General features: G+C 67.5%; 55 protein-coding genes (1 of these 55 running past the window's edge). 31 read left to right on the top strand and 24 right to left on the bottom strand.

The genetic code is table 11. The annotated features are described in order from the left end of the window. Together VLF18_RS08970 and VLF18_RS08965 are read left to right on the top strand one after the other, a co-directional pair. Nucleotides 1–664: the 3' portion of a triacylglycerol lipase gene (locus tag VLF18_RS08970; protein WP_325279288.1), read on the top strand. The gene continues 269 nt to the left of window position 1, outside the view; 664 of the gene's 933 nt are visible here — the last part of the coding sequence; its start codon lies beyond the left edge, outside the window; the stop codon is at nucleotides 662–664. Then, nucleotides 661–1662 carry a lipase secretion chaperone gene (locus tag VLF18_RS08965; protein WP_325279287.1) on the top strand — a complete coding sequence of 334 codons (1002 nt, stop codon included), beginning with the start codon at nucleotides 661–663 and terminating at the stop codon, nucleotides 1660–1662. The genes VLF18_RS08970 and VLF18_RS08965 overlap by 4 nt, the downstream gene beginning before the upstream one ends. A gap of 272 nt (nucleotides 1663–1934) precedes the next feature. Here VLF18_RS08965 and VLF18_RS08960 read toward each other — a convergent pair whose 3' ends face one another. From VLF18_RS08960 to VLF18_RS08925, 8 genes are all read right to left on the bottom strand, one after another. Next, on the bottom strand, nucleotides 1935–2969 hold the full coding sequence (locus VLF18_RS08960) for a phosphotransferase family protein (protein WP_325279286.1): 1035 nt from the start codon (nucleotides 2967–2969) through the stop codon (nucleotides 1935–1937). Between the two features lie 163 nt (nucleotides 2970–3132). Continuing rightward, nucleotides 3133–3921 (bottom strand): hypothetical protein, encoded by a 789-nt coding sequence (locus VLF18_RS08955; protein ID WP_325279285.1) that lies wholly within the window; start codon nucleotides 3919–3921, stop codon nucleotides 3133–3135. A 206-nt stretch (nucleotides 3922–4127) separates the two neighbouring features. After that, the gene (locus VLF18_RS08950) at nucleotides 4128–4661 is read right to left on the bottom strand and encodes a hypothetical protein (RefSeq protein WP_325279284.1); all 534 of its coding nucleotides are present in this window, start codon (nucleotides 4659–4661) and stop codon (nucleotides 4128–4130) included. 51 nt (nucleotides 4662–4712) lie between these two features. Beyond that, nucleotides 4713–5432, bottom strand: coding sequence for a histidine phosphatase family protein (locus VLF18_RS08945; protein WP_325279283.1), 720 nt, complete (start codon nucleotides 5430–5432; stop codon nucleotides 4713–4715). Then, nucleotides 5419–5868, bottom strand: a complete 450-nt coding sequence (locus VLF18_RS08940; protein WP_325279282.1) for a DUF4426 domain-containing protein — start codon at nucleotides 5866–5868, stop codon at nucleotides 5419–5421. Before VLF18_RS08940 ends, VLF18_RS08945 begins: the two co-directional genes overlap by 14 nt. 48 nt (nucleotides 5869–5916) lie before the next feature. Continuing rightward, a complete protein-coding gene (locus tag VLF18_RS08935; protein ID WP_325279281.1) occupies nucleotides 5917–6492 on the bottom strand; it encodes a YggT family protein in 576 nt (191 codons plus the stop codon). 3 nt (nucleotides 6493–6495) lie between these two features. Then, nucleotides 6496–7338, bottom strand: a complete 843-nt coding sequence (gene proC / locus VLF18_RS08930) for a pyrroline-5-carboxylate reductase (protein WP_325279280.1) — start codon at nucleotides 7336–7338, stop codon at nucleotides 6496–6498. A 139-nt stretch (nucleotides 7339–7477) separates the two neighbouring features. Continuing rightward, on the bottom strand, nucleotides 7478–8152 hold the full coding sequence (locus VLF18_RS08925) for a YggS family pyridoxal phosphate-dependent enzyme (RefSeq protein WP_325279279.1): 675 nt from the start codon (nucleotides 8150–8152) through the stop codon (nucleotides 7478–7480). A 90-nt stretch (nucleotides 8153–8242) separates the two neighbouring features. On the opposite strand from VLF18_RS08925, the gene VLF18_RS08920 reads away from it, so the two are divergent. The 3 genes from VLF18_RS08920 to VLF18_RS08910 all read left to right on the top strand — a co-directional run bounded on the left by VLF18_RS08920 (nucleotide 8243) and on the right by VLF18_RS08910 (nucleotide 10883). Continuing rightward, the gene (locus VLF18_RS08920; RefSeq protein WP_325279278.1) at nucleotides 8243–9280 is read left to right on the top strand and encodes a type IV pilus twitching motility protein PilT; all 1038 of its coding nucleotides are present in this window, start codon (nucleotides 8243–8245) and stop codon (nucleotides 9278–9280) included. A gap of 129 nt (nucleotides 9281–9409) precedes the next feature. After that, on the top strand, nucleotides 9410–10537 hold the full coding sequence (locus VLF18_RS08915) for a PilT/PilU family type 4a pilus ATPase (protein WP_325279277.1): 1128 nt from the start codon (nucleotides 9410–9412) through the stop codon (nucleotides 10535–10537). Nucleotides 10538–10544: 7 nt separating this feature from the next. Continuing rightward, nucleotides 10545–10883, top strand: a complete 339-nt coding sequence (locus VLF18_RS08910; RefSeq protein WP_325279276.1) for a hypothetical protein — start codon at nucleotides 10545–10547, stop codon at nucleotides 10881–10883. A gap of 49 nt (nucleotides 10884–10932) precedes the next feature. Here VLF18_RS08910 and VLF18_RS08905 read toward each other — a convergent pair whose 3' ends face one another. From VLF18_RS08905 to gshB, 6 genes are all read right to left on the bottom strand, one after another. Beyond that, the gene (locus VLF18_RS08905) at nucleotides 10933–12630 is read right to left on the bottom strand and encodes a hypothetical protein (protein ID WP_325279275.1); all 1698 of its coding nucleotides are present in this window, start codon (nucleotides 12628–12630) and stop codon (nucleotides 10933–10935) included. An 89-nt stretch (nucleotides 12631–12719) separates the two neighbouring features. Continuing rightward, entirely contained in the window at nucleotides 12720–13670 is a 951-nt protein-coding gene (locus VLF18_RS08900; protein ID WP_325279274.1) for an aspartate carbamoyltransferase catalytic subunit, read from the bottom strand. Continuing rightward, on the bottom strand, nucleotides 13667–14086 hold the full coding sequence (gene ruvX, locus VLF18_RS08895) for a Holliday junction resolvase RuvX (protein ID WP_325279273.1): 420 nt from the start codon (nucleotides 14084–14086) through the stop codon (nucleotides 13667–13669). The genes VLF18_RS08900 and ruvX overlap by 4 nt, the downstream gene beginning before the upstream one ends. A 30-nt stretch (nucleotides 14087–14116) precedes the next feature. Further along, nucleotides 14117–14683, bottom strand: coding sequence for a YqgE/AlgH family protein (locus VLF18_RS08890; protein ID WP_325279272.1), 567 nt, complete (start codon nucleotides 14681–14683; stop codon nucleotides 14117–14119). A 132-nt stretch (nucleotides 14684–14815) separates the two neighbouring features. Continuing rightward, complete coding sequence (locus VLF18_RS08885) at nucleotides 14816–15679, bottom strand: energy transducer TonB (protein ID WP_325279271.1); 864 nt, start codon at nucleotides 15677–15679, stop codon at nucleotides 14816–14818. Next, a complete protein-coding gene (gene gshB / locus VLF18_RS08880; RefSeq protein WP_325279270.1) occupies nucleotides 15676–16623 on the bottom strand; it encodes a glutathione synthase in 948 nt (315 codons plus the stop codon). Before gshB ends, VLF18_RS08885 begins: the two co-directional genes overlap by 4 nt. Nucleotides 16624–16967: 344 nt before the next feature. On the opposite strand from gshB, the gene pilG reads away from it, so the two are divergent. Genes pilG through VLF18_RS08840 form a run of 8 tightly spaced genes read left to right on the top strand, consistent with a single transcriptional unit; the run spans nucleotide 16968 to nucleotide 30965 of the window. Continuing rightward, nucleotides 16968–17336: a twitching motility response regulator PilG gene (gene pilG / locus VLF18_RS08875; RefSeq protein WP_263543771.1), complete on the top strand. Its 369-nt coding sequence runs from the start codon at nucleotides 16968–16970 to the stop codon at nucleotides 17334–17336. 50 nt (nucleotides 17337–17386) lie between these two features. After that, on the top strand, nucleotides 17387–17752 hold the full coding sequence (locus VLF18_RS08870; RefSeq protein WP_255914298.1) for a response regulator: 366 nt from the start codon (nucleotides 17387–17389) through the stop codon (nucleotides 17750–17752). A gap of 11 nt (nucleotides 17753–17763) precedes the next feature. After that, entirely contained in the window at nucleotides 17764–18318 is a 555-nt protein-coding gene (locus tag VLF18_RS08865) for a chemotaxis protein CheW (RefSeq protein ID WP_325279269.1), read from the top strand. Nucleotides 18319–18377: 59 nt separating this feature from the next. After that, on the top strand, nucleotides 18378–20435 hold the full coding sequence (locus VLF18_RS08860; protein ID WP_325279268.1) for a methyl-accepting chemotaxis protein: 2058 nt from the start codon (nucleotides 18378–18380) through the stop codon (nucleotides 20433–20435). Nucleotides 20436–20475: 40 nt separating this feature from the next. Next, nucleotides 20476–21348: a protein-glutamate O-methyltransferase CheR gene (locus tag VLF18_RS08855; RefSeq protein WP_325279267.1), complete on the top strand. Its 873-nt coding sequence runs from the start codon at nucleotides 20476–20478 to the stop codon at nucleotides 21346–21348. An 11-nt stretch (nucleotides 21349–21359) separates the two neighbouring features. Next, nucleotides 21360–28223 (top strand): Hpt domain-containing protein, encoded by a 6864-nt coding sequence (locus VLF18_RS08850; protein ID WP_325279266.1) that lies wholly within the window; start codon nucleotides 21360–21362, stop codon nucleotides 28221–28223. Next, entirely contained in the window at nucleotides 28216–30495 is a 2280-nt protein-coding gene (locus tag VLF18_RS08845; RefSeq protein ID WP_325279265.1) for a chemotaxis protein CheB, read from the top strand. The genes VLF18_RS08850 and VLF18_RS08845 overlap by 8 nt, the downstream gene beginning before the upstream one ends. Before the next feature lie 8 nt (nucleotides 30496–30503). Then, nucleotides 30504–30965 (top strand): chemotaxis protein CheW, encoded by a 462-nt coding sequence (locus tag VLF18_RS08840; protein ID WP_325279264.1) that lies wholly within the window; start codon nucleotides 30504–30506, stop codon nucleotides 30963–30965. A 235-nt stretch (nucleotides 30966–31200) separates the two neighbouring features. Here the strand turns inward: VLF18_RS08840 and VLF18_RS08835 are convergent, their stop codons facing one another. From VLF18_RS08835 to VLF18_RS08820, 4 genes are all read right to left on the bottom strand, one after another. Beyond that, nucleotides 31201–31941, bottom strand: a complete 741-nt coding sequence (locus VLF18_RS08835; protein ID WP_325279263.1) for a 16S rRNA (uracil(1498)-N(3))-methyltransferase — start codon at nucleotides 31939–31941, stop codon at nucleotides 31201–31203. Nucleotides 31942–32056: 115 nt separating this feature from the next. Beyond that, on the bottom strand, nucleotides 32057–33106 hold the full coding sequence (locus tag VLF18_RS08830) for a DUF6607 family protein (RefSeq protein WP_325279262.1): 1050 nt from the start codon (nucleotides 33104–33106) through the stop codon (nucleotides 32057–32059). 21 nt (nucleotides 33107–33127) lie between these two features. Then, entirely contained in the window at nucleotides 33128–35380 is a 2253-nt protein-coding gene (locus VLF18_RS08825) for a TonB-dependent hemoglobin/transferrin/lactoferrin family receptor (protein WP_325279261.1), read from the bottom strand. Nucleotides 35381–35908: 528 nt separating this feature from the next. Beyond that, a complete protein-coding gene (locus tag VLF18_RS08820) occupies nucleotides 35909–37273 on the bottom strand; it encodes an adenosylmethionine--8-amino-7-oxononanoate transaminase (protein WP_325279260.1) in 1365 nt (454 codons plus the stop codon). A 50-nt stretch (nucleotides 37274–37323) separates the two neighbouring features. Between VLF18_RS08820 and gspG the strand changes: the two genes are divergently transcribed. From gspG to VLF18_RS08775, 9 genes are all read left to right on the top strand, one after another. Further along, complete coding sequence (gene gspG, locus VLF18_RS08815; protein ID WP_325279259.1) at nucleotides 37324–37776, top strand: type II secretion system major pseudopilin GspG; 453 nt, start codon at nucleotides 37324–37326, stop codon at nucleotides 37774–37776. Between the two features lie 11 nt (nucleotides 37777–37787). Beyond that, nucleotides 37788–38327 carry a type II secretion system minor pseudopilin GspH gene (gene gspH, locus VLF18_RS08810; protein ID WP_325279258.1) on the top strand — a complete coding sequence of 180 codons (540 nt, stop codon included), beginning with the start codon at nucleotides 37788–37790 and terminating at the stop codon, nucleotides 38325–38327. 4 nt (nucleotides 38328–38331) lie between these two features. Next, a complete protein-coding gene (gspI, locus tag VLF18_RS08805; protein ID WP_325279257.1) occupies nucleotides 38332–38697 on the top strand; it encodes a type II secretion system minor pseudopilin GspI in 366 nt (121 codons plus the stop codon). Next, entirely contained in the window at nucleotides 38694–39311 is a 618-nt protein-coding gene (gene gspJ, locus VLF18_RS08800; protein WP_325279256.1) for a type II secretion system minor pseudopilin GspJ, read from the top strand. The genes gspI and gspJ overlap by 4 nt, the downstream gene beginning before the upstream one ends. Then, nucleotides 39311–40237 (top strand): type II secretion system minor pseudopilin GspK, encoded by a 927-nt coding sequence (gspK, locus tag VLF18_RS08795; protein WP_325279255.1) that lies wholly within the window; start codon nucleotides 39311–39313, stop codon nucleotides 40235–40237. Before gspJ ends, gspK begins: the two co-directional genes overlap by 1 nt. Nucleotides 40238–40325: 88 nt before the next feature. Beyond that, on the top strand, nucleotides 40326–41498 hold the full coding sequence (gspL, locus tag VLF18_RS08790; protein ID WP_325279254.1) for a type II secretion system protein GspL: 1173 nt from the start codon (nucleotides 40326–40328) through the stop codon (nucleotides 41496–41498). Beyond that, the gene (locus VLF18_RS08785) at nucleotides 41495–41983 is read left to right on the top strand and encodes a type II secretion system protein M (protein WP_325279253.1); all 489 of its coding nucleotides are present in this window, start codon (nucleotides 41495–41497) and stop codon (nucleotides 41981–41983) included. The genes gspL and VLF18_RS08785 overlap by 4 nt, the downstream gene beginning before the upstream one ends. A gap of 46 nt (nucleotides 41984–42029) precedes the next feature. Further along, the gene (locus VLF18_RS08780; RefSeq protein ID WP_325279252.1) at nucleotides 42030–42797 is read left to right on the top strand and encodes a type II secretion system protein N; all 768 of its coding nucleotides are present in this window, start codon (nucleotides 42030–42032) and stop codon (nucleotides 42795–42797) included. Nucleotides 42798–42807: 10 nt separating this feature from the next. Next, entirely contained in the window at nucleotides 42808–43593 is a 786-nt protein-coding gene (locus VLF18_RS08775) for an inositol monophosphatase family protein (RefSeq protein WP_325279251.1), read from the top strand. Between the two features lie 286 nt (nucleotides 43594–43879). Here the strand turns inward: VLF18_RS08775 and VLF18_RS08770 are convergent, their stop codons facing one another. Further along, entirely contained in the window at nucleotides 43880–44776 is an 897-nt protein-coding gene (locus VLF18_RS08770) for a LysR family transcriptional regulator ArgP (protein WP_325279250.1), read from the bottom strand. A 101-nt stretch (nucleotides 44777–44877) separates the two neighbouring features. Here VLF18_RS08770 and VLF18_RS08765 point away from each other — a divergent pair, with 101 nt between their 5' ends. Further along, nucleotides 44878–45495 carry a LysE/ArgO family amino acid transporter gene (locus tag VLF18_RS08765; RefSeq protein ID WP_325279249.1) on the top strand — a complete coding sequence of 206 codons (618 nt, stop codon included), beginning with the start codon at nucleotides 44878–44880 and terminating at the stop codon, nucleotides 45493–45495. Between the two features lie 37 nt (nucleotides 45496–45532). Here VLF18_RS08765 and VLF18_RS08760 read toward each other — a convergent pair whose 3' ends face one another. The 3 genes from VLF18_RS08760 to VLF18_RS08750 form a co-directional block, all read right to left on the bottom strand. After that, nucleotides 45533–46618, bottom strand: a complete 1086-nt coding sequence (locus tag VLF18_RS08760; protein WP_325279248.1) for a class I SAM-dependent methyltransferase — start codon at nucleotides 46616–46618, stop codon at nucleotides 45533–45535. Nucleotides 46619–46969: 351 nt separating this feature from the next. Then, nucleotides 46970–47362 (bottom strand): nuclear transport factor 2 family protein, encoded by a 393-nt coding sequence (locus tag VLF18_RS08755; RefSeq protein WP_325279247.1) that lies wholly within the window; start codon nucleotides 47360–47362, stop codon nucleotides 46970–46972. Nucleotides 47363–47456: 94 nt separating this feature from the next. Beyond that, nucleotides 47457–47699: an Lrp/AsnC ligand binding domain-containing protein gene (locus VLF18_RS08750; protein ID WP_325279246.1), complete on the bottom strand. Its 243-nt coding sequence runs from the start codon at nucleotides 47697–47699 to the stop codon at nucleotides 47457–47459. A 322-nt stretch (nucleotides 47700–48021) separates the two neighbouring features. Here VLF18_RS08750 and VLF18_RS08745 point away from each other — a divergent pair, with 322 nt between their 5' ends. Next, nucleotides 48022–49857 (top strand): hypothetical protein, encoded by a 1836-nt coding sequence (locus tag VLF18_RS08745; protein ID WP_325279245.1) that lies wholly within the window; start codon nucleotides 48022–48024, stop codon nucleotides 49855–49857. 87 nt (nucleotides 49858–49944) lie between these two features. Here the strand turns inward: VLF18_RS08745 and VLF18_RS08740 are convergent, their stop codons facing one another. Next, a complete protein-coding gene (locus tag VLF18_RS08740; protein ID WP_325279244.1) occupies nucleotides 49945–51282 on the bottom strand; it encodes a sensor histidine kinase in 1338 nt (445 codons plus the stop codon). After that, nucleotides 51279–52022 (bottom strand): response regulator, encoded by a 744-nt coding sequence (locus VLF18_RS08735; protein ID WP_325279243.1) that lies wholly within the window; start codon nucleotides 52020–52022, stop codon nucleotides 51279–51281. The genes VLF18_RS08740 and VLF18_RS08735 overlap by 4 nt, the downstream gene beginning before the upstream one ends. A 340-nt stretch (nucleotides 52023–52362) precedes the next feature. Between VLF18_RS08735 and VLF18_RS08730 the strand changes: the two genes are divergently transcribed. From VLF18_RS08730 to VLF18_RS08700, 7 genes are all read left to right on the top strand, one after another. Continuing rightward, complete coding sequence (locus VLF18_RS08730) at nucleotides 52363–53400, top strand: alpha/beta hydrolase (RefSeq protein WP_325279242.1); 1038 nt, start codon at nucleotides 52363–52365, stop codon at nucleotides 53398–53400. A gap of 60 nt (nucleotides 53401–53460) precedes the next feature. After that, nucleotides 53461–53880 (top strand): organic hydroperoxide resistance protein, encoded by a 420-nt coding sequence (locus VLF18_RS08725; protein ID WP_325279241.1) that lies wholly within the window; start codon nucleotides 53461–53463, stop codon nucleotides 53878–53880. A gap of 152 nt (nucleotides 53881–54032) precedes the next feature. Further along, nucleotides 54033–54572, top strand: coding sequence for a thioredoxin family protein (locus VLF18_RS08720; protein WP_325279240.1), 540 nt, complete (start codon nucleotides 54033–54035; stop codon nucleotides 54570–54572). Nucleotides 54573–54725: 153 nt separating this feature from the next. Beyond that, the gene (locus VLF18_RS08715; protein ID WP_325279239.1) at nucleotides 54726–55073 is read left to right on the top strand and encodes a hypothetical protein; all 348 of its coding nucleotides are present in this window, start codon (nucleotides 54726–54728) and stop codon (nucleotides 55071–55073) included. Between the two features lie 44 nt (nucleotides 55074–55117). Then, nucleotides 55118–55564 (top strand): hypothetical protein, encoded by a 447-nt coding sequence (locus VLF18_RS08710; protein WP_325279238.1) that lies wholly within the window; start codon nucleotides 55118–55120, stop codon nucleotides 55562–55564. Between the two features lie 204 nt (nucleotides 55565–55768). Then, nucleotides 55769–55927, top strand: a complete 159-nt coding sequence (locus VLF18_RS08705; RefSeq protein WP_325279237.1) for a hypothetical protein — start codon at nucleotides 55769–55771, stop codon at nucleotides 55925–55927. A 219-nt stretch (nucleotides 55928–56146) separates the two neighbouring features. Next, nucleotides 56147–56333: hypothetical protein (locus VLF18_RS08700; protein ID WP_325279236.1), on the top strand; the 187-nt coding region annotated here is incomplete at its 3' end.

Genomic DNA, 56333 nt, shown 5'->3' with positions numbered 1-56333 from the left:
CGATCATCTGCGCGCGCTCTACGGCCACGCGAAGTTCAACCTGATCGGCCACAGTCATGGCGGACCGACGATCCGCTACGTCGCCTCCGTTCGGCCCGATCTCGTCGCGTCGATCACGTCGGTCGGCTCGCCGCACAAAGGTAGCAAAGTGGCCGACGGCCTGAATGCCGCACTGCCGCCGGGTTCGCCGCTGCGTCCGCTCGTCGCCGGCTTCGTCGACGCGCTCGGCAGTTTCCTCGCATTCCTGTCCGGCAACAGCGATCCGCAGTACGCGCTCGGCGCGCTCGCTTCGCTGAACACCGCGGGTTCGAACGCATTCAATGCGCTGCATCCGCAGGGCGTGCCGACGACGAGCTGCGGCCAGGGTGCGGCCGTCGTCAACGGCGTGCGCTACTACTCGATCGGCGGCACGTCGGTGTTGACGAACATCTTCGATGCGTCCGATGCGCTGCTCGGTGCCGGCGCGCTGTTCTACGGCTTCGAGGCCAACGACGGTCTCGTCGGGCGCTGCTCGAATCACCTCGGCGTCGTGCTGCGCGACGATTACGGCTGGAATCATCTCGACGAAGTGAATCAGGTGCTCGCGCTGCGCGGCCTGTTCACGTCGGATCCGGTCAGCGTGCTGCGCGCGCAGGCGAACCGGCTGAAGTCGGCCGGGCTGTGAAAATCCGCGCCGTCGTCGCGGCAGCGGCGCTGACCGCGCTGCTGCTGGCGGCGTTCGCGTGGCGCCGCGACGAGCCGCCGGCCACGGTTGCCGCCGCCGCGATACCGACGCGCGCTGCCGAGGTGGCTACGCGCGACCCGGTCGCGAGCACCGCCGCTCAGCGCACGCCGCAGACGGCGACGGCCGCGCGTGAGGATTCGCTGCGCGGCACCGCGGTCGACGGCACGGTGCGTGTCGACGCGCAGGGACGCGTCGTGCGCGATCGCGGCCTGCGCCGCGTGTTCGACTATTTCCTGACGCGGCTCGGCGAACGCAGCCCCGAACGCATCCGCGACGATTTCGCCGCATGGCTGCAGCAGCAGCCGCAGCTCGACGCGGCGGCGCGCGCCGAAGCGCTCGCGCTGTTCGACCGTTATGTCGAACTGCAGCGTGCGGCAGCGGCACTGCCGCGCAGCAACGACTTGCGCGCCGATTTGCAGCGCCTGCAGGAATTGCGCGTGCGCGAACTCGGTGCCGAACTCGCGCGCGCCTGGTTCGGCGACGAGGAGGCCTACGCCGCACAGACGCTCGCGCGACTCGAGGCCGCACGCGACGCATCGCTCGATGCCGCTACGCGCGAGCGGCGTCTGGCCGAGATCGATGCACAGCTCGATCCCGCGCAGCGCGCGAGCCGCGACGACAGCACCGCGTTCCAGCAGGCCGTCAGCGACAGCGCCGGCTTCGACGCCGATGCGGCGTCGGCGCAGCGCCGCGCCGAGCAGCGCCGGCAGCGTTGGGGCGAAGATGCCGCGGTGAGACTGGCCGAACTCGATCAGCAGGAGGCGAGCTGGCAACTGCGGCTGCGCGCCTATGCGCAGGCGCGCGAGCAGCTGTTCGCCGATCGCGGACTCGCACCGGCGCAGCGTGAACTGCGCCTCGCGCGGCTGCTCGAGGATTTCAGCGAACCGGAACGCCGGCGCGTGCTGGCGCTGGCCGAGGAAGGCCGGTTGCCGCGCTGAAGCACAGGCCGCGTCGATGTCGGCACGCCGTTGCCCGGAAGGATCGCGCCGTGACGCGCCGAATTCGTGATGCAACGTCGGACGCGCGCGGCGCAACGCATCGCCCTCGACGACACCACGGTCACGCATTCGCGCTGCACCGACGCGCTCGCGCCGCGCACGGGGCACGCGGCTGTTCACTGCCCGATATCGATTGCGCCCGTGTCCGAGTGCTTCCGAAATCGTTGCCAATATAGAAATGTGGCGTATCTCGAATCTCGCCGGCCGGCAATTCAAGCGGTCCTGCTTTCCAGCGCCTCCACGCCCATCCGCGCGATCGTCCCCGCCATGCGTCCGGCGGCGAGTGCCTGCTCGTTCGACGCGTTGCCCTGCAGGGCGCGTTTCATGACGCCTTGCGCGATCGCGCCGAGCCGGAAGAAGTGGAAGGCGAGGTGGAACGGCCAGTGTCTGCCCGGGTCGAGTCCGGTCGCATCGCCGAAGCGTGCGAGCAGCGACGTTTCGTCAGGGATGCCCAGCGATGCGCGATCGAGGCCGGCCAGGCCCGGCAGCACGGGATTGCGCGGCAGGCGCAGCGCCATGCAGAAATAGCCGAGGTCGGCGAGCGGATGTCCCAATGTGGACAGTTCCCAGTCGACGACGGCAAGCAACTGCTGCGAGTCGGACCACATGAGGTTGTCGAGCCGGAAATCGCCATGGACCAGCGCGACGCGGCCGTCGTCGGCCGGCGCGGCTGCGGGCAGCGCGGCGATGAGTTCATCCATCGCCGCGATCGTTTCGGTTTCGCTTGCGCGGTACTGCTGGCTCCAGCGCGAAATCTGCCGCGCGAAATAATCGCCGGGCTTGCCGTAGCCGCCGAGGCCGACGGCGTTCACGTCAAGCCGCGCGAGAGCGACCAGGGTATCGACGGCATTGCCATAGATCGTCTCGCGCGCGGACGGCGCGAGGTCGGGCAGCGACGGGTCCCACTGCACGCGGCCTGGTACGAAGCTCATCAGATAGAACGTGCTGCCGATGATGCTGTCGTCTTCGCACAGGTGCAGCGGTGTCGCGACCGGCACGGCGCTGCCCCGCAGCGCCGCGAGCACGCGGTACTCGCGGTCGACCGCATGCGCCGAAGCCAGCAGCCGTCCCGGCGGCTTGCGCCGCAGCACGTAGCAGCCGGATTCCGCATCGATGCGATAGGTCGGATTCGACTGGCCGCCCTTGAACTTCGTCGCGGTCAGCGGCCCGCGAAAACCCGGAACCTTCGTCTCGAGATAGCCAGCGAGCGTATCGACGTCGAATCCGGGGTGCGGCGCTTGATGCATGGCATTGCTCCAGTCGATCGGCTCAGAAGCGCTCCGGGATATCGGCGGGACGTCGATGCGTTGCATGCGTCCGGATGTCCTGCTCGCGCGGCCGCGTCGACCGCAATGCATGATCGCACGTGGGGCGCGATCTGACTTCGTTCGAGCGCAGCGGCTCGGAGCGTCAGCTCGTGGCGGCCTTGCGCTCGACCAACCGGATCTTGTCCCCGTCGATCGACCAGAGCGTGCCGCCCGGCGGCGTGGAGATGTAGATCGGCTTCCTGGCCCAGAGGCTCCAGAACACGTGGACCTCGGTGGGCACCGGATCGAGCAGGTGGGTGACCATCAGCGCTTCGACGTTCGGGCCGGTCTCCAGCGCAACGCAGGTGCGCGTGAAGCCGCGCTGCGAGGCGACCTGATTGTCCTTGATCGAGAAGCGATATGTTCCACCGAGCGGAACGAGCGTGTTTTTCGTCGTTCCGGGCAGCAGGTAGACGATCCAGTCTTCCGATGCGTTCGAGCCGGGCAGGACGACGGGATTGTAGGTCGTGGCGCATGGCTGGAACGTCGACGCCAGCGCGGACGACCGCGCAGAAGCCGCGCCCGATTCAAAGGCAGACAGCGGCGCGGGAGCTTCCGCTATCTCGACCTCTCCGGCAACGCCTTGCGTTACCGGAACGCGATAAAGCGCGGCGGGAGTGCTGTCGATGAAGGTTACGACGATGGCATCGCCGCGCTGCTCGGTGACCCAGCCTTTTACACGTTTGTCTTTCTTGAATTTGCGGACCGCACGCGCAGCATCCGTGGCCACGGATGCGGCCTGATCGTGGCGGTAGATCGTTGCGCCGGTCGATGCCGCCGCTGCGAGCGCCGCAGACTCCTCGGCGGGCGGCAGCTCGGCGGGAAGCCTTCCCTCTGCGAAGGCGCAGGAACCGGCGAGAGCAAGCGATACGGCAAGAAGTTGGCGGAGCATGCGAAACCTTGGCGGCGATCGAAGCGCCCAGTCTAGCAGCGCAGACAAGGCGGAGATTCGTGCGTGCTCATACGCGGCATCATGCTCTCGCGCCGATGCGATCCGTCGGATGCCTGTCGCGCGCTTTCCGGATGCCGAGTTTGGCCGGACGCGCATGCAAGACGCTGCGTCGGATATCGCGCCGTTCAATCAGTGCCCGCAGGCGGTCAGAGCCCGGCGGCGGCTTCCCAGACGTTGTCCCGCCCGACCCGCTGTTCCCAGGCCCGATACTGCGCGACGAGCGGACGCGCGTAGTCCGGCAGGTCCTCATCCGGCGGCTCGCTGACGAGGAAAGGCATGCCTTCCTTGAACCATGCCGGGGTCCGCTGCCGCCCGAGGAGTCCGAGCTGCTGCGCCTGCAGCATGTGGACGTATTCGTGCTCCACGATATGGGCGACCCACGACTCGGGCGGCAGGATCACGCCCCAGTCGAACAGCGTGGCGCCGCGCTCCATGCCGCCGCCGAAGGATTGATAGCAGGCGCGGGTCGCGCAGAACACGGTGAGCGGCGGCTGCTTCAACGGCACGAGTTTGCGTCCCACCGCCGTCATCGCGTCGCGCTGGAGTCTTAGTGCAACGTCGAACTCGGCCGGGTTCTCGACGCAGACGCGGTCAGCGCAGGTCACGCCGTTCAGCGCCGGCGCCAGGATCCTGACGGGCTTGAACGTCGCCCACGCGATCGCGGGCGCGGCTGCCAGCAACGCGAGCGCGGCGAGCGTCAGTGTGCGGCGCGATCTCATCGGCGGCCGCCCTCAGACGAAGCTGTGCAGCTCGCGGTGCGCGTCGCTGTCCAGATGCGGCAGATGGCTCCAGCGGCGCAGCTGCCACGCGCCGTTCTCGCGCGCGAACTCGACGATGCCGGAATTGGCGAGACTCAGGTTGTGCCGGATCGTCTCGGCTTCGTCGAGTGCGAGCAGCGCCTGCGCGCAACGCGAGATGACGCCGCCCGAACTGACGACGAGCGCCGTGCCCGCGCCTGCGTGCGCTTCGGCGCGGTCGCGCGCACGGCGCACGCGGTCGCGGAACGCCTGCAGCGTTTCGGGCATGAAGCCGTCGAGCGCGCCGGCGTCCCAGGCGTGGAACGCGCGGCTGATCAGCGCCTGGATGCGCGCGGGATCGAGACCGCCGCGCAGCGCGATCAGGTCCGGGTCGTTCGTTGCCTGTGCGGCATAGCCGCGCAGCAGGCTCTCGTGATCGAACTCGTTCCAGTCGGCGTCGGCGACGGCCGTCGGCAAGGGCCGGTCGACGGCATGCGCCGCGAGTTCGAGCGCCTGCAGCGTTTCGCGATGACGGCGCTGCGTGCCGCTGACGACGTGGGCGAATTCGAGTTCCGGCTGTGCGGCGAGCCAGCGCGCGAGCAGTTCCGCCTGGCGCAGCCCGCGCTCGGACAGGCGGTCGTAGTCGTCGGTGCCGAAGCTCGCCTGCGCGTGGCGGATCAGCAGCAGGCGTGTGCCCGCGTCACTCGGTGACATAGTTCTTGCTGAACTTCAGCGTGTACGGCCGCGCGCCGCCGGCCGGCGTGATGCGCAGATCGAAGCTCAGCGTGTCGCTGCCGCGCACGGGAAATTCGGCGATGTAGTAGATCGCGTCGGTTTCGCGGATCTCGCGCATGGCGAGGTCGCTGCGCTGTCCGGCGAGATTCGCGACGGTTCCGCGAATTTCGGCGGCAACCGGAACCGGCGGCTCGCCGGCCTTCTGCACCGCGATATTGAGCAGGCCCTGCTTGCTCGATCGCGTGAGCTTGTACTGTGCGGCCGCCTGCGCCGGCAGCAGGTCGGTCGACAGCGCGTTGTAGTGCACGAGATGACCGTCGAAGCGCTGCATCTGCTCGGTGCGTCCGCGCGCGGGCAACAGCAGCATGAGAATCGCCGCTCCGGCGAGCAGCCCGATCTTGTAGGCGAGTTTCATCGGTGTCTCCGGCAGGTCGATCGGCACGATCTTACATCGCCCGCCGCGTCACAGCGGCGGCAGGAACACGCGCAGCGCGCCGAGCAGATGCGTGAGCGCGAGCATGGTCAGCCGCAGCACGATCGATGCATACAGCGGCGACAGATCGAAATGTTCCAGTCGCGGCGGCCATTTGCGGAACGGTCGCAGCAACGGTTCAGTCAGGCCGAACAGCACTTCGACCGCGGGATTGCGCCGGTCCGGCGAAAAGAAGCTCGCGATCGCACTGAACAGGATGCCCCAGAACGCGATGCCGAGCAGGAAGTAGATCGTCACGGCCGTGCCGGTCAGCAGCAATTCCCCGATGCGCAGGGGATAGCCGACGAGCAGGAACATGAGCGCGGTCTGCAGCAGCGCGATCAGCCATAGCACGAGCACCGTCGCGAGGCTCACCTGCCGCACCGGCGGCACGAGCTGGCTCAGCGGGCCGACGACGGGATTCGTGACTTTGTATATGAATTGACACAGCGGGTTGTTGAACCGCACGCGTGTCAGCGGCAGCAGCAGGCGCAGTGCGAACACCAGCATCACCATGCTGAAGAAGATCTGCACGAGCATCAGGCCCGCATCGCGGAAGAAGCCCATGGCTCAGCCTCCCGATCCGGCAGCGAGTTCGCGGCCGCGCCGCGTGGCCGCCGCGACGGCGTCGGCGACGACGTCGCGCAGACCGTGAGCGGCGAAGCGGTCGAGCGCGGCCTGCGTCGTGCCGCCCGGCGAGGTCACGCGCCGGCGCAGCACCGCGGCGGTCTCGCCGTCCTCGCGCAGCATGCGTCCGGCGCCGAGCGCGGTCTGCGCCGCGAGCAGCCGCGCGGCGTCGCGCGGCAGGCCCTGCGCTACCGCGGCGTCTTCGAGCGCTTCGGCCAGCAGGAAGAAATACGCCGGACCCGAGCCCGACAGCGCGGTTACGATGTCCATCTGGTCCTCGGCCTCGATCCAGACCACCGCACCCGCGGCGCCGAGGATGGTCTGCGCGGCCTCGCGCTGCGCCGGAGTCGCGCGCCCGTTCGCGCAGAGGCCGCTGGCACCGGCGCCGATCAGTGCCGGCGTGTTCGGCATGCTGCGTACGATCGCCGTGCCGCCGCCGCACCACGCGTCGAGCTGATCCATGCGAATGCCGGCCGCGATCGACAGCAGCAGTGCGCCGCGTTCCTGCACGACCGGCGTGAGCGCTTCGCAGACCGACCGCATGACCTGCGGCTTGACCGCGAGCACGACGACGTCGGCACCGGCGGCGGCCGCGCTGCCGTCGGCGTGGACGGCGACCCCGAAGTCGCGCGCGAGCGCGTCGCGCAGTTCGGCATTCGGTTCGGCGACCGCGATGTTTCCGGGCGCGGCGCCCTGGCGCACGAGCCCGCCGATCAGGCTGCGCGCCATGTTGCCGCCGCCGACGAAGGCGATGCGCGGCTGCGGAATGGTCGGGGTGTCGGGCATGGGATGCGTTCGTCGCAATCAGGAGGGCGCGAGCATAGCGGGCGCGGTGCGAGAGGTGCGAGTCGAAGACGCCTGACGGGTTGCGGCGTGCGCGAAACAGGGCGGTGCAGGCTGGGGTTCGCCGGCGGCTCACCCCAGCCTACGGTCGCGCGCCGAACAGTGCCGAGCCGATGCGTACCAGCGTCGCGCCTTCGGCGATCGCGAGTTCGAAGTCCTCGCTCATGCCCATCGACAAGGTGTCGATGCCGGCGTGCCCACGCCGCAATGCGTGAAACAGTTCCCGCATGCGCGCAAACGCGGCGCGGCGCAGCGCCAGGTCCGCATGAGGCGCGGGAATCGCCATGAGCCCGCGCAGCTGCAGCGCCGGCTCCGCGGCGACCGCAGCAGCGAGGCCGGTGACCGCCTCGGGAGCGCAGCCCGACTTCGACGCTTCGTCGTCGACGTTGACCTGGATCAGCACCTGCAGCGGCGCGCGATGCGGCGGGCGGAAGCGGGCCAGCGGCGCGACGAGCTTGGCGCGATCCAGCGTCTGCAGCCAGTCGAAGTGCTCGGCGACCTCGCGGCATTTGTTCGACTGCAGCGGACCGATCAGATGCCATTCGAGCGCGAGATCGGCCAGCTCGCGCTGCTTGGCCAGCGCTTCCTGCACGTAGTTCTCGCCGAAGCGGCGCTGGCCCAGCGCAGCGAGCGCGCGGACTGCCGCGGCCGGCTTGGTCTTGCTGACCGCGAGCAGGGCTGCATCATGGTTTTGCTGCGCCGCAGCATGCGCGATCCGGGCACAGATCTCAGTAAAGGCAGTTTCCGAAGAACTCATCTCAACCACGCACGCCAGCGGAAAATTGCCGAGCTATACTCGGCCGAGACCACGCCGGACAACGGCGACGATTGACTTGGGGGATTGCGCATGGATATTGCCGAGCTTCTGGCGTTCTCAGTCAAGAATAAAGCTTCGGACCTGCACCTGTCCGCGGGCCTGCCGCCGATGATCCGCGTCGACGGCGACGTGCGCCGCATCAACATTCCGGCGCTCGATCACAAGCAGATCCACTCGCTGATCTACGACATCATGTCGGACAAGCAGCGGCGCGACTACGAAGAATTCCTCGAGGTCGACTTCTCGTTCGAGATTCCGGGCCTCGCACGCTTCCGCGTGAACGCGTTCAACCAGAACCGCGGCGCCGGCGCGGTCTTCCGTACGATTCCCTCGGAAGTGCTCACGCTCGAAGACCTCGGCTGCCCGAAGATCTTCAAGGAACTGATCTCCCAGCCGCAGGGCCTGATCCTCGTGACCGGTCCGACCGGTTCGGGCAAGTCGACGACGCTCGCGGCGATGGTCGACCACGTCAACAAGAACGAATACGCGCACATCCTGTCGGTCGAAGATCCGATCGAATTCGTGCACACCTCGCAGAAGTGCCTGATCAACCAGCGCGAGGTGCATCGCGACACGCACGGCTTCAACGAAGCGCTGCGCTCGGCGCTGCGCGAAGACCCCGACTACATCCTCGTCGGCGAGTTGCGCGACCTCGAGACCATCCGTCTCGCGCTGACCGCCGCGGAAACCGGCCATCTCGTGTTCGCGACGCTGCATACCTCGTCGGCGGCCAAGACGGTCGACCGCATCATCGACGTGTTCCCGGCCGGCGAAAAGCCGATGGTGCGCTCGATGCTGTCCGAATCGCTGCGCGCGGTGATCTCGCAGTCGCTGCTGAAGAAAGTCGGCGGCGGTCGAATCGCGGCGCACGAGATCATGGTCGGCATTCCGGCGATCAGAAACCTGATCCGCGAGGACAAGGTCGCGCAGATGTATTCGTCGATCCAGACCGGCGCACAATACGGCATGCAGACGCTCGACCAGTGCCTGCTCGATCTCGTCAAACGCGGACTGGTTACGCGACCGCAGGCGTCCAGTTATGCGAAGAACAAGGAAATCTTCAAGTGATCCATCGCGGCCGGCGTTCGCGCCGTCCGCGGCGCTTGAAGGCGTCCCCGTAACGCGCCGGCGCGGCAGCCGGGCGCATCGCATCGCGATCGCCCGCGACTCGCTCCTCCGGTGCTCTTGGAGCAGGCAATGAGCAGCGTAGATTTCACCTCGTTTCTGAAGCTGATGGTGCACAAGAAGGCATCCGACCTGTTCATCACGGCCGGCGTACCGCCTTCAATGAAAGTGCACGGACGCATCAGTCCCATCACGCAGAACCCGCTGACGCCGCAGCAGTCGCGCGACATGGTGCTCAACGTGATGACGCCGTCGCAGCGCGAGGAGTTCGAAAAGACGCACGAATGCCAGTTCGCGATCAGCGTGACCGGCGTCGGCCGCTTCCGCGTGTCGTGCTTCTATCAGCGCAACTGCGTCGGCATGGTCCTGCGCCGCATCGAGACGAAGATCCCGACGGTCGACGAACTCGCCCTGCCGGCGGTCATCAAGACGCTCGCGATGACCAAGCGCGGCATCATCATCTTCGTCGGCGCGACCGGCACCGGTAAGTCGACCTCGCTCGCGGCGATGGTCGGCTATCGCAACCAGAACTCGACCGGCCACATCATCACGATCGAAGACCCGATCGAATACGTGCACAAGCACGAGGGCTGCATCATCACGCAGCGCGAACTCGGCATCGACACCGACACCTGGGAAAACGCGCTGAAGAACACGCTGCGCCAGGCACCCGACGTGATTCTCATCGGCGAAGTCCGCACGCGCGAGACGATGGAGCACGCGATCAACTTCTCCGAAACCGGTCACCTTTGCCTGTGCACGCTGCACGCGAACAACGCGAACCAGGCGCTCGACCGCATCATCCACTTCTTCGGCGAAGACCGCCGCGAACAGCTGTTCATGGACCTGTCGCTGAACCTCAAGGGCATCGTCGCGCAGCAGCTGATTCCGACACCGGACGGCAAGGCACGCCGCGTCGCGATGGAAATCATGCTCGGCACGCCGCTCGTGCAGGACTACATCCGCAAGGGCGAGGTCCACAAGCTCAAGGACGTGATGAAGGAATCGACGAACCTCGGCATGCGCACGTTCGACCAGAGCCTGTTCGAGCTGTATCAGGCCGGCGAGATCAGCTACGAAGACGCGCTGCGCCACGCCGACTCGGCGAACGAAGTGCGCCTGCGTATCAAGCTCGCCCAGGGCGGCGACGCGCACACGCTGAGTCAGGGTCTCGACGGTGTCGAGCTCATGGAAAGCTGAGGCCGGGATGGTTGCGATCCGACTGCTCGACAAACAGGACGGCCGCGAACTCGCTCGGATCGAGCGCGCCGATCTCGATTTCCTGATCGACGTGCTCGAAGAGGAATCGAGCACCGACCGCGACTACTACGTCGATCTCGACACGCTCGACTACCTCGCCGAGCGCGGTGCCGAAGCATCGCTGATGTCGGCGCTGCGTCATGCGCTCGGCGCGCGCGCGAGGAGATGGAGTTCCGCTGGGAAGCCGCGGGCTGATCGGCGCGAGCGACCGCGGCCTCCCGGCGTCGCGTGGAGCCGGAACATCTCCCGGAAATCGCGGATCGACCGGCAGGCGACCGTAGGCTGAGCGAAGCGAAGCCCAACCTACGGCGTTGATTGCCCGTGCAGGCGCGTCTTCAGCGCGTAACGATCGTTTCCAGCATCGCCACGCCGTCGTTCTTCGCCGTGACCGTGACCTCGGCGCTGTCGATGCGCTGCTCGTATACCTTGAACAGCTGCTTCTGCGTATCCATGTCGGCGCGCTGTTCTTCGGGAATCAGCGGTCCCATCACGTCGAACACGCCGCCGAGACGGCCGTACATCGCGCCCGTGAAATGCATGCGCAGGACGACCGGCTCGGCCGCCGCGGGTGCCGCCAGGTAGGCGCCGAGCGTCGCTTCTTCGCCGGCACCGGCCGATATCGCGAGCGCGCGGTCGTTCATCGCGAGAAACAGCGGCGGTACGCTCGCCGGCGCGATACCGGCCGGCAGCGCGACCGGCTTGCCGTCCGGCGCAAGTTTCAGATCCTTGAGCGTGGGCAGCGCGAGCTGCGCCATCGCAACGGCGCCCGCCGGATTGTTGAGCGCGACGACCAGCTTGCCGGCGATGTCGGGCTTGTCCACGCCGGAGGCAAAGTCGAGCTTGTTCAGGGTCACGCGCAGGCCGGACAGGTCGCTGGCCGGCGGCGGGATCGTCGTGTCGAGGCTCTGCTTCATCTTCGCGAAGCTCTCGTTGAGCGAGGCGAGGTCGGCGCAGGCATAGGGTTTTTCGACGACGGCCTTGGCCTGCTTGAGCCAGAACGTCTTCTGCTTCAGCACCGGCAGGGCCAGCGCGAAATCGACGAGGCCTTCGCTCTTCGTGCCCGTTCCCGGCGCGCCGCCGAGGCTTGCGGCGAATTCCGCGGCGAGCGCCGGCTCGATTTCGAGCTGCGCGTGGATCGTCATGCGCTTGGGCGCGAGTTCCGTATAGCCCAGCACGAAGCGCGGGAACTTCGCCGCGATCGCGCGCGTCTCGGCCTTGCAGGCCGCGTCCGCCGCCGGCAGCCCTTCGCCGTAGGTCGAGCCCACGAGCTCGCGCCGGATCGGGTTGGTTTCGTCGCTGAGGAAATCGACGAGCCGGACCACATCGACATAGCCCGACGCATACGGCGTGTAGCCGTAGCGCTTGTTCAGCGTCGTGAGGTTCTCGACGTCGAACGCCTTGGCCGGACGCGTCAGGCCGAGCAGCTGCTTGCGCAGGTCTTCGCTCGCCTTGGCCGGCGCCAGCGTCATGACGAGGTGCTTGCCGGAGATCGCGATCAGCACCTGCATGTCTTCGGCGGTCAGCGCCCAGTGTTCGAGATCGCCGAGTTTCGCTTTCGGCAGCTGCGCGCCGGCCTTGGTCTCGATGCGGGCGATCGCGGCGCGCAGCGCGTCCGGATCGGCCAGTTGCAGCCGCGCTACCGGCAGCGCGCCGACGCCGTAGAGCGCGATGTGCGTGGAGCCCTTGATGCCGAGCTGTTCGGTCGTGCCGGCCTTGACGTGGGCCGACACCTCGTCGAGGACGGCGCGTGCGGCCTTGGTCGCGGCAGAACCCGCGCCGCCGGCGTCGGCATCCGTTTTCTCGACCTTGTCGAGCATGCGCTGATACATGCCGAGCGACAGCGGCCAGACTTCGCGCGTCATCGCCGACCACTCGTCGAGTACCGGCTGCGGCGTGGGTTCGAGATTCGCGAACACGAACGGCGTGTCGGCGGGCACGAAGGCCAGCGGCGAATCGGCATCGGGTTTCTTGCCGCAGGCGGCAAGCGCCAGCAGCAGGGCAAGCGGAACGACGCGGCGAGCGTAGGCGTACATGAGGGTTCCCCAGGGTTGACACACGGTGCGGGCACGAATGTCCGCTTGCACAACTATCACCGAAACGCGTGCCGGAACAAACTCCGAACTCAGGCGTCCAGCAGTTCCGCCAGCACGGCCATGCGCACGAACACGCCGTTGCTGACTTGTTCCAGAATGCACGATTGCGCGCCGTCGGCGACCGCGGACGCGATTTCGACTTCGCGGTTGATCGGACCCGGGTGCATGACGAGGCAGTCCGGACGGGCCAGGCGCAGGCGCCGCGCGTCGAGGCCGTAGCGGGCGTAGTAGGCCTGCTCGGACGGCACGTGCGCCTGCTCCATGCGCTCCTTCTGCAGGCGCAGCATGATGACGACGTCGACGCCGGCCAGCGCCGCGTCGAAATCCTCGACGAGTTCGCAGCCCGGCAGCTCGGCTTCCGACGGCAGCAGGTTCGCCGGTGCGCAGACGCGCAGCGTGCCGACGCCGAGCGCGCGCAGCGCGTGGAGATCGGAGCGCGCAACGCGCGAATGCAGGATGTCGCCGCAGATCAGCACGCGCAGCGCGCTGAAGTCCGGACGGTGGCGGCGGATCGTGTAGGCGTCGAGCAGCCCCTGCGTCGGATGCGCATTGCTGCCGTCGCCGGCGTTGACCACGCTCGCGTCGCCGCGCACGTGGCGCGCGAGGAATTCGGCCGTGCCGTTTTCCTTGTGCCGCACGACGAACGCGTCGCAGTGCATGGCTTCGAGCGTATGCAGCGTGTCGACGAGGCTTTCGCCCTTGCTCGTCGACGAACTCGCGATGTCGAAGTTGATGACGTCGGCGCCGAGGCGCTTGGCCGCGAGGTCGAATGAGGTGCGCGTGCGCGTGGAATTTTCGAAGAACAGGTTGACGACGGCGCGGCCCTGCAGCAGGTCGAGCTTGCGCCGGTCGCGCAGCCATTGTTCGCGCAGCACGTCGGCACGATCGAGCAGCCGCGTGATCTGTGCCGCGGACAGCGTGTCGAGACTGATCAGATGGCGCAGGCGGCGCGGCGTTTCGGGCAGTTCGGAAGACGTCATGAGGGATCGGCGAGCCAGGTTTCGGTAATCACTTCGGCGGCCACTGCGTCGATGTCGGCCGCATGCTTCTTCTTGGCGATGCCCGCCGCGCGCCGCTGCGCGAAGCGCCGTGCGGCCTCGATCGAGCTGCGGCGTTCGTCGACGAGGTGCAGCGGCAGGTCGCAGCGTTTGGCCAGCGCCGCGGCGAACGCGCGTGCGCCGCGGCTCGCGGGCTGTTCCGCGCCGTCGAGCGTCAGCGGCAGGCCGACGACGAGCGCCTCGGGCCGCCATTCGCGGATCCAGTGCTCGATGCGTTCCCAGTCCGGACCGTTGCCGCCGTTCGCGACGACGCCGAGCGGTCGCGCGGTGCCGGTCAGCCGGTTGCCGAGCGCGACGCCGATCAGCCGGCTGCCGTAGTCGAAACCCATCACGTTCATGCAGTCAGGGCCGGCGCGCCGCGGCGCGCGTCACGCATGGCCGGCGTAGTCGGTCAGCTGCGCCATGCTGCTGACGCCGAGCAGTGCGGCGGCCGCATCCCAACGTTCGCTCAGCGGTGTTTCGAACAGCAATTGCTCGCGTACCGAGACCGTGAGCCAGGCATTGTCGAGCAGTTCCTGTTCGAGCTGGCCCGGACTCCAGCCGGCGTAGCCGAGCGCGACGACGGCATGCTCGGGACCTTCGCCGGCGGCCATCGCAATGAGGATGTCGCGCGAGGTCGTCACCGAAATGCGGTCGGAGATGCGGAACGACGATTCCCAGCCGCCGCCGGGTGCATGCAGCACGAAACCGCGTTCGGGCTGCACCGGTCCGCCGATCAGCACCGGCGCGTCGTTGACCTCGCCGATCTCCGAGGAAAGATTCATCTGGGCGAGCACGTCGCCGAGGCGGTATTCCGAGAGGCGGTTGACGAGCAGTCCCATCGCGCCGTCTTCGTTGTGCTGGCAGACGAAGGTGACGCCGCGGGCAAAATTCGGATCGCGCATCGCCGGCATCGCGATGAGCAGCTGGTTGGACAGCGTGGCGAAGGAGCTCATGGGCGCGGATTGTAGCGGGATTCCACAGGAGGAACCGTAGGCGCAAGAAGCGGAGCGCACCGCGCCAGCCCACGTGTCGCATTGCGACGACATTCATGGCGCGCATTGCGCCGACACTTCGCGCCGGCGATGTTACCGGTTGCGCAGCACATCCCCGGGCAGGAACTGCCATGTGCGCGTGATGTACAGCTCGTCGATGTCCTCGCCGGTTTTCGGGATCGGCGGGAACGGCGCGGCGAGCTGCACGATGCGCTGCACCGCATCGTCGAGCAGCTTGTGGCCCGAGCCCTGGATCACGTCCATCCGCTTGACCGTGCCGTCCTTGTTCAGCGTGACGGTCAGCAGCACGTCGCCGTGGAGCTGCTGGCGGCGCGCCTCGTCGGGATAGTTCAGGTTGCCGATGCGTTCGATGCGCGCGGCCCAGCCGGCCAGATACGACGCGTACGCATATTCCTTGGTATTGGCCGACAGGAACTTCTTCTTCGGGCGCTTCGCGTAGAGTTCTCGCTGGCGCTGGTATTCCTGCGACAGTTGCGCCATCTCGGCGTTCTTCTCGACGAGTTCCTGCGCCGGCGGCTTGGGCAGGGACGGCGATTCGGGCGTCTCGCGCGCGGTCGTCACGGCGAAGTCCGCTTTTTTCTGGGTCAGTACTTCGGCCGGAGCGTCCGGCGTCGGTCGCGGCGCGCCGGCTTCGAGCGGCCGCGGCGCGACGCCGGGTGTCGGTTTGGGCAGCGGGCTCGACAGTGGATCGGCCGGACGCCGCGACTCGTCGCGATCCCCGCCGCCCGAGTTGTTGCTCTGGGCGAGAAAGTCGGCCTTCTCCGGTTTTTCCTTGTTCGTCGCCTGGATCAGGATCACGTCGAGCGCCGGCAGGTGCGAGGCCGGTGTCGCATACGTGAAGGTAATGCCGAGAATGACCACGGCGTGTGCGATCAGCGAGAACAGCAGGGTCACGCCGAAGCGGTCGGCGCCGGACGCGGGTCGGGTCGTGCTCACGCGAGTTTGCTTTCGATGCAGTCGAACAGGGTGCCCGCGATGTTAAGCCCGAACTGGGCGTCCAGTTCGCGGATGCAGGTCGGAGATGTGACATTGATCTCGGTCAGCCAGTCGCCGATGACGTCCAGGCCGACGAAGATCATGCCCCGGCGCTTGAGTTCCGGGCCGACCCGGGCCGCGATCCAGCGGTCGCGCTCGCTCAGCGGGCGTCCCTCGCCGCGGCCGCCGGCCGCGAGGTTGCCGCGGAAGTCGTCGCCCTGCGGGATGCGCGCGAGCGCGTAGGGCACGGGTTCGCCGTCGATCAGCAGGATGCGCTTGTCGCCGGCGGCGATCTCGGGCACGTATTTCTGTGCGAGCGCGAACGCGCGGCCGTTGACGGTCAGCGTTTCGAGGATCGAATTCAGGTTCGGATCGTTGTGATGCGAGCGGAAGATGCCGCGGCCGCCCATGCCGTCGAGCGGCTTGAGTACGACCTGGCCGTGCTCCGCCACGAAGCGACGCAATTCGGCGCGATCGCGCGCGACGAGCGTCGGCGCGCAGCAGTCGGCAAACGACTGGGTATAAAGCTTTTCGTTCATGTCGCGCAGGCCGCGCGGGTCGTTCACGATCAGCGTGCCGGCGTTGCCGGCGAGTTCGAGCACCATCGTGTCGTAGACGAACTGCGGATCGACCGGCGGATCCTTGCGCGCGAGCACGACCTGAACCGAGCTCAGCGGCTGCCATTGCGCGTCTTCGAGCGAGAACCAGTCATGGGGATCGTCGCGGACCGCCAGCGGTGCAAGCCGTGCCCAGGCTTCGCCGGCGCGGATCGCGAGGTCGCCCTGGGTGCAGTAGCGCAGTTGCCAGCCGCGGCGCTGCGCTTCGACCAGCATGGCCAGGGTCGAGTCCTTTTTGGGCGTGATCGTGGCGATGGGATCCATCAGCACGGCGAGAGTGCGGGCCATGCACGCGATTCCTGGCGGGAGGGGAAGGCGCCGATGATGCCCGTGCAGGTGCCATCTGTACTAGCATCGCGCTAGACTTCCGAAACCGCGCCGGGAGCGTCGCCGGAACGAGGTTCCTAAGCGACGGCAGCAACTTAGGCGATTAACTTGACAGGTTTGCTGACTAGCGGTTAAACAGCGACAAAGCCCCGTCACGACGCCTCCGTGCAGCGTTCTGGCGAAGCGGCAAAGCGACGTCGCAGTGGAAATGGCAAGACTCGTGCATGGGGATTCCCCCGTGCCACAGACTCAGGTGGCTTGGAGGGTACGTGGAAGACGCGACGAAATCGGGCAGTCTGAGCGGCATGAAAGTGATGGTCATCGACGATTCGAAGACCATTCGTCGCACGGCCGAGACGCTGCTCAAGAAGGAAGGCGCCGACGTCGTCACCGCGACCGACGGCTTCGAGGCGCTGGCGAAGATCTCCGATCACCAGCCGCACATCATTTTTGTCGACATCATGATGCCGCGCCTCGACGGATATCAGACCTGCGCGCTCATCAAGAACAATCAAATGTTCAAGAGCACGCCGGTCATCATGCTGTCGTCCAAGGACGGTCTGTTCGACAAGGCCCGGGGCCGCATCGTCGGCTCGGAACAGTATTTGACCAAACCGTTTACCCGAGAAGAGCTGCTCGGCGCCATCCGGCGTCATGTAGATCTCAAAGCGTGATGCGACTGCGGTAGCTTGGGGTAACGCCATAGCGCTCACAGGGGGAAGCGATGGCTCATATTTTGATAATCGACGACTCGCCGACCGATATCCGCGTCTTCACGACGCTGCTGGAGAAGGCGGGTCATCGCGTCAGCAGCGCGGGGAATGCCGAGGACGGCATCGTCGCGGTGAAGCGCGAGCGGCCTGATCTCGTCATCATGGACGTCATCATGCCGGGCATGAACGGCTTCCAGGCGACTCGCACGTTGAGCCGCGACGAAGCGACGGCGCACATTCCGATCCTCATCGTGACGACGAAGTCGATGGAGACGGACCGCGTCTGGGGCCTGCGCCAGGGGGCGAAGGACTTCGTGACCAAGCCCGTGAGCGAGAAGGAACTGCTCGCCCGCATCCAAACCCTGTTGCCGAGTTGAGCGTCCCCTCCATGTCTGCAACGACCGACACGCTGCAACTGACTCCGTTCGAAGTGCTCGCCGACTACGAGCGCCGCAGTCTTGCGCACATTGCAGGCATGCCCGAGGAAGTCGAGGCTTCCGGGCTCTGGCGCGGCATCGGTTTCCGCGTCGGCACGCGCTACCTGGTCTCGAGCATTGCCGAAGTCAACGAAATCCTGACGTTCCCGCAGCTGACCGTCGTGCCGGGCACGCGGCCCTGGCTGCTCGGCGTCGCCAACGTACGCGGCAACCTCGTGCCCATCGTCGATCTGCGCAATTTCGTCGAAGCCGAACGCAGCACGCTCGTCGATTCGAGCCGCGTACTCATCATTCGCCAGCACGGCGGCAGCGTAGGCCTGCTCGTCGACGAAGTGCTGGGGCAACGCAATTTCTCCGACGAACAACGGGCTGAGGCCGAAGAGGAATCGGATGCGCGCTACGGCCGCTTCGTTCCGGAGCGCTATCAGCTCGGGGATGTGTTCTGGGGGCTGTTCAGCATGGCCGCGTTGGTCCGCACTCCGGAATTCCTGCAAGCATCGGCGTGATCCCGCGCGCGTCCAGCCACACGACGCGGGGCGAACTCATTGGCTGTTGAGGTGAAGGCATGAGCACAACATCGGGGGCCGTCAAGGAGCGTGCGTCAGGCACGAACACTTGGCTGATCATTCTTCTGCTGCTGGCACTCGCCGTGGCCGCGGTCGACTTCTTCCTGCTCAACAAGAAGAACAACGACGACCGCAAAGCCGTCGCGCTGACCACGCAGATCCAGGTGTTGTCGCAGTCGATCGCGAAGTACGCATCGGAGTCCGCGGGCGGCAACATCGACGCCTTCAAGGAACTCGAGGCGACGCGCAACAACATCGACAAGTACATCCAGGCGCTCAACAGCGGCGCGGATGCGGTCGGTCTGGTCGACACCAACTCCAAAGGCATGCCGGGCTACGCCGACGAGCAGATCGTCGCGAAACAGCTGCAGGAACTCGGCCGCGCCTGGGCCTCGCTCAACACGAACGCGACGAAGATTCTCGGCAACAAGGAGCTCGTGCTCAGCTCCGCGGCGACCGCGACCGACTTCTCCGGCCAGATCCCGATCCTCAACTCGCGCATGGACGAGGTGGTCAACATCCTGACCAACCGCAGCGGCACGACGCAGCAGGTGCAGATCTCGATGCGCCAGATGCTGCTTGCCGACCGCATGATCCGCCGCGTGCAGGAAATCCTGCTCGGCGGCCAGGGCGCCCAGTCCGCCGCCGACGGCTTCTCGCGCGACGCGCGACTCTACGGCGCGGTCCTCAACGGCCTGATCAACGGTTCTCCCGACTTCAACATCAAGGCACTCGACAACGCCAACGGCCGCGAAATCCTGACCGACATCTACGCAAAGTGGACCGGCATGGCCGAACCGGTGCAGAAGATCCTCGATTCCGCGTCGAGCCTGCAGGAAGTCAAGGAAGCCGCCGACAACATCTTCCCGGAATCGCAGACGCTGCTGCTGCGCGCGAACGACGTCGCGATCAAGGTCGGCGAACTCGCCAACTCGCGCTGGTTCCCGAACGTCTGGTGGGGCCTCGCCGCCGCCGCGATCGCCGCCGCACTGCTCGTCGTCCTGCTGATCGCCCAGGCACGCGACCAGCGCCGCCGCTATTCGGTCACCGCCGAACTGAACCAGCGCAACCAGGAAGCCATTCTGCGGCTGCTCGACGAAATGGGATCGCTCGCGGAAGGCGACCTCACCGTCAAGGCGACCGTTACCGAGGACATCACCGGCGCGATCGCCGACTCGGTCAACTTCGCGGTCGAAGCGCTGCGTTCTCTCGTCACCACGATCAACGAAACCGCCGTGCAGGTGTCCGCCGCCGCGCAGGAAACGCAGGCGACCGCCATGCACCTCGCCGAAGCGGCGGAACATCAGGCGCAGCAGATCACCTCGGCCTCGGCGGCGATCAATGAAATCGCGGTGTCGATCGACGAAGTGTCGAAGAACTCCGCCGAATCGGCGGACGTCGCACAGCGCTCGGTGCAAATCGCGTCCAAGGGCGCGGCGATCGTGCGCCAGACGATTCAGGGCATGGACTCGATCCGCGACCAGATCCAGGAGACCTCCAAGCGAATCAAGCGCCTCGGCGAGTCGTCGCAGGAAATCGGATCGATCGTCGAACTGATCAACGACATCGCGGAACAGACGAACATCCTCGCGCTGAACGCGGCCATCCAGGCAGCGTCGGCGGGTGAAGCGGGCCGCGGCTTCGCGGTCGTCGCCGACGAAGTGCAGCGACTCGCAGAACGCGCGTCGAACGCGACGAAGCGAATCGAAACGCTGGTCCAGACGATTCAGTCGGACACGAACGAAGCGGTCAGCTCGATGGAGCAGACGACCGCGGAAGTGGTGGCCGGTGCACGACTGGCCGAGGACGCAGGCCTGGCGCTGGGCGAGATCGAAAAGGTCTCGAACGACCTCGCCGACCTCATTCAGAACATCTCCGAGGCGGCGCGTCAGCAGTCCGCCGCGGCGACGAACATCTCGGCCACGATGAACGTGATTCAGGAAATTACGACGCAGACCTCGCTCGGTGCGAGCCAGACGGCCGAGTCGATCGGCAACCTGGCCCAGCTCGCTGCGGACCTGCGACGCTCGGTGGCGGACTTCAAGCTGCCGACCTGACGTCGGCAGCTTGATCTACGGATGAGGTGAATCGGCGCGCATGGCCCTCGCGATAGGCAATTGGTCGGCGCTCTCTGCCCTCCCGGGCATGGATGACGCCGAGTTCGCGCGCTGGGCGGACATGCTCGAACGGCGGACGGGCGTCGTCGTGCCGCCGGCGAGGAAGCCCTTCCTCGTCACCGCCGTGCGCGGACGCATGCGCGAGACCGGCCACGAACGCTTCGACGACTACTACCGCGATCTGCACAAGGTGCCCGAAGGCGCGATCGAATGGACCACGCTGGTCGACCGGCTCACGGTCCACGAGACGCACTTCTTCCGGCACCAGCCCTCGTTCGACCTGATCGCCAACGAATGGCTGCCGCGCCTCGTCAAGAGCGGCAGCCAGGACGCGCTGCACGCCTGGAGCGTGGGCTGCTCGACCGGCGAGGAGGCGTACACGCTCGCGATGGTGCTCGACCGCCACATCAGCGCGCTCAACGACGCGCGCGTGTACTTCGGCGTGACCGCGACCGACGTGAGCCAGCCGGCGCTGTCGGTCGGCCGGTCCGGACTGTATCCGCGCACGAAGTTCAGCGAGATTCCGCCGGACTACCGCGAACGCTATGCAGAGGAAATCGACGCCGACTCGTTCCAGATCCGCGAGTCGCTGCGCAAGCGCGTCGGGTTCGCCCAGTTCAACCTGCTCGACGTGGCGCGCGCGCCGCTGAAGCGGCTGGATTTGATTTTTTGCCAAAATGTATTGATTTACTTTGCACGGGATCGTCGGCGCGAGCTGCTCGGCGCGCTGGCGGGATTGCTCAAGCCCGGCGGCCTGCTGGTGCTGGGCGCCGGTGAGGTCACGAACTTCGCGCATCCCACGTTGAGCCGCGTGCCGCATCGGCAGGCGCTCGCCTTCCTGCGCAACCGCTGAGAGAAAAGCGCATGAGACTGCAAGACGACATCGACTTCACCACGCTCAACTGGGTCAAGCAGGAGCTGGACGAGACCCTGAAGCAGGCGCGCCAGGCGCTGGAGGCGTATGTCGACGATCCCGCCGACTCGAGCCTCATGCGCTTCTGCGCGACCTACCTGCATCAGGTGCAGGGCACGCTGCGCATGGTCGAGCTGTACGGCGCCTCGATGGTCGTCGAGGAAATGGAACGTCTCGCGCAGACGCTGCTCGACGGCGAGATCCGCCAGAAGGAAGAAGCCTATTCGGTGCTGATGCGCGGCATCGTGCAGCTGCCCGACTATCTCGAGCGTCTGCAGAGCGGCCACAAGGACATTCCGATCGTCCTGCTGCCGCTGCTCAACGACCTGCGCGCGGTGCGCGGCGAGGAACTGTTCTCCGAGAGCGTGCTGTTCTCGCCCGACCTGACGCTGCCGCTGCCGGCGAGCGCGAACGGCGCCGCGCAGCCGATGAACGAGGGCGAGCTCAAGCTGACCGCCGGGCGCCTGCGCACCGCTTATCAGGTCTCGCTGCTGAAATTCCTGCGCGCTGCCGATCCGCGCCTGGAAACCGACAAGCTCATCGATCTGCTCGGCCGCATTCAGTCGATCAGCCACGCCGTCGAACCGCGCCGCGTCTGGTGGATCGGCACGTCCGTGCTCGAAGGCGTCGGCGCCGGCGCGATCGAAGCCAGCCCCGCGGTGAAGCTGCTGTTCGGCAAGGTCGACCGCGAGATCAAGCGCCTCGTCGATGCAGGCGAGGCCGCGTTCCAGGCCGCGCCGCCGCGCGAACTGCTGAAGAACCTGCTGTATTACGTCGCGCACGCGAACGGCAGCTCGCCGCGCCTGGCCGAAGTCCGCCAGGCGTTCAAGCTGCAGTCGCTGCTGCCGAGCGAGAAGGAACTCGAACACGCGAAGGGCTCGATCTCGGGTCACAACCGCGCGCTGCTCGACACCGTTTCGCTCGCGATCAAGGACGACCTGCTGCGCGTCAAGGAAGCGCTCGACATCTTCCTGCGCGCGCAGGGCAACGATCCGTCCGAACTCATGGCCCAGGTCGACGTGCTCGACCGCGTCGGCGACACGCTCGGCATGCTCGGTCTCGGCGTGCCGCGGCGCGTCGTCGTCGAGCAGCGCAGCATCGTCGAGGAAATCGCCAACAAGACCCGCACGCCCGACGAGAGCACCTTGCTCGACGTCGCCGGCGCGCTGCTCTACGTCGAGGCCTCGCTCGACGACCACATCGACCGTCTCGGCGCCGACACGCCGGAGGACACCGGCAGCGGCGGCATGGAACTGCCGAAGGCCGAAGTGCGCAAGATCCTCGACGCGCTGATGAAGGAAGCGACGACGAATCTCGTGCAGGCGAAGAACGACATCGTCGCGTTCATCGAGTCGCCGTGGGATCACGCCAAGGTCGAACAGATTCCGCGCCTGCTCGAGGAAGTCTCGGGCGCGCTGCGCATGCTCGACCTGCACAAGCCGTCGGAACTCATGCACGGCCTCGTGCGGTTCATCGAGGTCGAACTGCTGCGCTGGCGCCGCGTGCCGACGGCCGAGCAGATGGACAAGCTTGCCGACACCATCGCGTCGATCGAGTACTACCTCGAAGCGACCCGCGACCAGCGCGCGGGCCGCGAAAAGATTCTCGACGTCACGCGCGAGAGCCTCGAGGCGCTGGGCTACTGGCCCGTGCCCGAGGAAAGCGACGAACCCGAACCGCCGCCGCCGTCGCGCGCGCCGGTTCCCGACGGCCTCGCGATGGAACTGCCGTCCGCCGGTGCGGCCGCTGCCGCGGCGGCGGCTTTCGACGCGCCGCGCGCCGAGCGCGGCGACAGCGCGCCGATGCGCGCGATCGACGAAGCGCCCGCGACGCCGATCGCGCCGGTCGAGGCGCGCGCAGCCGATCTGTCGATCGGCCAGTTCGTTTCGTTCGCCGAAACGCTGCCCGAAGGCCGCCATCCCGGCATGCGCGGCGAGATCGAATTCGCGCCGACCGCGCCGGATCTGCCGAGCGTCGAGATGGATCTCGGCGGCGACGTCGACGACTTCGTTGCGCGTCTGGGCCAGCCCGAGGCCGAACCGGTCCGCGAAGACCTCGGATTTGCCGAGCCGGAGCCCGAACCGTCGCATGAACTCGAAGTCGCAGTCGAGATCGCGCCGGGCGGCGGACTCGAAGCGCTCGTCGTCGGCGAACCTGCGTTGCCGCCGGAATCCGCACAGGATCTGACCGGCCTGCGCTTCACTGAAACCGAGCCGACCCAGCCGCCGCAGGCTCCGCCCGCGCCGGTCGTGGTCGCGCCGCCGGCACCGCGCTTCCGCACGATCGAGATCGAAGAGGAAATCGAAGAAGAAGTCGAAGACGCCCCCGGTACGCCGGCCGCCGCCGACGCGAGCTTCCAGGCCGTCGCCTCCGACGACATCGACGAGGAAATCCGCGAAGTCTTCGTCGAGGAAGTGCAGGAGGAAATCGACAACCTCAACCGCCACATGCCGGTGTGGAAGGCCGACCTGAACGACTTCGAGCGCCTGAAGCCCGTGCGCCGCTCGTTCCACACGCTGAAGGGTTCCGGCCGTCTCGTCGGCGCGATGGCGCTCGGCGAGTTCAGCTGGAAAGTCGAGAACATGCTCAACCGCGTGCTCGACAAGACCATCCTGCCGAACGTGCCGGTCGTGACCATCGTCGACCAGGCCGTCGCGGCGCTGCCGGAACTGCTTGCGGCACTGCGCGGCGAAGGCGCGCCGACGTCGGACATCGCCGGCATCATGGCCGTCACCGACAAGCTCGCCGCCGGCGAAGAAGCCTGGCTCGCGCCGGCCCGCAAGCGCACGAAAATCGTCAAGCGCAAGATCAAGCGCCTCGTCGAGGTGCCGGTCGAGCCCGAACCCGTCGTCGCGGCCGCGCCGGTCGCGCCGGCGCCGGTCGAGCTCACGCGCACGCTCGACATCGATCGCGAGATCGTCTCCGAACCCGCCGTCGACGAAAGCGCCGCCGGGCTGCCCGCCGTCGGTCCGCTGCCGAACATCGACCCGGTGCTGTTCGACATCCTGCGCAGCGAAGTCAGCCAGCATCTGGCCGTCATCGACGGCTTCGTCGACAGCTCGTCGCAGAAACCGCAGGTCGCGACCGATACGCTGCTGCGCTCCGTGCACACGCTGCACGGCGCGATCGCGATGGTCGACATCCCGGTCATCAGCCACGTGCTCGCGCCGCTCGAGGGCTATATCAAGCGCCTGCGCGCGCGCGAAGCCGCGCCGGAGCCGTCGGGTCTCGCCGCGCTGCGCGACGCGAGCGACCTCGTGCGTCACGTCATGGAGTCGCTCGAACGCGGCCAGCTCGAGATGCCCGAGTCCGAAGCGCTGATCGAGCGCATCGTCGCGCTGCGCGACGACCTGCCCGAGCCCGAACTCGCGCACATGCTCTACGTCCCGCACGACGAGGACGACGCGGTCGAGACGGCCGCTGCCGTGGCGAACGACGTTGCAGCGAACGAAGCGGCCGACGCGGCCGCGATCGAAACCATCGAACTCGCCGCCGAGCCCGAAGCCGCGATCGAACTCGCGACGTCCGCTGCCGAGAGCGGCTTCAGCTTCGATCTGCGCGAGCCGGAACAGGCCGACGCGACGCTCGACGAACTCAGCTTCGCGCTCGAAGGCAGCTTCGCCGACGATATTCCGAACGCCGCCGTGACCGGCGAAGCCGTCGGCGGTGACGTGCAGGTCGAGGAAATCTCGCTCGACGATCTCGCCGCGCTCGATTTCGCCGGACTGCGCACCGACAGCCGCCGCGACGGCGACGCGCCGGACCTCGACAGCATTTCCGGCGACAGCGTCGGCGTCACCGGCTCTGCCGAAAGCGACGTGGCGATGCTCGACAGCCTGTTTTCCAGCGATGAACAGGCGCAGTTCGACGCGATGCTCGCGTCGGCCGCGCCGGCGACGACCAGCCCGTTCGCCGATATCTCGGCGGATTCCGCCGATGCGCTGAGCTTCGACGCCGCGGAACTCGACGCGCTGCTCGCCAGCGAAGCGAAGGCCGAAGCCGACGCCGCGGCCCGCGCCGAGCAGGCCCGTGCCGAAGCCGAAGCGGCCGCACGCGCCGAATTCGAAGCCGCCGAGCGCGCCTCCGCGCAGGCGCGCGAACTGGCGCAGGCGCAGGAACGCGCCGAGACCGAGGCCCGCGAAGCCGCCGAAGCGCAGGCTCGTGCGGCAGCCGAAGCCGCCGAGGCCGAAGCCGCCGCCGAGCAGGCGCGTCGCGATGCCGAGCAGCGTGCCGCCGCCGAACAGGCCGCCGCGGCCGAAGCAGCTGCAGCTGCAGCTGCCGAGAGCGAACGCGCCGAGATGCAGGCGCGTACGAGTGCGACGCACAATATCGTGCTGCCGCCGATCGCCGACGATCCGCAGCCCGAAGGCAAGCTCGATCTGCCCGACATGGACGAGGATCTGCTCGAGATCTTCGTGCAGGAAGGCAGCGACATTCTCGATCACTCCGACGGCCTGATCGCGCGTCTGCGCGAGTCGCCGCAGGATCGCGAGATCGTGACCGGCATCCAGCGCGACCTGCACACGCTCAAGGGCGGTGCGCGCATGGCCGGCCTCGCGCCGATCGGCGATCTCTCGCACTCCATGGAATCGCTGCTCGAAGCGATCAGCGAAGGCCGTCGCGGCATGGACCGCACGACCGTCGAATCGTTCGAGCGCGGTTTCGACCGCCTGCACGCGCTCGTGCAGCGCATCGCGAAGCGTCAGGCGATCGCGATGCCGGAACACGCGATCGCGCGTTTCGAAGCGCTGGTTTCCGGCGACCTGTCGAGCCAGATGGCTGCCGGAACCGCGCCGGCCGGCGACGACACGGTGCGGAAAGCGCCGATGCCTCGCATCGTCGATACGCCCACGGCCGCCGACAACGCGGCCGCGGCCGCGGCGAAGGCGCCGCCGCGTCCGGCCGGGCCGCTGCGCCCGGGCGCGCTGCCGCCGATCGAGGACGACGAACCGCGTCCGGCGCAGGAAATGATCCGCGTACGCTCGGATCTGCTCGACTCGCTCGTGAACTACGCCGGCGAAGTCTCGATCTACCGCTCGCGTCTCGAACAGCAGGTCACGACGTTCCGCTTCAACCTCGTCGAGTTCGAACAGACCGTCTCGCGACTGCGCGAACAGCTGCGCAAGCTCGAAATGGAAACCGAAGCGCAGATCATCGCGCGCTACCAGCGCGAGCATCACGAGCCCGGCGAGACCGTGTTCGATCCGCTCGAACTCGACCGCTTCTCGCAGCTGCAGCAGCTCTCGCGCGCGCTCGGCGAGTCGGTGTCCGACCTTGTGTCGATTCAGAACCTGCTCGACGACCTGACGCGCCAGTCGGAAACGCTGCTGCTGCAGCAGTCGCGCGTGAGCTCGGACCTGCAGGAAGGTCTGATGCGTACGCGAATGGTGCCGTTCGATTCGCTCGTACCGAGCCTTCGCCGCACCGTGCGCCAGGCCGCTCAGGAAATCGGCAAGCGCGCGCAGCTCAAGGTCGAAGGCGCCCAGGGCGAAATGGACCGCAACCTGCTCGAGCGCATGAAGGCGCCGTTCGAGCACATGCTGCGCAACGCACTGGCCCACGGCATCGAATCGCCGGAAGACCGCACGAGCGTCGGCAAGAACCCGGAAGGCACGGTCACGATCCAGGTCAGCCGCGAGGCGACCGAAGTCGTGCTGCGCGTGTCCGACGACGGCCGCGGCATGGACCGCAACGCGATCCGCAAGAAGGCGATCGAGCGCGGCCTGCTCAATGCCGAAGCGCAACTGTCCGACCGCGACCTCTACGCGTTCATTCTCGAAACCGGCTTCTCGACGGCCGAGCAGGTCACCCAGCTCGCCGGCCGCGGCGTCGGCATGGACGTCGTGCACAACGAGATCAAGCAGCTTGGCGGCGGTCTGACGATCGACTCCGAACGCGGCAAGGGCTCGGTGTTCACGATCCGCCTGCCGTTCACGCTCGCAGTCACCCAGGCGATTCTCGTGCGTCTGGGCGAAGCGACATACGCGATCCCGATGTCGTCGGTGCAGGGCGTCGTGCGTATCGGCCGCGAAGACCTCGAACGCCGCCTCGGCATGCCGAACCCGGTCTACGCCTATGCCGGTGAAGAATTCCACATCTACGAACTGGCGCAACTGCTCAACGTGCCGGTGCCGCGCGCGATCGACGAGGCGCAGGTGCCGCTGCTGATGACCCGCACCGGCGACCAGCGCGCCGCGGTGCGCATCGACGGCGTCATCGGTTCGCGCGAAGTCGTCGTCAAGTCGGTCGGTCCGCAGATCAGTTCGGTCGCCGGCATCTTCGGCGCGACCATCATGGGCGACGGCTCGGTCGTCATGATTCTCGATCTCGCGCCGCTCGTGCGCCGCTTCGTCGCGCTGCGCGCGGCCAGCGTCGAGGCCGGCGTCGACATCGCGACCCTCGCGCCGCAGCCGGTCGCCCCGCCGGTCGAGGAACGCCGCCAGCCGCTGGTCATGGTCGTCGACGACTCGATCACGATGCGCAAGGTCACGACGCGCGTGCTCGAACGCAACGACATGGACGTGATCACCGCGAAGGATGGCCTCGACGCGGTCGAGAAGCTGCAGGACAAGGTCCCCGACCTCATGCTGCTCGACATCGAAATGCCGCGCATGGACGGCTACGAACTCGCGACCTACATGAAGAACGACCCGCGCCTGAAGCTCGTGCCGATCATCATGATCACGTCGCGTACCGGCGAAAAGCATCGCCAGCGCGCGTTGGAAATCGGCGTCGAGCGCTATCTCGGCAAGCCGTACCAGGAAGTCGATCTGCTCCGCAACGTGCAGGAAACCTTGAGGTTGAGCCGTGCCTAATTCATTCGATCGCGACGAGACGGTGAGTGTTGCGCTGCTCTATCAGACCAGCCAGCTCGAAGGCCATCTGAAGGAAGCGCTCAAGGAACTCGGTGCCGCCGTCGTCTACGAGGCGCTGACCGCACAGATGGATCGCGACGCGCTCGAGGGTTCCGGCGCGAACGTCGTCATCGTCAATCTCGATCCCGAGATCGAGTCGCATCTCGACGAGGTCTACGACCTCCTCGACGACGACCGCTACAACGTCGTGTTCAACGACGCGCAGGTTTCCTCCGAGCTGTCGGGCTGGGAACAGGCGCGCTGGTCGCGCCATCTCGCCGCGAAGATCATGGGACGCCCCGAAGTCGCCGATCCGCCGCGACCGGCCGGTGCCGAGGCGCCGCCGTCGCCGGTGCAGAAGATCGCGCGCGGCATTCCCGACGTGGCGCAGCAGGCACCGGCGTCGCACACGTTCCCGACCGACACGGCCGCTGCGGCGATGTTCTCGAACGAGGCCGGGCTGTCCGACGCGCTGGACCAGCTGTTCGGCCAGGCCGCCGCGCCCGCCGCAAAGGCCGCGCCCGCCGCGAAGTCCGCACCGGCCCCGGTGCCGACGCCCGCACCTGCCGCGGCACGAGCCGCTCCGCCGCCGGCTGCACCGCCGCCTGCTGCGGATTTCGGCTTCGACTTCGACGAACTGCTTGCGGGTTCGACCGCGCCGGCCGCTCCGGCGGCTCCCGCATCGTCGTCGGCTCCGACGCTGGAATTGCCGTTGCCGCCGGCTTCCGGCGAGCTGGATTTCGATTTCGATCTGGCGCCGATGCCTTCGGCGCCGGCGAACACCGCGAGCGACTTCGATCTCGACCTCGATCTGGACAGCACGCCGGCAGCGCCCGCGGCGCCCGCGGCGAGAACGTCGGGTTTCGATCTCGATTTCGATCTCGGCGCGCTCGACATTCCCGAGCCGTCGATTCCGGTCACGCGCGGCGCCGAGGCGCGCGACGTCGCGGCCGATTTCGGCTTTTCCGAGAGCGATTTCGGCGGCGATCCGTTCGGGGCACTCGATGCCGCATCGCCGTCGACGACGGCCGCCGCCGACGTCGATACCGATTTCAGTTTCGGCGCCGAACTCGATGCATTGTTCGACACGCCGGCGGCACCCGCGGCCGCCGCGCCGACGGCCGAACTCGTCGATTTCGATGCGGCGTTCGGCGTGCCTGCCGAGGGGGCTCCGGCCGATGCCGATTTCGTCGCGAACATCCCGACCGCACGCGACGTGGAACCCACCCCGGCGCCGGCCGCACGCAAGTTCGAGATGCCGAAAGACCTTTCGAACTGGTCGCTTGAGCCGCTGAGCGAAGGCGACGACGACGTGCCGGCGGCAACGCCCGCCGCGCCGGCGCCGCCGCCGAAGCCCGAAGAGTTCGGCGTGCAGAAGATGTCGGCCGAAAGCTTCCTGTCCGGCGGCAACTGGTCGCTCGAGTCGATGGAAGAAGCCGAGGCCGCCGACGCTGCGCCGGGCAAGCCCGCGACGCCGGCAGTCATCGTCGAAAAAGTCGACGCGCAGCAGTACCTCGCTCCGGAAGGCGGCGACGCGAGCAAGTTCGACTTCGACACGTCGCTGAAGCTCGATCTGATGCCGTTGGAAGAAGCCGTGTCGCCCGAGCGCGAACGCAACGATTTCGTCGTCGAGCATCGTCTCGACGGCTCGTCGGCGTCCAAGCCGGTGCGCCGCGTCATCGTGCTCGGCGCCTCGATCGGCGGGCCGGAGGCGGTGCGCGAATACCTCTCGGGCCTGCCGGCGCGCTTCCCCGCGCTGTTCGTGCTGGCCCAGCACATGGGCGCCGAGTTCCTCGAACTCATGGCCGCGCAGCTCGCCAAGGCCACGCCGCTGACCGTGCGCGCACCGGGCCACGGCGAACGCGTGAGCCACGGCGAAGTCGTCGTCGTGCCGACCACGCACCGCATGCTCATCGACGAGGCCGGCGTCGTGCAGCTCGCGCACCTGCCCGAGGCGTCGCCGTACTCGCCGTCGATCGACCTGATCGTGCGCGACACCGCCGACCGCTTCGGCAGCGCCGCGACGCTGATCATCTTCTCGGGCATGGCCCACGACGCGATCGAGGGCGCCAAGCACCTCGCCGCGAAGGGCGGCCAGGTCTGGGTGCAGGATCCCGACACCTGCGTCATCAGTTCCATGGTCGACGGCGCGCGCGACGCGGGCGTCGTCAGCTACACGGGTTCGCCGTCGGAACTCGCCAAACAAACCATCGCAGTCATCAGCAAGGCCTGAGAGCGCATATGGACACTCCCCGAGAGATCCGCGGCGTATTGATCCCGATCACGAACGGCCGCGTGCTGCTGCCGAACGCCACCGTGGCCGAGGTCATCACGCTTGCCAATGTGGAAAAGATTCCCAATGCGCCGGAGTGGATTCTCGGGCGCCTGTCCTGGCGCGGCTGGCGCCTGCCGCTGTTCTCGTTCGCGATCCTGTCGGGGCTGACCCACGAGGAAGGCTCGACCGGTGCGCGCGTCGCCGTGCTCAAGGCCATCGGCGGCCACGCCAAGATGCCGTTCATCGCGATGCTGACCCAGGGCTTCCCGCGCCTGACCACGGTCAGTGCGGAACTGCTGATCCCGACCGGCGACGAACACCATCACCCGCACGGCGTCCGCGCCCAGGTACTCGTGCGCGACGACCAGGCCGTGATCCCCGATCTGAACCAGATCGAGACCTTGATGGCCGACGCCCTCGCCGCGTAACGCGATCGTTTTTGTAGGGCGCAATAAGCAAAGCGCATTGCGCCATCCGCACGTGACGAAGCGCCGAGGCCCACTTGGCCACGGCGCAATGCCCTTCGGTTGTTGCGCCCTACGAAGGCCTCGCGGCGCGCCGAACCATTCGGCGTAGGGCGCAATACGCAAAGCGCATTGCGCCATCCACAAGGACGAAGCGCCGGGGCCCGCCGAGTCAGCCCTCGCCATCAATCCCGCACCGTCAGACGAAATCGCCGGCCACCGCCTGCAGCGCCGCAATCGCCGCGATCCCGGCCGTTTCGGTCCGCAGAATGCGCGGGCCGAGTCGCAGACCGCGAAAGCCGGCGTTGCGCGTGATCGCGACGTCGTGATCGGACAGGCCGCCTTCGGGACCGACGAGCAGGATCGCGCCGTCCGGCAGCGCGCCCAGGTCCCGCGGACCGGCATCGGCTTCGGGAATCAGCGCAAAGCGCGCGGCCGTGTCGGCCGGCGTCAGCGACGCGCACCAGTGCACGAGCTTCTGCGGTGCGAGCACGTCGGGCAAGGTGTTGCGGCCGCATTGCTCGCAGGCCGCGGCGACTACCGAGGTCCAGTGCGCGAGCCGCTTGCCCGCACGGTCCTCGTCGAGGCGCACTTCGGTGCGTTCCGTTACGACCGGCACGATGCGGACGACACCGAGCTCGGTCGCCTTCTGCAGGATCCAGTCCATCTTTTCGCCGCGCGCGACGCCCTGGACCAGGGTCAGCGCGAGCGGCGACTCGCGCGAGACCTCGCGCCGGCCAACGATCCCGGCCGTGACCGCGCGCCTGGCCACTGTCGCGAGCCGCGCGTCGTACTCGGCGCCGTCGCCGTTGAACAGGATCAGCGGATGTCCCGATTCCAGCCGCAGTACGCGGGCCAGATGGTCGCCGGCCTGCTCGGGCAACTGCAGGACATCGCCGGCCTGCAGCGGTTCGGGTACGTGGATACGGGGAATGCGCATGAAGAGCGGCCGGGCAGGGCACTGCATTGTCGGCAAGGCCCGGGCCGCTGGCAATTGCACGACGACCGCGCGGCTCGCGCCGCGCGGTCGTCGGATTACGCGGATGCCGGTGCCGTCACTGCGCCGCGGCGGTCGCCTTCGCGTCCTGCGGGGCGAGCGCGCGCGCGAGCACGGCATCGATGTCGGCGCGCGATACCGTCTCGCCGTTGCCGGCCTTGTCGGCCAGCGCGAACAGCGCCTCGAAGCGCGGCCGTTCGTCGAGCATGTGCTGCAGGTCGTACGCCTTGCGCTCGCGCGCGGCGTCGGCCCAGGCGGCGCGGACGTCGCGCCAGAAATTGTGCGTCTTTTCCCAGTAGGCGCGGCCCGGCGAGAAATCGATCGACGTCGTGCGCTCGTAGCTGTTGATGCCGACCTCGCGGACCAGCGCCGTCGTCCTGCCGTTCGCATCGAGCAGCAGCTTGGCGTTGTCCTGCTCGTGCATCCAGCCGCCCGGCGTCAGCGTGTGGCGATTGATCGCGCCGAGCACCTGATAGTCGTTGCGCTTGGTGTATTCGCGCCGCGGCAGCGGCCGCCAGGTGAAGTCCGACGTCCATGCGTCCACGCCGTTGGCATGATCCCAGCGGCCGACGCCTGCATAACGCGGCGCGTCGTCGACTTCGTAGACCGACTGCGACCAGGCGCCGCGCGCGCGATCCGCCGCGACCGGTGCGAGCTCGAAGTGATTGCGGCCGCGGAACACGAGCACGTCCTTGGGCTCGTACTGCCAGTCCTGGCGCCAGTGCTTGATGACCATCGCGTCCTTGCCCTTGCCCGCGACGAGGATGTGCTGCAGCGCGATGAAATCCCCGCGGTCCTCGACGACGAACACGAATTCGTCGCCGCCGGAGCGCTGCGCGGCCTTCGGCGCGTAGCCGGGCTTGAGCGCCAGCGTCTCGTCGAACGCGAACTTCACGCGAAACTCGCCGACCATGCCGAGAATGCTGCGCCGGTCGCATTCGAACGCAGCCTGCCGCGTCGCCGGCACGTCGTCGCAGGGGCGCTGGTACGTCGCCGGCGCGGTTGTCGCCGGCGCGAGGCCGGACAGCGCCGGCGTGCGCTTCGTGCCGCCGGTCGCGGCGCAGCCGGCGCCGAGCAGCAGCATCGCGGAAATCATCAGAAAACGCATTGTATAATTCTCCCGATTTACTCAGTCGAAGGCGAGCTTGAAGCCGGCGCTCGCGGCACGGCCCGGCGCGCTGTAGCGGTCGATGGCCGCGGTCACGGACATGCCGCGCACGCTGTTCCATTCCCAATAGCGCTTGTCGCCGATGTTGGTCAGGCCCGCGTACAGCGTCAGTGACGGCAGCGGCTCGTAGTGCACGTAGGCGTCGACGACGCCGTAGCCCGGCGCGGCGAAGGCCGTGCCGCTCGCGGCCGGCGCGAGGCGGGTCTTCTCGCGCACGAACGTCGCAACGACTTCCGCGCCCCATTGCGCCGCTTCGTACGAAAGACCCAGCACCGCCTTGGCCGGCTCGATGCTCGTCAGCGGCACGTCGCGCACGCGGTCGTCGCCCCTGGCGGTCGCGAGCGAGGTGCGGACCTCGAAGCCTTCGAGCGCGTCGCTGAAACGGCCGAGCCGCAGTCCGGCGCTGGCCTCGGCGCCGCGGATGTCGACGCGGCCGATGTTGCGCGACTGGAACAGCATGAGACCAGTTTCCGGATCGGTGCCGATGTTGACCAGCGACTCGATGAAATCCTTGTAGCGGTTGCGATAGGCCGCGACGCTCGCATAGCCCGCGTCGCCGTCGACGCGCAGCCCGACTTCGCCGCCGCGGCTCGTCTCGGGCTTGAGGTCCGGATTCGGCAGCGCGGTGTAGCCGAACTGCAGGTTGGTGAAACCGACGTTGACGTCGCTGTAGGGCGGCGCGCGGAAACCCGTCGTGAGCTGGCCGTAGACGCGCCAGTTCTCAGAAAATGTGTAGATCGCCGCAAATTTCGGCGATACGCGATCGCTGTCGAGCTGCACCGGTTCGACGCCGGGATTGTCTTCCTCGAACACCGGATCGCGGCGCGGATCGATCTCGAAACGGTCGTAGCGCAGCGCCGGCACGAGATGCAGGCGGCCGTCGGCGAGACCGATGTCGTCCTGCACGAACAGCGCCGTGCGCGAGGTATCGGTCAGCGGGAAGTCGCGCACCGGGAACACGTCGGGCGACACGACGTTGGTCACCGTGCCCGTGGTCAGGTTGCGCTGGAAACCGTCGCGCTGCTCGCGGATGCGGCCGACTTCGTACTCCGCGCCGTAGGCGAGATCGTGCGTCGCCGCGCCGGTCTCGAAGCGCTTGTGCGCGAGCGCTTCGACGCCGTGCTCGCGCTGTTCGTACTCGAAGCGGCGATAGCGCGAGATCGGATTCGTCGGCGTGCCGGTCGCGAGGTTCGCGCGGTCTTCGAACGTGTCCTGGCGCGTGTCGCTGGTCTGCGTGTAGATGCGCCAGTCGAGCGTGTCGGCGAAACCGCCGCCGAAGGTATGCAACTGATCGAACGACAGGCGCGCGCGTTCCTTGCGGTCGTCCGCGTCCAGGCGCGTGTACAGCATGGGCGCGCCGCCGACGCTGCGTACGCCGAGCTGGTCGAGCGCATTCGTCGTCGAGTCGCTGCGCGACGCATCGAGCGTCACGCGCGAGAAGTTCTTCGCATCGCCGTAGACGTACTTCGCAAGCAGCGCATTGCTGTCGGTGTCCTGCGGATTGGGCCGCGTGCGCGTGCTGCCGAACGAATCGCGCTCGCCACGGTTGTTGAGCTGGCGTCCGTCGCGATGCGTCAGCACCGCGACGAAGCCGTGCCGGCCGTTCTGCACGGCGCCGGTGACGCTTTCCGTCGACTGCCGGTCGGCGCTGTCGTACAGGCCCTTGATGCCGACGTAGCTGCCGTCCGCGCCATCGGCGACATAGTCGACCGGGTCCTTGGTCACGAAGCTGACGACGCCGCCGAGCGCATCCGAGCCGTGCAGCGCCGATGCGGCGCCGCGCACGATCTCGACGCGCTTGAGCGAATCCAGATCGACGAAGTCGCGTCCGGCGCTCGAAAAGCTGCCGATCGCGAACGCGTCGGATGCACTGACGCCGTCCACTTCGATGCGCACGCGATTGCCGTCGAGGCCGCGGATTGCGAATCCGCTGAGCCCGAAGCGCCCGCCGCCCGTGACGCTGACGCCGGGCTCGTAGCGCACGAGGTCGCGCAGATCCTGATTGAGGCGACGGTCCATGTCCTCGCGCAGCAGCACCGTCGTTTCCGCGGCAACGTCCTTCACCGCCTGCGCGGCGAACGTCGCCGAGACGATGATGCGTTCGAGCTGGTCATAGGTTTCCGGCGATGCGGCCGGCGCTGGAGCGGGATCGGCGCGCAGCGGCGCCGCAGCGATCGCGCACGCGATCGCCAGAGAGAGGCGAGTCAACGACATAGAACGAAGTCAGCCTGTAATGCGGTGGACGCGGCTGGCGGCGTTCGTCGTCGAACACGGCTGGCGATACGCGGAAGTCAAATTTCAGTTAATGATAATGATTCTTGATTGCATGTCAAACGGGGTGGGAGTCTTGGAGTCGGGAATCGTAAAAAGAAAAAAACGCGAAAATTCTCCCCGAAACGGAACGCGCGCTCCGTTCCAATTCCCGCCTCCCCGTTCCCGATTCACGGCTGCTCAAATTCATTCGCAGAAATCCGGTCGTACTCCAGCTTCGCCGCGGCCACGTCATAGTTGCTGCCGCTGATGTACGAATAACCGCTGACGATGACGCCGCCGGCGTCGAAGCCGGAAGCCTCAGCCGCCGAACAGGTCGCCGTCGGCCGCAAAGGCCGGCACGGCGCAGAAGGACATCAGACCCGCGCAGGCGGCCGACAAGGAACGATGCTGGCGCATGACGCGTGCTCCCCGCAGTGATTCGGTTGCGGGTACGTACGCGGCGCGCCCGGCGCGGGGATCACGCCATTGTCAGGTCACCGCGCGCTCGATGCCGTCGCGCGCGACGCGGACCATGGCCGCGATCTGCTCGGGCGTGATGACGTAGGGCGGCATGAAATACACGACGTTGCCGAGCGGCCGCAGCAGCATCTCGTGCTGCAGGCCGTGCCGATAGACGCGCAGTCCGCGGCGTTCGGCGGACGGGAACGGTTCGCGCGTGCGCCGGTCGCGGACGAGTTCGACTGCCGCGATCATGCCGGTCTGGCGCACGTCGGCCACATTCGGATGCTCGCGCAGCGGGTCGAGCTCGCGCGCGAGGCACGCGGCGAGTTCGCGATTGCGCGCGATGACGGGCTCGTCGCGGAACAGCTCGAGCGTCGCGAGCGCCGCGCGGCAGGCCAGCGGATTGCCGGTATAGCTGTGCGAATGCAGGAACGCCTTGCCGCTCGCGTACTCGGCGTAGAACGCGTCGTAGACGATCTGCGTCGTCAGCACGGCCGACAGCGGCAGCATGCCGCCGGTCAGTCCCTTGGACAGGCACAGGAAATCCGGCGTGATATTGCCTTGTTCACAAGCGAACAAGGTTCCCGTGCGGCCGAAACCGACGGCGATCTCGTCGGCGATCAGGTGGATCCCGAATTCGTCGCAGAGCGCGCGCAGTCCGGTCAGATAGCTCGGGTCGTACATGCGCATGCCGCCGGCGCACTGCACGAGCGGTTCGACGATGACCGCGCAGGTCTGCGCCGCTTCGCGCTCGAGCAGCGCGCGCAGATCGGCCAGGCGCCGCGCCGCGACCTCGCGCGGCGTTTCGCCGGGCTCGCCCTCATAGGCGTCGGGCGACGGCGCGAGCAGTGGACGCAGCAGCAGCGGTGCATAGGTCTCGCGATACAGCGGAATGTCGGTAACCGACAGCGCGCCGAGCGTTTCGCCGTGATAGCCGCCGCCGAGCGCGATGAACTGCTGCTTGCCGCCGCGGCCGAGATTGCGCCAGTAGTGGAAACTCATCTTCAGCGCGACTTCGACCGCGCTCGAGCCGTTGTCCGCATAGAACACGCGCGCGAGCCCGGGGGGCGCGACGCGAACCAGCGCCTCGGCGAGTTCGAGCGCCGGTTCGTGCGTGAAGCCGGCGAGCATCACGTGATCGAGCGTGTCGAGCTGGCGCTTCAGCGCGGCGACGAGATGCGGATGCCGGTGGCCGAACACGTTGGTCCACCATGAGCTGACCGCATCGAGATAGCGGTTGCCGTCGGCATCGTGCAGCCAGACGCCTTCGGCCCGGACGATGGGCAGCAGCGGCAGGGTTTCGTGGTCGTGCATCTGCGTGCAGGGATGCCAGAGCACGGCGAGGTCGCGCGCGGCAAGCGCGGCGTTGGAGCGGGGCAGGGGAGACGACATGGCTTTGCTATGATCCTCGACGTTTTCCCCGGCTCGCAAGAAGGCTACGCATGATCGCCGTTCCCGCTGTCCGTCCCGCGCGCGCCGCGATGCGCGGTTTCACCCTGATCGAAGTGCTCGTCGTCGTCGTGATCCTCGCCATCCTCGCCGCCGTCGTCGTGCCGCGCGTCATGGAGCATCCGGGCGAAGCGCGCGTCGCGCGCGCCAAGGCCGACATCCAGGCCATCGTCACCTCGCTCAACACCTACAAGCTCGACAACTTCGCCTATCCCGCGACCGAGCAGGGCCTCGAAGCGCTGGTCAGCAAGCCCAGCGGCGCGCCGGAAGCGCCGAACTGGCGCAAGGGCGGCTACCTCGACGGCGTGCCGAAGGATCCCTGGGGCCGCAACTATCTCTATCTGCACCCGGGCTCGCACGGCGACATGGACGTCTACACGCTCGGCGCCGACGGCAAGCCCGGCGGCGAAGGCGAAGCGGCCGACATCGGCAACTGGAAGACCTGAGCATCGCAGCCGTGCGCGCGTCGCTCGCAGCGCGGCAGACGTCCGCCGCCGGCATCGCGCCGGCGCGCGGCTTCACGCTGATCGAAATCCTCGTCGTCGTCGTGATCCTCGCGGTGCTTGCCGCCGCGGTCAGCATCGCGCTGTCGGGCGCCGGCGGCGAACGCCAGCTCGAACGCGAGGCCGAGCGCCTGCAGGCGCTGATCGGCTACGCCTGCGAACACGCGGAGATCGGCGGCATTCCGGTCGGCCTGAGTCTCGTCGACGGCGGCTACGCGTTCAGCCGGCGCGACGGCGAAACCTGGAAACCGTTCGAGCAGGGCGAGCTGCGCGACCGCCGCTGGCCCGGCAACGTGCGCGTGGAACTCAGCCGCGACGGCAAGCGCATCGAGATTCCGCCGCAGCCGCCGGAAATCCCGCCGGTGGTCTGCTTCGCGTCGGGCGAACTCACGCCGTTCCGTCTCGAACTCGGTCTGCCCGATCTCGCCCTGCGCTGGCGCCTCGACGGCCGCCTCGACGGCGACGTGCAGCGGGAGCGTCGCGATGCGCATTGAACGCATGCGCGGATTCACCCTGCTCGAAGTGCTGATCGCGCTCGTCGTGCTCGGCCTTGCGCTGACCGCGCTCGTGCATGCGGCCGGCGTCAGCGCGCGCGACTTCGCCGGCCTGCGCGATCGCAGCTACGCCGGCTGGGTCGCTGCGAACGTCGTGACCGAGGCGCGGCTCAAGGACCGCATTCCGGCAACCGGCCGCCGCGACGGCCAGCAGCGGTTCGCGGGCCGCGAATGGTTCTGGCGCCTCGATGTCGCTGCAACGCAGGATGCGCGCATCCGGCGGCTCGACGTGCACGTGTTCGCCGATCGCGAGCGCACCGATCCCGTCGCGCAGCTGACCGGCTTCGCCGGCGACAGCGTGCAGCCATGACGATGCGGCGCGCGTTGCGCGGCTTCACGCTGATCGAAGTGCTCGTCGCGACGGCGGTGTTCGCGATCATGTCGGGGCTGGCCTGGGGCGGCCTCAACGCGGTCATTCGCGCGCGCGAAGCGCTGGTGGCCGAACAGCAGGATTTCGCGCATACGCTGCGCGCGGTCGGCATGCTCGAACGCGATCTGCTCGGCGCGGTCGCGCGTCCCGTGCGCGGCAACTACGGCGAACCGCTGCCGGCGCTGCAGGGCGACGGCGACCATCTCGAACTCACGCGGCTCGGTTTCGCAAGCTCGCTCGTCGATGCGCGTTCGAGCCTCGAGCGCGTCGTCTATCAGCAGGACGGCAACACGCTCAAGCGCGGCCGCTACGCCGTGCTCGACCGCGCCGCCGGCAGCCTGCCGGAATTCACGAACGTGCGCGATCGCGTGCGCCGGCTGCATCTGCGCTACATGGATGCGCAGGGCCGCTGGCTCGACGCCTGGCCGCGCCGCGACGACAAGCCCGACGCGCTGCCGCGCGCGATCGAGTTCCGCCTCGACATCGACGGCGTCGGCGAGATCGGCCGCCTGATCGAGCTGCCGTCGGGCACGGCGACGGTCGGAGGCGTCTGATGCGCGCGCACCGCGGCGTCGCACTCGTGGTCGCGCTGCTCGTCGTCGCGCTGGCGACGGTGCTGATCGCGGGCCTGCTCGATCGCGGCGAACTCGCCGCCGCGCGCACGCGCAACCTGCTGCGCAACGAACAGGCCGATGCCTATTCGCGCGGCCTGGAGCTCTATGCCGCGCGCGTGCTCGAGAAAGACCTCGAACAGAACCGCAACGACTCGGCCGGCGATCTCTGGGCCATGCCGCTGCCGCCGACCGACGTGCCCGGCGGACGCATCGCCGCGCGCATGCGCGACATGAATGGCTGCTTCAACCTCAACAACCTGCTTTCCGGCGACGGCAACGAGGCCGAGTGGCGCGAACGCTTCCGGCGCCTGCTGACTGCGCTGCGGCTCGACCCGACCCTGACCGAAACCGTCATCGACTGGATCGATGCCGACGGCGAACCCGGCGGCGGCGGACACGGCAGCGGCGCGGAAGACAGCGTCTACGGCGCGGCCGTGCCGTCGTACCGCGCGGCCAACCGCAGCTTCGCGCATGCCTCGGAACTGCGCCTGCTGCAGGGTTTCGGCGGCAGCGTCTATACGGCGCTCGCCCCGCACGTCTGCGCGCTGCCGCGCGGCAGCCTGCTGAACCTCAACACCGCGACCATCCCGGTGCTGCAGTCGCTGAATACGCGCATCACCGAAGAGGTCGCGCGGCGCCTCTGGGACGAAGGACGCGCGAACTGGGAAGGCGTCGGCGAGTTCCGCCAGGAACTGCTGAACCTCGCGATTCCGTTCGACGCGACGCAGGAACGCGGCCTCACGACCTCGAGCCGCTATTTCCTCGCGCGCGGCGACATCCAGCTCGACGGCCTGCTGTTCCATCCGACCAGCCTGATCGACCGCGAACGCGGCGTCCGCGTGCTGCAGCGCTCGCGCGGCGACTGATCCCGGTTGCGGCCTGCGTCACGCCGCGCGTCCCGGCCGTCCCGCGGCCTGCTGCTACAATCCCGCGGTCCCGTCCCGCCCGGTCCCTATGTCGCAACGTCTGCTGATACGCCTGCACTCCCACGGCCGTCATGCCTGGCTCGTGCCTGGCGCGTCGACCGCCTCGACCGCAGGCCTGCCGCCGGCCGAGGCCGTCTCGCGCGCGCAGCAGATCGTCGTGCTCGTTCCCGGTGCCGAAGTCGTGCTGCTCGACGCGCCGGCCGTCAGCAAGAACCGCGCGCAGCTTGCCAAGGCCGTGCCGTTCGCGCTCGAAGACCAGCTGGCCCAGCCGGTCGAGGAACTGCAGTTCGCGCTGGCCGCCCGCGTCGACGGCGCGACGGTCGGCGTCGCCGCGGTCGCGCACGAACGGCTCAGGCGCTGGCTCGCCGAACTCGCCGAGGCCGGCATCAGTCCCGACGTGCTGCTGCCCGAACCGCTCGCGCTGCCGGTGGGCCATCTGCTGATCGAAACCGGCAATGCGCAGCTGCGCCTCGGCCCGTGGCGCGCCGCGGCGATGGAACCGGACCTGCTGGCCGAGTGGCTGGAATTCGCCGACGACGGCAGCCTGCCCGAGATCGAAGTCTTCGACACGCGCTTCCAGCCGCGTCAGGCCTTGCCGCTGCCGGTGCGCGCGTATCACGAACGCCAGGGTGATGAGCTCGCGCTGCTCGCGCGCGGCGTCGGCGCCGAGCCCGTGCTGAATCTGCTGCAGGGCGCCTACGCGCCGCGCCATCGCAGCGCGCCGGCCGCGCGCTGGTGGCGCCGCGCCGCGGCCGCGGCCGCCGCCTTCGTCGTGCTCGCCTTCGTCCAGCTCGTCGTCGAACGCTTTGCGCTCGTGCGCGAGTCCGACCGTCTCGACGGCGCGATGCGCGGCGTGCTCGTGCAGAGTTTTCCGGAAATGGAAAAAGTCGCCGGCGATCCGCCCGCGCTGATGAAGAGTGCGCTCGCGCGGCTCGGCGGCGGCGAGTCCACCGGCGGCCTGCTGCGCACGCTCGGCCAGATCGCGCCGATACTCGGCTCGACGACGCGGCTGACGACGCGCGGCATCGAATTCCGCAACGGCACGCTCGAACTCGCCGTGACCGCGCCCGACGTGCCGACGCTCGACTCGCTGCGCGAACGGCTGACCACGCTGCCGGGCCTCAAGGTCGAACTGACTGCCGCGAACCCGAGTCAGAACGGCGTCGACGGCCGCATGCGCCTGACCGGAGGCACGCCATGATGCGCGAGTGGTGGAATGCGCGCGACGCGCGCGAACGCCGCGTGCTGTCGATCGGCGGCGGCGTCACCGCAGTGCTGCTGTTCTGGGCGCTGGTCTGGTATCCGCTGCAGCGCTCGCGCGCCGAGCTTCGCGTGCGCGTGGAAACGCAGCGCAGCGATCTCGCGCAGATGCGCAGCGATTCCGCGCGTGTCGCGCAGCTCCGCGGCCTCGGCGCGCGCGCCAAGGTCGAACGCCAGGGCAAGTCGCTGCTCGCGCTGGCCGACGCGACCGCGCGCGGCGCGCAGCTCGCGAACGAACTGCGCCGCGTCGAACCGGTCGGTCCGAAGAGCGTGCGCGTCAGCCTCGAAGGCGCCTCGTTCGACGCGGTCGCCGACTGGCTCGAAGGCCTGTCGCGCGACTTCGGCGTCGTCGCGGCCGACTTCTCGGCCGACCGCGCCGAGGGCAACGGACGCGTCAACGTGCGCGTAACGCTCGAAGAGCCGTAATCCTGTCGTGCCCTCCCGCCTTCCACTACCGCGATAACGAAACCGCATGAAACTGCTGCGCCGTCTGTTCCTGTTGCTGCTGCTGCTCGTCGCGATCGGCGGCGTCATCGCCTGGACCCTGCCTGCGGAACTCGCGCTGCGCTGGCTCAAGCCCGATCTCGGTCCGCTGCGCCTGTCGGGCATTTCGGGCACCGTGTGGAAGGGCCAGGCCTCGTCGGCCAGCGCGTTCGCCACACCGCTCGGCGCATTGCAGTGGTCGGTCGACAAGTCGCCGTTGCTGCTGCGCCGCGTCGCCGCGCGCGTGAACCTGAGCGGCGGCGCGCTCGCGCTGAACGGCGACGTCACGCGCGATGCCGACGGCAGCGTGCTCGTGCAGAACATGAGCTTCCAGCTGCCGGCCGAAACCGCAGCGCCGGCGCTCGACATTCCCGCGCTGAAGCTCCATGGCACGATCGACGGCCGCATCGACGACGCGCGGCTCGCGAACGGCTGGGTCAGCGGCGCACGCGGCAGCGCGCGCTGGCGCGAAGCCGCGGTCAGCGGCGAAGCCGAGGCGCGCCTGGGCGAGCTGCTCGCCGAATTCTCCTCGCAGCCCGACGGCAGCATCGCCGGCACGGTCAAGGACGACGGCAGCAGCAACCTCGAAGTCGCCGGGCAGTTCGTCGTCAACTCGGGCCAGTTCAGCGCGACCGCGCGGCTCGTCGCGCGCAACGGCGATCCGCAGGTCGCCGAGGCGCTGCGCTACATCGGCGAGCCGCAGCCCGACGGCAGCAGCCTGCTCAAGATCAGCGGCCAGCTGTTCAAGCTGTTCTGAGACCGCCGCGATGAATCCGACGCCGGAGTTCCTCGACCGCGCACTCGATGTCGCGCGCGATGCGGCCGGAGCCGCAACGCAGGTCATCCGCCGCTACTACCGCGACGGCTTCGACGTCGAGATCAAGGCCGACGAGACCCCGGTCACCATCGCCGACCGCGAAGCCGAGGCCGCGATCAAGCACGTGCTGCGCGCGGCGTTTCCCGATCATGCGTTCTACGGCGAAGAAGAAGGACGCGAAGGCGACAGCGACTGGCTCTGGCTCATCGACCCGATCGACGGCACCAAGAGCTTCGTGCGGCGCTATCCGTTCTTCTCGACGCAGATCGCGCTGATGCATCGCGACGAACTCGTGCTCGGCGTGTCGAGCGCATCAGAATACGGCGAAATCGCCTGGGCGCGCCGCGGCGGCGGCGCCTGGCTCAACGGCCAACGCCTGCAGGTCTCCGGCGCGAGCGACTTCACCGCGCAGACCGCGATTTCCTTCGGCAACGTCAAGACGCTGTCGCGCGACGCACGCTGGACGGCGCTCGCCCGCATGGTGCAGCGCTGCGGCCGCACGCGCGGCTACGGCGATTTCCTGCACTACCACCTGCTCGCGCGCGGCTGCATCGATCTCGTCGTCGAGTCCGACGTCAACATCCTCGACATCGCGCCGCTCGTCGTGATCCTGCGCGAAGCCGGTGCCGCGTTCACCGATCTCGACGGCAACGCGCCGGGTCTCGGTACGACCAGCGTGCTCGCCGGGCCGCCGGCGTTGCACGCGAAGGCGCTGGCCGAGTTTTGCGCGGCTTGAGCCGCGCCGCACGACGCGCGACGTTATATCTTTGTATATAAACTGGTTGCTCGACCGCGCAGCTGTCCGTTCGGTCGTGTGCGCGATGTGGCCTTGCCGCCGGATGTCTGCGCGCCAAGCTCGCTTCTCGGCGCCGGCGGCGTCGATGCGGAATGTTGCAAAGTGAACCTTGTTCCCGCGCGTCGGCGACTTCATGCTCGCCTGTATTCGTGCGTCGCAGTGCTGTTGCATCCCCTCGCAGAAGGCAACGCCGCGGCAGCGTTGAGTCCGCACGCGCTGCACGAACTCAGATGCGCAACGCGGACGCCGCGGACTCGCGCAGCGTGTCGCTGATCTGCTGCAGCGTGCTCGATCGGATCGCCGCCTGCTGCCAGTACAGCGGAACGTCGAGCCAGCGCGCGGGCTCGACGACGATGATCCGCCGGCTCTGCTTCACCGCATCGATCAGATACTCCGGCGCGAGGCACCAGCCGAGCCCGAGCGATGCCGCCGTGACGAAACCGGACGCGGTCGGAATGTAGTGGATCGGCGGCGTCAGCTGCGAACGCGTGATCCGCCGCACGAAACGCCACTGCAATTCGTCCTTTCGGTTGAACACGATCATCGGTGCGCGCGCGAGCGATGCGGCGTCCATGCCGTTCGCGAAATAGCGCGCCGCGAACGCCGGCGACGCGATGGCCCGATAGCGCATCGTGCCGAGCGCATACACGTTGCAGCCCTGGATCGCCTTCGACGTCGACGTGACCGCGCCGAGCACGGTGCCGTCGCGCACGAGATCCAGCGTGTGGTCCTGATCGTCGACGCGGATGTCGAACACGTAGCCGTGCTGCTCGTGCAACTGTGCGATCGCGCCGAGAAACCAGGTTTCGAGCGAGTCGTCGTTGACTGCGATCGAGATCGTGCGCGTGGCTGCGGTCGTTTCGTCTCCCGGCAAGAACTCGGCGAGCGCTTCGGCTTCGAGCGTCTGCATCGGCCGCACGCGGCGCAGCAGCCGCTCGCCGGCCGGCGTCGGGCGGCACGGCGCCTGCCGCACGACCAGCACCTGGCCGAGCCGGTCTTCCAGCGCCTTGACGCGCTGCGACACCGCAGACGGCGTGACCGACAGCCGCCGTGCCGCCGCGTCGAAACTGCCTTCCTCGATTACGGCCGCAAACGCGGCGAGCTGCGGATGGACGAGCGCCATGGCCGATCCTTAGAAATTCTAATCAGGCTGCAGGATTATTAGCTGGCCTAACGAGCGGGACAACCGCAGCATGGCGTGATCCTCCTGATGGACTTCCGCTCATGTCGCTTCACGTCGCCGCCTCGGGCTTTGCCGCCAGTGCCGGACTGATCATCGCCATCGGCGCGCAGAACGCGTTCGTCTTGCGCCAGGGACTGCAGCGGCGCCATATCGGGCTGGTCGTCGCGGTCTGCATGTTCGGCGACATCGCGCTGATCCTCTGCGGCATCGCCGGCATCGGTACGCTCGTCCTCGCGTGGCCCGGACTGCTGCAGGCCCTGCGCTTCGGCGGCGCGGCGTTTCTTGCCGCCTACGGTTTCCTGGCCGCGCGCCGCGCCTGGCTCGGCACGAGCGCGTTGAAACCGGCCGAGGCCGGCGAATCGACCTGGCGACGCGTGCTGGTCACCTGCCTCGCCTTCACGTTCCTCAATCCGCACGTCTATCTCGACACGATGGTGCTGCTCGGCAGCATCGCGACGCAGTACCCGCCGTCCACGCGCTGGACCTTTGCGATCGGCGCCTGCAGCGCGAGCATCGTCTGGTTCGCGAGCCTCGGCTACGGCGCGCGCCTGCTGCAGCCGGTGTTCCGCAAGCGCATGGCGTGGCGCGTGCTGGACGGATTCATCGCGGCGTTCATGCTGACCATCAGCGTGGTGCTGCTGATGCGCTCGCCGGTGTGAGCCGCGACGACGGGTGGAACGTCACGGCGAAAAGCCGCTACGAACGGAGGCAGAACTGCGGGGTCAGATGGTGCCGGACAACCGGCGTTGCGGATCTGTCGCGGCGCATGACGGCCAGCATGTGCGTCGGTTTGACGGTTCCTGAGAACAATTCCTTCTCGTCTCGCGCATGCACGCGGTCGATGAACGAACGGTCCCAGTCGATCTCGGGGTCGAAATGCGGGCCGAAGCCGCGGTCGATGAAGGGATCGATCACGTTTCCGTATCCGAGGAAAAAGTCGAAGCCGAACCTTTGTATCGCCAGAGGCAGGATGTCCTGCGCGCGAATGCCTTCGAACCCTTCGAGCGAGCAATCCCAGTCCTTGTAGACCTTTTCGTGGCGGCGCAGCTGGACGTTGTACCGGTACGACGCCGGCAGTTCACGCCAGAACTCGCGAACGATCGCGAGCGCCTCCGGCCATCGCATGTGGCCGTTGCGTCCGATCATGTCGGATGCGACGAAGATGCCGGAAGAACCTATAGCCAGGCAAATCGCGTCGAACAGTCCTTCCAGGTTCGTGACATGATGAAGGCTCTGGTTCGCCATGACCACGTCGTACGATTCGGTCGGATTCCAGCGATTGAAATCGGCGGAGACGAAGCGGAAATGTTCAAGGACGCCTTCGCGCTCGGCCAGCCGGCGCCCGCGCTGAAGCATGGTATCGGTAACGTCAAGGCACACGATCGTGAACGCGGCGACGCCGCGTTCGAGCAGCAGCTTCGCCATGTGCACTTCGCTGTCGCAGTTTCCGGCGCCGATGCTGATCGCATGAACGTTTCGGCCCAATTCAGCCGCTTGCCGCTGGATTTGCAGCGCAAAGAAGTCCTCCGGATACGAGAATCCGAATACTTCCATCACCGGGCGCAGATGCGTGTTCGACCAGTAGTCGAAGATTCGAGGGAGATCGTTGACGATTTCCTCTCCGGCGAATCGCATCACTTCCTGGCTGAGCCGGCTCTCGTAATCGCCGGCACCCGTAGCCCGAGCCGCTCGCCCGGCGTTCCACCAGCGCCGAAGGTGTACGCGCCAGGTCGGTGGGAGCAATCGAACAACGGGCCTCAGCGCTGCAAGCTGGTCTTTCACGGCGTGCTTTCTCCGATGGCTGTCCCGGCCACGGCCGCCGATGCGAGCCGCATGGGTTCCGAGTCTCACAGAACCGATGGGTACATTCCCGTACTGGACGGTGCGCAGGCGTCATCGTTGTGGCCGCACAGTCGAACTCGGCGCCTCATCCTCCAGGACGCCGCAACGCTCGAAAATCCCCCAAGCCTTCGCGAGACAGCGCGTTGTCGCGGCCGACGTTCATCGGGCCTGTCGCGCAGAGCACTCCGATGTCTCGCTTCCGATCGACGACCGGTGCGCTGCCGTTGCGGCGCCCATTCGTGGATGGCTGGACGAACGTTCAAGTGAAATGTCGAGCGGCAGCGCAGGCCGTCAGCGGCGCGCAGCCTGCAGCATCGCCGCCATCTTCTCGTGAATCAGCGTGACGGCTTTGAGCGGACGCAGCATCACCTTGAACTCGACGACGCGTCCGTCGGCGTTCCAGCGGATCATGTCGACCCCGTTGATCGCGATGCCGTCGAGTTCGAGCTCGAACTCCAGCACGGCATCGCGTTCGCCGCGCAGTTCGCGCAGATAGCGGAACGACTCGTTGCCGAACACGGCGATCGCCGCCGTGAGATACGCCTTCACGATCGCCTTGCCGACCTGCGGCGTGTGCACGACGGGCGAATGGAATACCGCGTCGTCGGCGAGGAATGCGTCGAGTCCGGCGACGTCGCGCGCATTCACGATGTCGTGCCAGCGGGCAATCGGATCAGGGGACATGTGGCCTCGGTTCTTCAGGGTTGGAGATCGTTCACGTCGAAGCGGTGCGGCGGTAGTGTGCATGCTTTCGCCGATCGTCGCTGCAGGTTGCGGCTCAGTCCGGCGGAAGCGGCACCGCCGGCCAATCGCGCGTGACCTGTGCCTGCACGGCGCGTTCGACGAACGTCGACTGCACGACCTGGCTGCGCGTGCCGCGCACGCCCGGCAGCACGTGAACCCAGGCCAGAAACTGCTCGAGCGCGTGCGTGTCGGCCGAACGCACCTCGAGGATCACGCTCGTATCGCCGGCGACGGAATGGATTTCCTCCACTTCGGGAAAGCGCTCCAGACGCAGCATGCGCTTGCTCCTGCCCCAGCCCTCCGCGTCGACAGGCACGAAGGCGAGCAGCGGTTTGCCGGCGGATCGTCGTACGGCGGCTGCGCGACGACTGGCTCGTGGAGATCGACGTGATCGCCGCGGCAGCGTTGTCGCACGGCCGTCGGTCACGTCGTTTCAATGCATCGCGCGGTTTTCCAACGCGCGCGTGGGTTCCGAGCAAGGCGTGCAACACGCGTCATGAGGGGGTTCGCGCCGCCGTCGCGTCTACGGATCACGAAGCGACGTTCGCGGCGAATTGGACTGCGCCCCGGTGAAGCGATTGCCAATGGAGACAAATGCGATGAAGTCCCGTGTTGCAGGTTTCGCGTTCGCGCTGTTTTTCGCAACGCAGGCGTCGCAGGCCGTCGCGGCCGACCATTCGAACGACCGCTGGTTCTGGTCGACGCCCGCGCCGCAGGGCAACACCCTGCAGGCGGCAGCCTCGCACGGAACCACCGACGTCGTCGTCGGCGATCGCGGCACGATCGTCACGCGGCACGACGGCGGCGAGTGGGTGTGGCGCCGCCAGTCGACGCGCGCCTACCTGCGGGACGTCGCATTCGGCAGCGGCCGCTTCGTTGCGGTCGGGTGGGGCGGCGCGGTCGTCACGTCGGTCGATGGGTTCGCCTGGTCGGCCCAGCAGCTCGACGAAAGCCTCAGGCTCAGCGAGATCGCGTCGGACGGGCAGCGCTTCGTCGCCACGGTCGACGACGGCGCGACCGTCGTGACCTCCGAGGACGGTCTCGCGTGGACAACGCGCGACATCAGCGCGTTGCCCGTGCGGTTGAACGAAGTGATCTGGGCCGGCGACCGGTTCATCGCGCTCGGACGCGACGGCGCGACGTTCAGCGCGTTGATCTTCGACTCCGCCGATGGCACGACGTGGGTTCCGCATACCGTCGGCGCGAACATGTCGGCCGATGCGCTGGCATTCAACGGATCGACGCTGCTCGTCGTCGGTCGCGACAGCGCCGCCAATGCGGTATTCGGCTACACCTCGACCGACCGTGTGCAGTGGCAGGCGACGCCGATTCCGATCGACGATCCGCATCACGTGCTCGGCGTCGCCGGCAGCTTCGTCTCGGTCGGCTACCGTGGCGGCGCCGTTCCCTCGATGATCTTCCGATCCGCAAATGGCACCGACTGGACCGGCGCCGAGACCGCGCACCAGGGCGAGATCAACGGCGCGGCCTGGAACGGAACCGACTACATCGCCGTCGGCGAAGACGGCTTGATCGCGACGTCGAGGCAGGGGGCCGACTGGCATCTGCAGCAGCAGGCCGAGCAGACCAACCTCTACACGGTGCGCTGGCTCGGCGACGAGTTCCTCGCGCTCGGCTATCTCGGCGATTCGATGCGTTCGAGCAACGGCATCGACTGGGAACCGATCGACATCGACGACTCCGCAACGACGTTCTGGGGCGGCGTCGCCCGCGGCAATACGGCAGTCGGCGAACGGACCGTCGTCGTCGGCTATCGCGGTGCCGTTCGCGTCTCGGCCGATCGCGAGCATTGGAACGGGAGCCAGATGACGCCGGTTCCCGGCGACATCTACATGAACGGCGTCGCCTTCGGCGACGGAAAGTTCGTGGCGGTCGGCGATGTCGGCGCCGTCTACACCTCGCCCGACGGCGAGACCTGGACATGGCGCCCGGCGCCGACGTTCACCGCGCTGAGATCCGTCGTATACAGCGGATCGATGTTCGTCGCGGTCGGCTACGACATCTTCGGCGGCGTCATCATGAGCTCGCCCGACGGCATCACGTGGACGGTGCGCTATGCGACGGACAATCCGCAGTTCTTCGGTCCGCGCGATGTGGTCTGGACGGGCGACTACTTCGTCGCGGCGGTTGCTTCGGTCGCCATGGTGTCGTCCGACGGCATCCTCTGGAACACCGTGCAGTACGACGTGCCGTGGCCGGCCATCCTGAAACTCGCGTGGGATGGAGAGCGCATCCTTGGCGTGGGCTTCGGCGTGTACAGCGCAAAAAGCGACGGCGGCAAATGGACGCGGATGCCGGACCCGCCGCAGCACTATCTCGAAAGCATTGCGTCGGACGGCAGGCAATTCATCGCCGTGTATTCGAACGGAGTCGTGCGCACCGGGGACGATTTGTTTGCTGACGATCTGGAGTGATCCGCGGCCGCGCGACGAAGCAGATCCGATCGCGCCGCGCTGCAAACGACATCGCGCGAAAACGGCGACGTCGAAGGCGGCGGAATCTCAGCGCGTGGGTGCCGGGGTTTCGCTCAACACAACCGTCACGCGCAATCCGCCGCCCTCGCGATTGCTCAACTGCAATCGGCCAGCCAGCGCCTGTGTGAGCTGCTGCGCGATCGCAAGCCCGAGCCCCGTGCCGCCGCTCGATCGCCCGCGCGACGGTTCCAGTCGCCGGAAAGGCTGCAGCACTGCTTCCCGTTGATCCTCGGGAATCCCCGGTCCGCGATCGAGCACGTCGATGCAGACGCCGCCTTCGTCGATGCGCGACGCCACTTCCGCGCTGCCCGCGTAGGCGAGCGCGTTGTCGACGAGATTCTGCACAACACGCCGAAGCACCTGCGGATGCGTCGTCACGGCAGCGCTGTCGCCGTCGATGCGCCGCACGGGCTTGCCCATGTCCTCGTAGTCGCCGACGATGCTGTCGAGAAACGAGGCCAGATCCAGACGCACCGCCGGTCCCGTCGCGACGTTGGCACTGCGCGCGAAATTCACGCCTTCGCGCACGAGCTGGCTCATGTGATCGATATCGTCGAGCAGACGTGCCCGCGTCGGGCTCTCGGCCATCGCCTCCAGGCGCAGCCGCATACGCGTCATCGGCGTCTGCAGATCGTGCGAGATTGCGGCCAGGATCTGCGTGCGTTCGGCCACATGCGCCGACACGCGCTGCTGCAGCGCATTCAATGCGCGCGCGGCTTTCGCGACTTCGGCCGATCCGTGCTGCGGCAGCGGCTCGCCCGCGCGAGCCGGATCGAGCTGCTCGGCGGCTTCGGCCAGTCGCGCCAAGGGACGCGTCGCCAGCCGCACCGCGAGCCCTGCGCAGGCCAGCAGCAACACGATCTGCGCGACCAGCATCCACGGCAGCCAGCGCGCGATCGGCAACAGCGACGGCGTCACCTCGATCGTGAGCGGCTGGCCGTCGGCCAGCGTCAGTTCTACTTCGTAGCGTTCCGGAGATGTGGACACCGCGCGCGGCCGCAGCCCATAGCGATGCTGCAGCGCTTCGTCAATCAGCCCCGCGACCTGCCGCGAGCGCTCGGTGGATAGCGGCGAACCCGGCCGGGCGGAGCGCAGCAGATAGCGATACGTGCGGCGCTCCAGTCGCGGCAGCCACTCCGTGCGTTCCTGCGGCCGCAGCCGTTCGAGCAGGGCGACGCTCAGCGGAATGTCCTGCTCGAGGTTCGTCAGCATCATCGAGCGCGTCGCGACGGCGCGTTCGTAGAACAACAGCGCGAACGACAGGGCGTGTGCCAGCAGCAGGCCGGTGGCGAGGATCAGCAGCACGCGCGCGCCGAGCGTGCGCGGCAGAAAGCGTGAAGTCCCTCCCGGCGACGCTGCGCTCACGCGTCGTCTCCGATCAGCACGACCGGCTGCGAGAACACATAGCCTTCGCTGCGCACGGTCTTGATGTACGTCTGCTCGCGCGCGCCGTCGCCGAGCCGCTGCCGCAGACGGCTGACGAGCAGGTCGATGGAGCGATCGAAGAGCTCCGCATCGCGGCCCTGCGTGAGATTGAGCAGCTGATCGCGGCTGAGCACGCGCTGCGGATGATCGACGAACACGCGCAGCAGCCGGAATTCGGCGCCACTCAACGGATAGGCCGTGCCGCTTTCATCGAGCAGGTGGCGCGCGGTCGTGTCGAGCTTCCACTGGCCGAAGCCGATGAGCCGCGCGGCCTCGCTGACCTGCAGATTCGGCGGCAGCATGCGCGCGCGGCGGATGACCGCGGTGATGCGCGCGAGCAGTTCGCGCGACGAGAAGGGTTTGATGACGTAATCGTCCGCGCCCATCTCCAGGCCGATGATGCGATCGGTCGCGTCGTCGCGCGCGGTCAGCATGATCACCGGCACCGCGCGATGCCTGCCGGCACGCAGGTTGCGGCACAGCGTCAGGCCGTCCTCGCCGGGCATCATCACATCGAGGACGATGAGATCGATGTCGCTCGTATCGAGCATCGCACGCATCTCGCGGCCGTCGGCGGCCAGGCTGACGCGCAGGCCGTTCTTGCCGAGATAGTCGCCGACCATCTGACGGATCTCGCGATCGTCGTCGACGACGAGGATGTGGTCTGCATGGGACGTCATCGCCGCTCCAGGTCCGGGACCGCGCCGGCGGCCTCGTCGAAAGATAAAGATGGTAGCGCCTCGCCGCATCCTGTTTCGCGGCTCGCGCATTGCACCATCGGCGCGATGTCGCCGTGGCGCCGGCTTCGTATCCGACCGTGCCGCCGCGGGCTCCGGATACGTTTCGATACAGAGCGACCCGCTTTGTAAGCGTCTGTATCCGCGGTGCCGTTCCCGCGCTCCGCTGACAGATCGCCGGATCCGGCGACACGCGACCGATACGCGCCGGGCGTGCAATGGCGCCGTCGCCGACGCCTCCTGCGTCGGCCTTGAAGCCCGCACCCGGAGACCGTCGATGCGCATGCATGCCTTCCGTAATCTCACCCGCCTCGCGGCATGGCTGTTGGCCGCGCACAGCGCAATGACCGGCGTCGCAGGTGCGGCGCCGTCCGCGAGTGCGCAAAGCGCACCGGCCGATCACGGGCCGCTCGTCGCGAACCACCAGATCGACGCCGGTGATCTCACGATCGGCTATGCCGAGCTCGGTCCGGCGAACGCTGACGTCGTGATCCTGCTGCACGGCTGGCCCTACGACATCAACAGTTATGCCGACGTCGCGCCGCTGCTGGCAGAACGCGGCTATCGCGTCATCGTGCCGCATCTGCGCGGATTCGGCACAACGCGCTTCCGTTCCGCCGATGCGCTGCGCAACGGCGAACCGGCGGCGCTGGCATCCGACGTCGTCGCGCTGATGGACGCGTTGAAGATCGAGCGCGCCACGCTCGCCGGCTACGACTGGGGCGCGCGCTCCGCCGCGATCGTCGCCGCGCTGTGGCCCGAACGCGTGAACGCGCTCGTGTCCGTCAGCGGCTATCTGATCGGCAGCCAGGAAGCCGGAAAGAAACCGCTGCCGCCGGCCGCGGAACTGCAGTGGTGGTACCAGTACTACTTCGCGACCGAGCGCGGCCGCGCCGGCTACGCGCAATACACGCGCGATTTCGCCAAGCAGATCTGGCGCCTCGCATCGCCGCAGTGGGCCTTCGACGACGCGACGTTCGCGCGCAGCGCCGCCGCGCTCGATAACGCCGACCACGTCGCGATCGTCGTGCACAACTACCGCTGGCGTCTCGGCCTGGCCGACGGTGAGCCGCGCTACGCCGTACTCGAACAGCGCCTCGCGCGGGCGCCGACGATCGGCGTGCCGACGATCACGATCGAAGGCGACGCCAACGGCGCGCCGCATCCGCGGCCGGAAACCTACGCCGCCAAATTCACGGGCCGCTACGAACACCGCACCTTCCGCGGCGGCATCGGCCACAACCCGCCGCAGGAAGCGCCGCGCGAATTCGTGCAGGCCGTCGTCGACGCGACACGGCTCGCGCAGGCACCGAAACCCTGATCCGCATTCACGGCGTTCCTTGAGCGCTTCCATCACCACGACATCACCAGGAGAACCGCAATGACCGCTCTCGACAAGATCCTCTACACCGGCAAGACCCACACCGTCGGCGGCCGTGAAGGCCGCGCGCGCAGCGACGACGGCCAGCTCGACATCGCGCTGTCGCCGCCGGGCAGCGGCCGCCCCGGCACCAATCCGGAACAGTTGTTCGCCGCCGGCTGGTCGGCCTGCTTCGAAGGCGCGATGACGCTGGCTGCGCGCAAGCTGCGTATACCTTTCCCAAAAAATGCAGCCGTCGATGCGGAAGTGGATCTCGGCATGATCGGCGAGGGCTATCTGCTGCAGGCCCGTCTCACGGTGTCGTTGCCGGGTCTAGGGCCGGAACAGGCGCAGATGATCGTCGATGAAGCGCATCGCACGTGCCCGTATTCCAAGGCGACGCGGGGCAATATCGGGGTCGAGCTGAGAATCGGGAACTGATCGACGGGAATCGTTCGAGCGGGTCGAGGCCTGCGGTCGGACCGTTCTCTTCGAAAGAATTTTTCGAGTCGCTGCCGTAGGCCGTGCCGTTGTTTTTCCGGCGACGGTACAGGCTGCCGACTGCGTGCCCAACCTTGCGAGGAATTTCAGCCATGAAACTGTTCAAGTCATTCGCCGCGCTGGCGGCCGCGTGCCTGTTCGCGACGGCGTGCACGCCGGATTCCACCGCAGTCGCGGTCGAGCCTGCGCGTCCCGTCGCTCCGGAATTCACCGGCATAGCCAGCTGGCTCAACAGCCCGCCGCTGACGCGCGAACAGCTCCGGGGAAAAGTCACGCTCGTGGAATTCTGGACGTATTCCTGCATCAACTGCGTCCACGTCATCCCGCACATCAAGCGATGGCATGCGAACTACCGCGACAAGGGTCTCGTCGTCGTCGGCGTGCACACCCCCGAGTACGACGACGACAAGCCGCTCGCCAACGTGAAAGCCGCGGTCGAGCGCTTCGGCATCACCTACGCGGTCGCGCAGGACAACGACTATGCCACCTGGAACGCCTACGGCAATCGGTTTTGGCCGGCGCTGTATCTGATCGATCGCGAAGGACGGATCGTCCATCGGCATTACGGAGAAGGCGGATACGACGTGACCGAGTCGAAGATCAGGGAACTGCTGGCACGAGCCGCGCCGTAAGGAATTCCGTCCGCCGCTGCGCTCGCGTTGCCGTGTCGGGCGCAAGAGACAGGGCGGCAACGCCGAACATGCCGGGCGCCTTGTCGCCACGATGCGAAGAATGAAGTTACGTAGCCGGCCCCGGAGCACCGCCGCACGCGCGCGCCGGACATCGTGGTCCGGCGGCGCGGACTCGTTGCGCTGCTGCCATTGTTGGCGGCAGCGCCGCTCGGCGCGACGGAGCTGTATCTGCTGAACTACGCCCCGTCGTCGGTGCTTGGGCAGCAAGGCAATCGCGATGTGAGAACGAGCCGCTTTGCCGCGTCCGACGACGGCCGCTATGCGCTGTTCGTCACGCTGCATGCGCCGGACGGCTTCACATCAGGGACGCCGCGCGTGTTCCTGCACGACGCCGATACCGGCCAGCTGACGCAGATCAACGTCAGTCCGCACGGCGCGCAGCTGGACGCGCCGACGCGGCAGCGTGTCGGGCTGTCGCGAACGGCCGCTACGCGGCGCTGATCACTGCGGCGAACGACTTCGTCGTCAACGATGCGGACGGCAGTATGGATTTATTCATTCATGACAATGTGAGTGACGCGGTCGAGCGCCTGCGCCATCCGCAAACTGGTGCGCCGCTGATTGCGGCACGCGGGAACGATCGCGAACTCATGGTGATTTCCGACGACGGCCAGCGCATTGCCTTCACCGATCCTGTCGGCCCGCTCGACAGTCCGTTCACGCGCCTGCGCGTGCTCGATCGTGCGGCAGGCCGTGTGGTCACCGTGTTCAGCGATGAACCCGTGACGGTATTCCGTCACCTGAGTTTCAGCGCGGACGGCGAGGTACTCGCGTTCGCCACGAGAGCGTCCCTGCTGCCGGCGCAGGACACCGACCTTACCGACGATGTCTACAGTTACCGCCCCGCGGACGAATCGCTGCGGCTCGAAAGCGTCGACGGCGACGGTGCGCAGGGCGCGGGATCGCGTCTCTCGCCCAAACGCCGGAATTAAAAGGCGTCAACCACTGGCTCGACAGCGTGCCGCTGGCGATCGGCCAACTACGCGGCAAGGTCGCACTCGTCGAGTTCTGGACGTATTCCTGCATCAACTGCGTGCATGTGATGGTGAGAGGTGAGAGGTGAGAGGTGAGAGGTGAGAGGTCCGCACATCCAGCGGTGGCACAAACCTATCGCACCAAGGCCTCTCGTCGTCGGCGTGCACACGCCCGAATACGACGACGACAAGCCTCTATCCACTGTGCAGGCCGTCGTCCGGCGCTTCGGCATCACCTGCGCCGTCGCGCAGGACGACGACTACGCCACGTGGAATGCCTACGTCAATCAGTATTGGCCGGCTGCATCTCATCGACAGTGAGGGCCGGATCGTTTATCGGCTGCGGCGAGGGCGGCTGTGAAGTTACGGAAGCGAAGATCAGGGCTCCGCTCGCGACGGTTTCCAATTCGGTTGAGCATTGAGGTCACTGTGGATTATTTGAAATCGCTTTGTTAGTTTTTTTGCGATCTATGCACATGACTCCATACGCGAGTGGCTGTTCGAAAGCAGCTGCTGCGTCGCCAACGGAATGGAATCGGCATGAACCGCACGCTGAACGTCACCACGCCTCTCGGTCCCGAAGTGTTGCGCTTCGACGGCTTGCAGGGGAAAGAATCGCTGTCGCAGCTGTTCGACTTCCAGCTCACGATGAAGAGCGAGGAGCGCGGGATTGCGGCGCCGTCGCTGCTGGGCCAGCCGATCACGGTGGACTTCGAGGTCGAAGGCG

Origin of the sequence: Tahibacter sp. (assembly GCF_035481375.1) — a bacterium.
Lineage (GTDB): Bacteria > Pseudomonadota > Gammaproteobacteria > Xanthomonadales > Rhodanobacteraceae > Tahibacter.
The sequence above is the reverse complement of the archived record's forward strand: the minus strand, read 5'-3'. Positions and strand labels throughout refer to the sequence as shown.

Excerpts from the sequence above, each read along its gene's own strand:
- VLF18_RS08960 (WP_325279286.1), bottom strand. The coding sequence starts at position 2,969 with ATGCATCAAGCGCCGCACCCCGGATTCGACGTCGATACGCTCGCTGGC.
- gspG (WP_325279259.1), top strand. The coding sequence starts at position 37,324 with ATGATCGCCGTTCCCGCTGTCCGTCCCGCGCGCGCCGCGATGCGCGGT.
- VLF18_RS08720 (WP_325279240.1), top strand. The coding sequence starts at position 54,033 with ATGAAACTGTTCAAGTCATTCGCCGCGCTGGCGGCCGCGTGCCTGTTC.
- VLF18_RS08910 (WP_325279276.1), top strand. The coding sequence starts at position 10,545 with ATGGTTGCGATCCGACTGCTCGACAAACAGGACGGCCGCGAACTCGCT.
- VLF18_RS08940 (WP_325279282.1), bottom strand. The coding sequence starts at position 5,868 with ATGAAACTCGCCTACAAGATCGGGCTGCTCGCCGGAGCGGCGATTCTC.
- VLF18_RS08955 (WP_325279285.1), bottom strand. The coding sequence starts at position 3,921 with ATGCTCCGCCAACTTCTTGCCGTATCGCTTGCTCTCGCCGGTTCCTGC.
- VLF18_RS08745 (WP_325279245.1), top strand. The coding sequence starts at position 48,022 with ATGAAGTCCCGTGTTGCAGGTTTCGCGTTCGCGCTGTTTTTCGCAACG.
- VLF18_RS08915 (WP_325279277.1), top strand. The coding sequence starts at position 9,410 with ATGAGCAGCGTAGATTTCACCTCGTTTCTGAAGCTGATGGTGCACAAG.
- pilG (WP_263543771.1), top strand. The coding sequence starts at position 16,968 with ATGAAAGTGATGGTCATCGACGATTCGAAGACCATTCGTCGCACGGCC.
- VLF18_RS08775 (WP_325279251.1), top strand. The coding sequence starts at position 42,808 with ATGAATCCGACGCCGGAGTTCCTCGACCGCGCACTCGATGTCGCGCGC.
- VLF18_RS08855 (WP_325279267.1), top strand. The coding sequence starts at position 20,476 with ATGGCCCTCGCGATAGGCAATTGGTCGGCGCTCTCTGCCCTCCCGGGC.
- VLF18_RS08780 (WP_325279252.1), top strand. The coding sequence starts at position 42,030 with ATGAAACTGCTGCGCCGTCTGTTCCTGTTGCTGCTGCTGCTCGTCGCG.
- VLF18_RS08900 (WP_325279274.1), bottom strand. The coding sequence starts at position 13,670 with ATGACGTCTTCCGAACTGCCCGAAACGCCGCGCCGCCTGCGCCATCTG.
- VLF18_RS08710 (WP_325279238.1), top strand. The coding sequence starts at position 55,118 with ATGGATTTATTCATTCATGACAATGTGAGTGACGCGGTCGAGCGCCTG.
- VLF18_RS08765 (WP_325279249.1), top strand. The coding sequence starts at position 44,878 with ATGTCGCTTCACGTCGCCGCCTCGGGCTTTGCCGCCAGTGCCGGACTG.
- ruvX (WP_325279273.1), bottom strand. The coding sequence starts at position 14,086 with ATGAACGTGATGGGTTTCGACTACGGCAGCCGGCTGATCGGCGTCGCG.
- VLF18_RS08920 (WP_325279278.1), top strand. The coding sequence starts at position 8,243 with ATGGATATTGCCGAGCTTCTGGCGTTCTCAGTCAAGAATAAAGCTTCG.
- proC (WP_325279280.1), bottom strand. The coding sequence starts at position 7,338 with ATGCCCGACACCCCGACCATTCCGCAGCCGCGCATCGCCTTCGTCGGC.
- VLF18_RS08945 (WP_325279283.1), bottom strand. The coding sequence starts at position 5,432 with ATGTCACCGAGTGACGCGGGCACACGCCTGCTGCTGATCCGCCACGCG.
- VLF18_RS08825 (WP_325279261.1), bottom strand. The coding sequence starts at position 35,380 with ATGTCGTTGACTCGCCTCTCTCTGGCGATCGCGTGCGCGATCGCTGCG.
- VLF18_RS08830 (WP_325279262.1), bottom strand. The coding sequence starts at position 33,106 with ATGCGTTTTCTGATGATTTCCGCGATGCTGCTGCTCGGCGCCGGCTGC.
- VLF18_RS08850 (WP_325279266.1), top strand. The coding sequence starts at position 21,360 with ATGAGACTGCAAGACGACATCGACTTCACCACGCTCAACTGGGTCAAG.
- VLF18_RS08925 (WP_325279279.1), bottom strand. The coding sequence starts at position 8,152 with ATGAGTTCTTCGGAAACTGCCTTTACTGAGATCTGTGCCCGGATCGCG.
- VLF18_RS08785 (WP_325279253.1), top strand. The coding sequence starts at position 41,495 with ATGATGCGCGAGTGGTGGAATGCGCGCGACGCGCGCGAACGCCGCGTG.
- gshB (WP_325279270.1), bottom strand. The coding sequence starts at position 16,623 with ATGGCCCGCACTCTCGCCGTGCTGATGGATCCCATCGCCACGATCACG.
- gspK (WP_325279255.1), top strand. The coding sequence starts at position 39,311 with ATGCGCGCGCACCGCGGCGTCGCACTCGTGGTCGCGCTGCTCGTCGTC.
- gspJ (WP_325279256.1), top strand. The coding sequence starts at position 38,694 with ATGACGATGCGGCGCGCGTTGCGCGGCTTCACGCTGATCGAAGTGCTC.
- VLF18_RS08735 (WP_325279243.1), bottom strand. The coding sequence starts at position 52,022 with ATGACGTCCCATGCAGACCACATCCTCGTCGTCGACGACGATCGCGAG.
- VLF18_RS08860 (WP_325279268.1), top strand. The coding sequence starts at position 18,378 with ATGAGCACAACATCGGGGGCCGTCAAGGAGCGTGCGTCAGGCACGAAC.
- VLF18_RS08730 (WP_325279242.1), top strand. The coding sequence starts at position 52,363 with ATGCATGCCTTCCGTAATCTCACCCGCCTCGCGGCATGGCTGTTGGCC.
- VLF18_RS08905 (WP_325279275.1), bottom strand. The coding sequence starts at position 12,630 with ATGTACGCCTACGCTCGCCGCGTCGTTCCGCTTGCCCTGCTGCTGGCG.
- VLF18_RS08935 (WP_325279281.1), bottom strand. The coding sequence starts at position 6,492 with ATGGGCTTCTTCCGCGATGCGGGCCTGATGCTCGTGCAGATCTTCTTC.
- VLF18_RS08770 (WP_325279250.1), bottom strand. The coding sequence starts at position 44,776 with ATGGCGCTCGTCCATCCGCAGCTCGCCGCGTTTGCGGCCGTAATCGAG.
- VLF18_RS08870 (WP_255914298.1), top strand. The coding sequence starts at position 17,387 with ATGGCTCATATTTTGATAATCGACGACTCGCCGACCGATATCCGCGTC.
- VLF18_RS08840 (WP_325279264.1), top strand. The coding sequence starts at position 30,504 with ATGGACACTCCCCGAGAGATCCGCGGCGTATTGATCCCGATCACGAAC.
- VLF18_RS08835 (WP_325279263.1), bottom strand. The coding sequence starts at position 31,941 with ATGCGCATTCCCCGTATCCACGTACCCGAACCGCTGCAGGCCGGCGAT.
- VLF18_RS08890 (WP_325279272.1), bottom strand. The coding sequence starts at position 14,683 with ATGAGCTCCTTCGCCACGCTGTCCAACCAGCTGCTCATCGCGATGCCG.
- VLF18_RS08750 (WP_325279246.1), bottom strand. The coding sequence starts at position 47,699 with ATGCTGCGTCTGGAGCGCTTTCCCGAAGTGGAGGAAATCCATTCCGTC.
- VLF18_RS08725 (WP_325279241.1), top strand. The coding sequence starts at position 53,461 with ATGACCGCTCTCGACAAGATCCTCTACACCGGCAAGACCCACACCGTC.
- VLF18_RS08755 (WP_325279247.1), bottom strand. The coding sequence starts at position 47,362 with ATGTCCCCTGATCCGATTGCCCGCTGGCACGACATCGTGAATGCGCGC.
- gspI (WP_325279257.1), top strand. The coding sequence starts at position 38,332 with ATGCGCGGATTCACCCTGCTCGAAGTGCTGATCGCGCTCGTCGTGCTC.
- VLF18_RS08820 (WP_325279260.1), bottom strand. The coding sequence starts at position 37,273 with ATGTCGTCTCCCCTGCCCCGCTCCAACGCCGCGCTTGCCGCGCGCGAC.
- VLF18_RS08865 (WP_325279269.1), top strand. The coding sequence starts at position 17,764 with ATGTCTGCAACGACCGACACGCTGCAACTGACTCCGTTCGAAGTGCTC.
- gspL (WP_325279254.1), top strand. The coding sequence starts at position 40,326 with ATGTCGCAACGTCTGCTGATACGCCTGCACTCCCACGGCCGTCATGCC.